The organism is Bacillus sp. LLTC93 (assembly GCF_002993125.1).
Classification (GTDB): Bacteria; Bacillota; Bacilli; order Bacillales; family Bacillaceae; genus Bacillus; species Bacillus zhangzhouensis.
This window is the reverse complement of record NZ_PVME01000002.1, coordinates 456,361-514,031: the sequence shown is the minus strand read 5'-3', so window position 1 is coordinate 514,031 and position 57,671 is coordinate 456,361. Positions and strand designations below refer to the sequence as shown.

At 40.8% G+C, this 57,671-nt stretch carries 57 protein-coding genes and 1 other annotated feature (2 of these 58 only partly in view); of the genes, 49 read left to right on the top strand and 8 right to left on the bottom strand.

Annotated elements, in window-relative coordinates; all coding sequences use genetic code 11:
- On the bottom strand, nucleotides 1-494 hold the 5' portion of the coding sequence (gene tagU / locus C6W18_RS07860) for a polyisoprenyl-teichoic acid--peptidoglycan teichoic acid transferase TagU (protein ID WP_105927084.1). The gene continues 427 nt to the left of window position 1, outside the view; 494 of the gene's 921 nt are visible here — the first part of the coding sequence; the start codon lies at nucleotides 492-494; the stop codon falls past the left edge of the window.
- 182 nt (nucleotides 495-676) lie between these two features.
- On the opposite strand from tagU, the gene C6W18_RS07855 reads away from it, so the two are divergent.
- The 15 genes from C6W18_RS07855 to C6W18_RS07785 all read left to right on the top strand — a co-directional run bounded on the left by C6W18_RS07855 (nucleotide 677) and on the right by C6W18_RS07785 (nucleotide 18,302).
- A complete protein-coding gene (locus tag C6W18_RS07855) occupies nucleotides 677-1,000 on the top strand; it encodes a hypothetical protein (protein WP_035701604.1) in 324 nt (107 codons plus the stop codon).
- A 24-nt stretch (nucleotides 1,001-1,024) separates the two neighbouring features.
- Nucleotides 1,025-3,133, top strand: coding sequence for a SpoIID/LytB domain-containing protein (locus C6W18_RS07850; RefSeq protein ID WP_034318553.1), 2,109 nt, complete (start codon nucleotides 1,025-1,027; stop codon nucleotides 3,131-3,133).
- Nucleotides 3,134-3,156: 23 nt separating this feature from the next.
- The gene (locus C6W18_RS07845; RefSeq protein WP_034318555.1) at nucleotides 3,157-4,647 is read left to right on the top strand and encodes an N-acetylmuramoyl-L-alanine amidase; all 1,491 of its coding nucleotides are present in this window, start codon (nucleotides 3,157-3,159) and stop codon (nucleotides 4,645-4,647) included.
- Nucleotides 4,648-4,774: 127 nt separating this feature from the next.
- Nucleotides 4,775-6,271 (top strand): N-acetylmuramoyl-L-alanine amidase, encoded by a 1,497-nt coding sequence (locus C6W18_RS07840; RefSeq protein WP_105927082.1) that lies wholly within the window; start codon nucleotides 4,775-4,777, stop codon nucleotides 6,269-6,271.
- Between the two features lie 139 nt (nucleotides 6,272-6,410).
- Nucleotides 6,411-6,986: a hypothetical protein gene (locus C6W18_RS07835; protein ID WP_034318558.1), complete on the top strand. Its 576-nt coding sequence runs from the start codon at nucleotides 6,411-6,413 to the stop codon at nucleotides 6,984-6,986.
- Nucleotides 6,987-7,185: 199 nt separating this feature from the next.
- Entirely contained in the window at nucleotides 7,186-7,845 is a 660-nt protein-coding gene (locus C6W18_RS07830) for a sugar transferase (RefSeq protein WP_034318560.1), read from the top strand.
- A gap of 18 nt (nucleotides 7,846-7,863) precedes the next feature.
- Complete coding sequence (gene tuaB / locus C6W18_RS07825; protein ID WP_105927080.1) at nucleotides 7,864-9,315, top strand: teichuronic acid biosynthesis protein TuaB; 1,452 nt, start codon at nucleotides 7,864-7,866, stop codon at nucleotides 9,313-9,315.
- Nucleotides 9,312-10,496, top strand: a complete 1,185-nt coding sequence (gene tuaC / locus C6W18_RS07820; RefSeq protein WP_105927078.1) for a teichuronic acid biosynthesis protein TuaC — start codon at nucleotides 9,312-9,314, stop codon at nucleotides 10,494-10,496. Before tuaB ends, tuaC begins: the two co-directional genes overlap by 4 nt.
- Nucleotides 10,497-10,575: 79 nt before the next feature.
- The gene (gene tuaD / locus C6W18_RS07815) at nucleotides 10,576-11,913 is read left to right on the top strand and encodes a UDP-glucose 6-dehydrogenase TuaD (protein ID WP_034318565.1); all 1,338 of its coding nucleotides are present in this window, start codon (nucleotides 10,576-10,578) and stop codon (nucleotides 11,911-11,913) included.
- 14 nt (nucleotides 11,914-11,927) lie between these two features.
- On the top strand, nucleotides 11,928-12,857 hold the full coding sequence (locus C6W18_RS07810) for an NAD-dependent epimerase/dehydratase family protein (RefSeq protein WP_105927076.1): 930 nt from the start codon (nucleotides 11,928-11,930) through the stop codon (nucleotides 12,855-12,857).
- Between the two features lie 39 nt (nucleotides 12,858-12,896).
- Nucleotides 12,897-14,354, top strand: a complete 1,458-nt coding sequence (gene tuaE / locus C6W18_RS07805) for a teichuronic acid biosynthesis protein TuaE (protein WP_105927074.1) — start codon at nucleotides 12,897-12,899, stop codon at nucleotides 14,352-14,354.
- A gap of 72 nt (nucleotides 14,355-14,426) precedes the next feature.
- Entirely contained in the window at nucleotides 14,427-15,104 is a 678-nt protein-coding gene (gene tuaF / locus C6W18_RS07800) for a teichuronic acid biosynthesis protein TuaF (protein ID WP_105927072.1), read from the top strand.
- Nucleotides 15,105-15,128: 24 nt separating this feature from the next.
- Nucleotides 15,129-15,884: a teichuronic acid biosynthesis protein TuaG gene (tuaG, locus tag C6W18_RS07795; RefSeq protein WP_034318576.1), complete on the top strand. Its 756-nt coding sequence runs from the start codon at nucleotides 15,129-15,131 to the stop codon at nucleotides 15,882-15,884.
- A gap of 19 nt (nucleotides 15,885-15,903) precedes the next feature.
- A complete protein-coding gene (gene tuaH / locus C6W18_RS07790; protein ID WP_223251674.1) occupies nucleotides 15,904-17,100 on the top strand; it encodes a teichuronic acid biosynthesis protein TuaH in 1,197 nt (398 codons plus the stop codon).
- Nucleotides 17,101-17,234: 134 nt separating this feature from the next.
- The gene (locus C6W18_RS07785; protein ID WP_105927068.1) at nucleotides 17,235-18,302 is read left to right on the top strand and encodes a glycosyltransferase family 4 protein; all 1,068 of its coding nucleotides are present in this window, start codon (nucleotides 17,235-17,237) and stop codon (nucleotides 18,300-18,302) included.
- Nucleotides 18,303-18,337: 35 nt separating this feature from the next.
- Here C6W18_RS07785 and C6W18_RS07780 read toward each other — a convergent pair whose 3' ends face one another.
- Complete coding sequence (locus C6W18_RS07780) at nucleotides 18,338-19,429, bottom strand: LCP family protein (RefSeq protein ID WP_105927066.1); 1,092 nt, start codon at nucleotides 19,427-19,429, stop codon at nucleotides 18,338-18,340.
- Complete coding sequence (locus tag C6W18_RS07775) at nucleotides 19,414-20,082, bottom strand: YigZ family protein (protein ID WP_105927063.1); 669 nt, start codon at nucleotides 20,080-20,082, stop codon at nucleotides 19,414-19,416. Before C6W18_RS07775 ends, C6W18_RS07780 begins: the two co-directional genes overlap by 16 nt.
- Nucleotides 20,083-20,303: 221 nt before the next feature.
- Here C6W18_RS07775 and degS point away from each other — a divergent pair, with 221 nt between their 5' ends.
- The 24 genes from degS to C6W18_RS07655 all read left to right on the top strand — a co-directional run bounded on the left by degS (nucleotide 20,304) and on the right by C6W18_RS07655 (nucleotide 42,378).
- Nucleotides 20,304-21,479 carry a two-component sensor histidine kinase DegS gene (gene degS, locus C6W18_RS07770; RefSeq protein WP_024719243.1) on the top strand — a complete coding sequence of 392 codons (1,176 nt, stop codon included), beginning with the start codon at nucleotides 20,304-20,306 and terminating at the stop codon, nucleotides 21,477-21,479.
- 64 nt (nucleotides 21,480-21,543) lie between these two features.
- Nucleotides 21,544-22,233: a two-component system response regulator DegU gene (gene degU, locus C6W18_RS07765; RefSeq protein ID WP_008348273.1), complete on the top strand. Its 690-nt coding sequence runs from the start codon at nucleotides 21,544-21,546 to the stop codon at nucleotides 22,231-22,233.
- 213 nt (nucleotides 22,234-22,446) lie between these two features.
- Nucleotides 22,447-23,289, top strand: coding sequence for a DegV family protein (locus C6W18_RS07760; RefSeq protein ID WP_105927061.1), 843 nt, complete (start codon nucleotides 22,447-22,449; stop codon nucleotides 23,287-23,289).
- Nucleotides 23,290-23,409: 120 nt separating this feature from the next.
- Nucleotides 23,410-24,789, top strand: a complete 1,380-nt coding sequence (locus C6W18_RS07755; RefSeq protein ID WP_142392789.1) for an ATP-dependent helicase ComFA — start codon at nucleotides 23,410-23,412, stop codon at nucleotides 24,787-24,789.
- A gap of 64 nt (nucleotides 24,790-24,853) precedes the next feature.
- Nucleotides 24,854-25,147 carry a late competence protein ComFB gene (comFB, locus tag C6W18_RS07750; protein WP_099726391.1) on the top strand — a complete coding sequence of 98 codons (294 nt, stop codon included), beginning with the start codon at nucleotides 24,854-24,856 and terminating at the stop codon, nucleotides 25,145-25,147.
- Nucleotides 25,144-25,830, top strand: a complete 687-nt coding sequence (locus C6W18_RS20620) for a ComFC family protein (RefSeq protein ID WP_189318059.1) — start codon at nucleotides 25,144-25,146, stop codon at nucleotides 25,828-25,830. The genes comFB and C6W18_RS20620 overlap by 4 nt, the downstream gene beginning before the upstream one ends.
- A 56-nt stretch (nucleotides 25,831-25,886) precedes the next feature.
- Complete coding sequence (locus tag C6W18_RS07740; protein ID WP_105927059.1) at nucleotides 25,887-26,306, top strand: TIGR03826 family flagellar region protein; 420 nt, start codon at nucleotides 25,887-25,889, stop codon at nucleotides 26,304-26,306.
- Nucleotides 26,307-26,385: 79 nt separating this feature from the next.
- A complete protein-coding gene (flgM, locus tag C6W18_RS07735) occupies nucleotides 26,386-26,649 on the top strand; it encodes a flagellar biosynthesis anti-sigma factor FlgM (RefSeq protein WP_034318592.1) in 264 nt (87 codons plus the stop codon).
- Between the two features lie 17 nt (nucleotides 26,650-26,666).
- The gene (locus C6W18_RS07730; protein WP_105927057.1) at nucleotides 26,667-27,149 is read left to right on the top strand and encodes a flagellar protein FlgN; all 483 of its coding nucleotides are present in this window, start codon (nucleotides 26,667-26,669) and stop codon (nucleotides 27,147-27,149) included.
- Nucleotides 27,150-27,164: 15 nt separating this feature from the next.
- Nucleotides 27,165-28,685 carry a flagellar hook-associated protein FlgK gene (flgK, locus tag C6W18_RS07725; RefSeq protein WP_105927055.1) on the top strand — a complete coding sequence of 507 codons (1,521 nt, stop codon included), beginning with the start codon at nucleotides 27,165-27,167 and terminating at the stop codon, nucleotides 28,683-28,685.
- A gap of 9 nt (nucleotides 28,686-28,694) precedes the next feature.
- Nucleotides 28,695-29,606, top strand: coding sequence for a flagellar hook-associated protein FlgL (gene flgL / locus C6W18_RS07720; protein ID WP_034318602.1), 912 nt, complete (start codon nucleotides 28,695-28,697; stop codon nucleotides 29,604-29,606).
- Between the two features lie 46 nt (nucleotides 29,607-29,652).
- Nucleotides 29,653-30,231: a DUF6470 family protein gene (locus tag C6W18_RS07715; protein WP_034318605.1), complete on the top strand. Its 579-nt coding sequence runs from the start codon at nucleotides 29,653-29,655 to the stop codon at nucleotides 30,229-30,231.
- A 28-nt stretch (nucleotides 30,232-30,259) separates the two neighbouring features.
- The gene (fliW, locus tag C6W18_RS07710; RefSeq protein WP_034318608.1) at nucleotides 30,260-30,694 is read left to right on the top strand and encodes a flagellar assembly protein FliW; all 435 of its coding nucleotides are present in this window, start codon (nucleotides 30,260-30,262) and stop codon (nucleotides 30,692-30,694) included.
- Nucleotides 30,688-30,912, top strand: a complete 225-nt coding sequence (gene csrA, locus C6W18_RS07705) for a carbon storage regulator CsrA (protein WP_044335543.1) — start codon at nucleotides 30,688-30,690, stop codon at nucleotides 30,910-30,912. Before fliW ends, csrA begins: the two co-directional genes overlap by 7 nt.
- Nucleotides 30,913-31,065: 153 nt before the next feature.
- Nucleotides 31,066-31,407 carry a flagellar protein FlaG gene (flaG, locus tag C6W18_RS07700; RefSeq protein WP_105927053.1) on the top strand — a complete coding sequence of 114 codons (342 nt, stop codon included), beginning with the start codon at nucleotides 31,066-31,068 and terminating at the stop codon, nucleotides 31,405-31,407.
- Nucleotides 31,408-31,427: 20 nt separating this feature from the next.
- Nucleotides 31,428-32,942, top strand: coding sequence for a flagellar hook-associated protein 2 (locus C6W18_RS07695; protein WP_105927051.1), 1,515 nt, complete (start codon nucleotides 31,428-31,430; stop codon nucleotides 32,940-32,942).
- Between the two features lie 17 nt (nucleotides 32,943-32,959).
- Nucleotides 32,960-33,364 carry a flagellar export chaperone FliS gene (gene fliS, locus C6W18_RS07690; protein ID WP_034318617.1) on the top strand — a complete coding sequence of 135 codons (405 nt, stop codon included), beginning with the start codon at nucleotides 32,960-32,962 and terminating at the stop codon, nucleotides 33,362-33,364.
- Nucleotides 33,361-33,702 (top strand): flagellar protein FliT, encoded by a 342-nt coding sequence (gene fliT, locus C6W18_RS07685; protein WP_034318620.1) that lies wholly within the window; start codon nucleotides 33,361-33,363, stop codon nucleotides 33,700-33,702. Before fliS ends, fliT begins: the two co-directional genes overlap by 4 nt.
- 13 nt (nucleotides 33,703-33,715) lie before the next feature.
- Nucleotides 33,716-34,096 carry a DUF8042 domain-containing protein gene (locus C6W18_RS07680; RefSeq protein WP_034318623.1) on the top strand — a complete coding sequence of 127 codons (381 nt, stop codon included), beginning with the start codon at nucleotides 33,716-33,718 and terminating at the stop codon, nucleotides 34,094-34,096.
- Nucleotides 34,097-34,129: 33 nt separating this feature from the next.
- On the top strand, nucleotides 34,130-35,815 hold the full coding sequence (locus C6W18_RS07675) for a methyl-accepting chemotaxis protein (protein WP_034318627.1): 1,686 nt from the start codon (nucleotides 34,130-34,132) through the stop codon (nucleotides 35,813-35,815).
- Between the two features lie 189 nt (nucleotides 35,816-36,004).
- Entirely contained in the window at nucleotides 36,005-36,568 is a 564-nt protein-coding gene (gene hpf, locus C6W18_RS07670; RefSeq protein ID WP_105927049.1) for a ribosome hibernation-promoting factor, HPF/YfiA family, read from the top strand.
- A 198-nt stretch (nucleotides 36,569-36,766) separates the two neighbouring features.
- The gene (gene secA, locus C6W18_RS07665; protein WP_105927047.1) at nucleotides 36,767-39,292 is read left to right on the top strand and encodes a preprotein translocase subunit SecA; all 2,526 of its coding nucleotides are present in this window, start codon (nucleotides 36,767-36,769) and stop codon (nucleotides 39,290-39,292) included.
- Between the two features lie 67 nt (nucleotides 39,293-39,359).
- Nucleotides 39,360-40,461, top strand: a protein-coding gene (gene prfB / locus C6W18_RS07660; RefSeq protein WP_105927045.1) for a peptide chain release factor 2 whose coding sequence is annotated in 2 segments (ribosomal slippage) — nucleotides 39,360-39,431 and nucleotides 39,433-40,461 — 1,101 coding nt in all. Because the reading frame shifts where the segments join, the coding sequence is not laid out codon by codon here.
- A gap of 123 nt (nucleotides 40,462-40,584) precedes the next feature.
- Nucleotides 40,585-42,378, top strand: coding sequence for a M3 family oligoendopeptidase (locus C6W18_RS07655; RefSeq protein WP_105927043.1), 1,794 nt, complete (start codon nucleotides 40,585-40,587; stop codon nucleotides 42,376-42,378).
- Between the two features lie 211 nt (nucleotides 42,379-42,589).
- Here C6W18_RS07655 and C6W18_RS07650 read toward each other — a convergent pair whose 3' ends face one another.
- Nucleotides 42,590-43,324 carry an alpha/beta fold hydrolase gene (locus C6W18_RS07650; protein ID WP_105927041.1) on the bottom strand — a complete coding sequence of 245 codons (735 nt, stop codon included), beginning with the start codon at nucleotides 43,322-43,324 and terminating at the stop codon, nucleotides 42,590-42,592.
- Nucleotides 43,325-43,513: 189 nt separating this feature from the next.
- Here C6W18_RS07650 and C6W18_RS07645 point away from each other — a divergent pair, with 189 nt between their 5' ends.
- The 5 genes from C6W18_RS07645 to C6W18_RS07625 all read left to right on the top strand — a co-directional run bounded on the left by C6W18_RS07645 (nucleotide 43,514) and on the right by C6W18_RS07625 (nucleotide 48,071).
- A complete protein-coding gene (locus C6W18_RS07645; protein ID WP_105927039.1) occupies nucleotides 43,514-44,362 on the top strand; it encodes a YitT family protein in 849 nt (282 codons plus the stop codon).
- Between the two features lie 48 nt (nucleotides 44,363-44,410).
- Nucleotides 44,411-44,740, top strand: a complete 330-nt coding sequence (cccB, locus tag C6W18_RS07640; protein ID WP_034318648.1) for a cytochrome c551 — start codon at nucleotides 44,411-44,413, stop codon at nucleotides 44,738-44,740.
- A 381-nt stretch (nucleotides 44,741-45,121) separates the two neighbouring features.
- The gene (ftsE, locus tag C6W18_RS07635) at nucleotides 45,122-45,808 is read left to right on the top strand and encodes a cell division ATP-binding protein FtsE (RefSeq protein WP_105927037.1); all 687 of its coding nucleotides are present in this window, start codon (nucleotides 45,122-45,124) and stop codon (nucleotides 45,806-45,808) included.
- The gene (gene ftsX / locus C6W18_RS07630) at nucleotides 45,801-46,691 is read left to right on the top strand and encodes a permease-like cell division protein FtsX (RefSeq protein ID WP_034318652.1); all 891 of its coding nucleotides are present in this window, start codon (nucleotides 45,801-45,803) and stop codon (nucleotides 46,689-46,691) included. The genes ftsE and ftsX overlap by 8 nt, the downstream gene beginning before the upstream one ends.
- 114 nt (nucleotides 46,692-46,805) lie before the next feature.
- Entirely contained in the window at nucleotides 46,806-48,071 is a 1,266-nt protein-coding gene (locus C6W18_RS07625) for a murein hydrolase activator EnvC family protein (protein WP_034318654.1), read from the top strand.
- Nucleotides 48,072-48,118: 47 nt separating this feature from the next.
- On the opposite strand, the gene C6W18_RS07620 is transcribed toward C6W18_RS07625, so the two are convergent.
- Nucleotides 48,119-48,859 carry a sulfite exporter TauE/SafE family protein gene (locus C6W18_RS07620; protein ID WP_034318656.1) on the bottom strand — a complete coding sequence of 247 codons (741 nt, stop codon included), beginning with the start codon at nucleotides 48,857-48,859 and terminating at the stop codon, nucleotides 48,119-48,121.
- A gap of 153 nt (nucleotides 48,860-49,012) precedes the next feature.
- On the opposite strand from C6W18_RS07620, the gene ctpB reads away from it, so the two are divergent.
- From ctpB to C6W18_RS07605, 3 genes are all read left to right on the top strand, one after another.
- Complete coding sequence (gene ctpB, locus C6W18_RS07615) at nucleotides 49,013-50,461, top strand: carboxy-terminal processing protease CtpB (protein ID WP_034318659.1); 1,449 nt, start codon at nucleotides 49,013-49,015, stop codon at nucleotides 50,459-50,461.
- A 344-nt stretch (nucleotides 50,462-50,805) separates the two neighbouring features.
- Nucleotides 50,806-51,159, top strand: coding sequence for a swarming motility protein SwrAA (locus C6W18_RS07610; protein ID WP_034318662.1), 354 nt, complete (start codon nucleotides 50,806-50,808; stop codon nucleotides 51,157-51,159).
- A gap of 68 nt (nucleotides 51,160-51,227) precedes the next feature.
- Nucleotides 51,228-52,415: a PDZ domain-containing protein gene (locus tag C6W18_RS07605; RefSeq protein ID WP_034318665.1), complete on the top strand. Its 1,188-nt coding sequence runs from the start codon at nucleotides 51,228-51,230 to the stop codon at nucleotides 52,413-52,415.
- Between the two features lie 9 nt (nucleotides 52,416-52,424).
- Here C6W18_RS07605 and C6W18_RS07600 read toward each other — a convergent pair whose 3' ends face one another.
- Nucleotides 52,425-52,790 (bottom strand): winged helix-turn-helix transcriptional regulator, encoded by a 366-nt coding sequence (locus C6W18_RS07600; RefSeq protein WP_105927035.1) that lies wholly within the window; start codon nucleotides 52,788-52,790, stop codon nucleotides 52,425-52,427.
- 227 nt (nucleotides 52,791-53,017) lie between these two features.
- On the opposite strand from C6W18_RS07600, the gene C6W18_RS07595 reads away from it, so the two are divergent.
- Nucleotides 53,018-53,692, top strand: a complete 675-nt coding sequence (locus C6W18_RS07595) for an NAD(P)H-dependent oxidoreductase (RefSeq protein WP_105927033.1) — start codon at nucleotides 53,018-53,020, stop codon at nucleotides 53,690-53,692.
- A gap of 89 nt (nucleotides 53,693-53,781) precedes the next feature.
- Nucleotides 53,782-54,006 (top strand) — a binding site (T-box leader).
- Between the two features lie 75 nt (nucleotides 54,007-54,081).
- Complete coding sequence (locus tag C6W18_RS07590) at nucleotides 54,082-55,431, top strand: amino acid permease (protein ID WP_034318673.1); 1,350 nt, start codon at nucleotides 54,082-54,084, stop codon at nucleotides 55,429-55,431.
- Between the two features lie 48 nt (nucleotides 55,432-55,479).
- Here C6W18_RS07590 and C6W18_RS07585 read toward each other — a convergent pair whose 3' ends face one another.
- Together C6W18_RS07585 and C6W18_RS07580 are read right to left on the bottom strand one after the other, a co-directional pair.
- Nucleotides 55,480-56,472, bottom strand: a complete 993-nt coding sequence (locus C6W18_RS07585) for a glycosyltransferase family 2 protein (RefSeq protein ID WP_105927032.1) — start codon at nucleotides 56,470-56,472, stop codon at nucleotides 55,480-55,482.
- Between the two features lie 29 nt (nucleotides 56,473-56,501).
- On the bottom strand, nucleotides 56,502-57,671 hold the 3' portion of the coding sequence (locus C6W18_RS07580) for an ArnT family glycosyltransferase (protein WP_105927030.1). Its footprint extends 969 nt past the window's final position; only the last 1,170 of its 2,139 coding nucleotides appear in the window; its start codon lies beyond the right edge, outside the window; its stop codon occupies nucleotides 56,502-56,504.

The window sequence follows — 57,671 nt, the reverse complement described above, 5'->3', positions numbered from 1 at the left end:
CCGCCAAGTGTATCGACAATATCTTTAAAGCTCTCCATATTGACTTTGACAAAATAATCAACAGGTACATCAAGCAGTTCTTCTACTGTATCAGCTGCCATTTGTGTGCCGCCGAATGCATAGGAGTGGTTGATTTTATCCATTGTGCCTTTTCCGACAATCTTAGTATACGTATCACGCGGAATACTTACCATCTCGGTTGTTTTGGTTTTCGGATTCACTGTCATGTATATTAATGTATCTGCACGGCCGCGGTCATTCTTTCTTTCATCGACACCCATCACTAAAATGGAGATCGGGTCTTTTTTACTTAAATCGATATCTTTGTCACGCTTATCTGACTTCTTTAAGTTCTCCTGAATGCCTGCGACGGTTGATGCTGCTGTGTTCCAAAGATGATATGCGTATCCGCCAGTTGCTAATACGAATAAGCCAATAATCGATAAAACAATCCAAAGAACCTTTTTCTTCTTTCTTTTTCTCTCAGCTCTCATAATGTCCCTCACCTTTTCTATGATTCTTCCATGATTATAGGTTTACGAATCTTGATAAACAAGTTATTTTTTTACTCTGAACCTAGATATAGACGTTGTAACAAAAAAAAGGTTTCAAAAAACCTTAAATTTACCTTAAAATATTAAGTTATAAGACGATACAAAGACATGAGGTGAAAAAAATGAAGAAAATCGTCGTTTTACCGTTCTTAATACTACTACTAGGTATCGTGCTCACAGCATGTGGAACGGCTGAGCAGTCCTCAGGAGAAAACAAGACAAGCAGTTCAACTCCTCAGGTGCTGGAAGAAAAAGCTGAATTTATTGGAATGGCTGATGCACATACAGTCGAAGTGAAAAAAGTGAATACGACATTAAGCTATGAGTTTACGGATAATTTTAAAGATGTGTTAAATGAATTTAAACCAGGTGACAAAGTAGAAATCTCTTACTTTATCAATGACAGTGGTCAAAAGGAAATTCAGAAGATAGAAAAACAGAAGTAAAAAAGATGGGCGGGATGAACAAAATTGAAGAAAACAGGCATTACACTAATCGTTCTCATGACACTGACTCTACTAGTTGCACCCTTTCAGTCTGCCACGGCTAGCTCGACAATTTCAGTGAAATTGTCTAATTATATCGGAAACAAAAAAAGTATGGATCTATCTACAACTGGAGAATACAAGCTTTCAGGATCTAATGTCGCTGTTACGAAAAGATATGATGGCAAAAATCGATATGAAGTAGCCAATAGCATCGCATCTGCTGGCTGGTCAAATCCTTCAACCGTTGTGATTGTCAGCCGAGACGCATTTGATCATGCCATTTCTGTATCGCCGCTTGCATACAAGCTTGGTGCGCCCATTTTGTACACGAATATTGAAAAGCTGACCAAAACAACAGAAAACCAGCTGAAGAAAATGAAGCCGGATAACATCCTGATTGTCGGTAATACGAAAAGTATTTCAACAGCTGCTGAGAAATCCATTAAAAAGTATGGCAAAGTCAGACGTATTAGTGGAAAAGACAAGTTTGAAATATCCCAAAAAATTGCTAAAGAAATGGGCAACTATAAGCAAGCCGTCGTTGTTGGCGGGAACTCGTTTATGAATGGGATTGCGATCGCATCCTATGCATCGAGAAAGGGATACCCAATCCTGTTAACAAAAAAAGATTCCATTCCGTCTTATAAAATGCCAAGTAAAGTCATCATCATCGGCAGTACGAAAAGTACTGGACAAAAAGTAGAGAATCAAATCAAAAAAACCTCACAGGTGACACGAATCAGCGGTGCCAATCGCTACGAATTATCTGTGAATATTATCAAGAAACTAAATATCAATGCAGATAAAGTCTATTTGGCAAAAGCCGCTAGCTATATTTATGCCATGCCGATGTCGCAATTGGCTGCAAAATCCAACAGTACCGTTGTGTATGTGAAACCGGATTCTGTCACAGCGTCATTAAAAGCACTGCTGAAAGAAAAAGGTACATATGCTTACCACCTTGCTGGTAGCACAAGTGCGATTAAAGATAGCTTGAAAAATTCATTAGCCAAACAAGTCTATCTGAAAAAAAATCAAAACTACCAATTGAATATTTCTAACGGAAAAATTTCATTAAAAGGTATAAAGACGTATAACACATTAAGAGTTGTTCCTGAGAAATATTCAACGAAAAATGTCCTTCAAATTGCAGGAAAGCCTTACTTAGGTAATGTAAACTTTGCAATTGAATCAGGTAATATCAGGCCGACTCTCGAAAATATTCCATTTGAAGACTATCTAAAAGGTGTTGTGCCTAATGAAATGCCTGCAAGCTGGCATGTTGAAGCATTAAAAGCACAGGCAGTTGCCGCTAGAACGTATTCAGTGAAAAGTATTGGAAAAGTCGTACCTGATACAACAGCCTTCCAAGTATATGGAGGATATAACTGGTACACGAATTCGACAAAAGCTGTCGATGCCACAAAAGGAAAGGTTCTGAAATATAACAATCAACTCATTTCAGCAACCTATTATTCTAGTAACGGCGGTTATACAGAGGCAAGTGAAGAAGTGTGGGCAAATGCACTGCCGTACTTAGTGGCCAAAAAGGACACAAAAGATCCGGTCAATGCTTGGACACTTAAACTCTCTAAAAAACAATTAGGCACTACATTAACTGCAAGTACAGCAGCATCTCAGTGGTCTAAGGCAAAAGAGACAAATACAGCCGACCTTGCTGGTCTCAAATCATGGCTTTTGAAAAACAAAGAAACAGCTGCATCTGATATGAAAATCGCAACAATCTCAAGCCTTACGTTTTCAGGGAAAACAAAAGGCCAGCGTGCAAAGACGGTATCCATCAAGTTGACATACCATCTGAAAAACAAGACAGGCACGTATACAGTGAACAAAAGCACAACGGCAAGTATGAAGATGACAGAGTTTAGATCAGTCATGGGCGCAACAAAGGTCAAAAGCACGTTTGCGTCAGTGAAAAACAATACAAATGACTTCACGATTTCAGGAAAAGGGTATGGTCACGGCATTGGCATGAGCCAATACGGAGCCAAAGCTAGAGCTGAATCTGGAAACTCATACTCTTCCATACTTTCGTTCTACTATCCAGGTACGAAACTAACAAACTATTAAAAGATAAAAGGAGGACTCAGAAGATGCGCTCAATCATGAAAACAGCCATCCTCAGCCTCATCGCCATTTTCGTTATCGTTCCAACAGCTTCGGCAGATAATTCAGTCTCACGAATTGACGGTGGGAGCCGGTATGCTGTAGCGGCAAACGTAGCGAAAAAAGGATGGGGAACTGCAAGTACAGTCGTTTTAGTAGGAAAAACTGCGTATGCAGATGCAACGGCAGGGATTCCACTCGCACATCAAAAAAATGGACCAGTTCTTTACACAAACAGTACAAGTCTTTCGGGCGATACGAAAAAAGCTTTAACGGCATTAAAGACAAAGACGGTCATTGTCTTAGGCAGCACATCAAGTGTGTCAAACAACGTGGTCAACCAAGTAAAGAAAATGGGCATTTCCACACAACGTATTTCTGGGAAAAACCGATATGAACTATCTGCGAATATCGCGAAAAAAATGAAAACGCCAGCAGGTGTCGTTGTCGTTGAAGGTTCCTTCTATGCGCATGGGATTGCGATTGCACCTGTAGCGGCACAAAAAGGATTCCCAATTCTATACACAGATAAAAAGGGACTTCGTTCTGAAATCGCTTCTGTTGCAAAAGCAAGCAATGTCAAACAAACCATTGTAGTAGGCGGAGAGAATTACGTCACAAAAGCAGCTTACAATCAGTTGAAATCTCCAACGCGCATCAAAGGCTCTACTCGTTATGATGTCGCTGCGAATATTGTGAAGAAATACAATATGAGTATAAATAACACGTATGTATCAAGAGGATTTGGCTATGCCACTTCATCATCTGCGGCAGGAATTGCGGCGAAGCAAAACAAAGCATTGCTTCTAACGAATGAAAAGACGGTACCAAAAGTAACAAGAGCGACGATTAGCAGTAAAAAAATCACCAAATTTACTGTCGTAGGCAGTACAAATACGGTGACACCAACTGTCGTGAATCAATTGAAAAACCCTGTCATCGGGAAAAAAGTATTCATTGACCCAGGTCATGGCGCTCATGATTCAGGAGCTGTAGGCTACGGATTATATGAAAAGAACTTGAATTTAGATGTAGCAAAGCGTTTAAATACGAAATTAAACAACGCTGGTGCACTTGTTACCATGTCAAGAACATCAGACACATTTGATAGTCTTCAAACACGAGTGAGCAAAGGCGCGAATGCAACAGCAGATATCTTCATTAGTGTCCATGCCAACTCAAATGATAACAGCAGTGCAAACGGAACAGAAACGTATTATGACAAAACATATGCGGCTGCAAACAGCCTGAAGCTGGCGCAAAACATCCAGCCTAAAATGGTCAGTGCTCTAGGCACAAGAGACCGTGGTGTGAAAACAGCTGGCTTCTATGTCATTAAGTACTCTAAGATGCCAAGTGTTCTCTTAGAAACTGGTTTCGTTTCCAGTCCAGTTGATTCAAATATTTTGAAATCTGCCACGTATAAAGATCGATTAGCATCGGGTATTTCAAGCGGCGTGTCAGGCTATTTTAGATAAGAACACATACATGAGGGGTGCCTAAGAAACTCCTCTAGGCTGCTCGAGAACGTCTCTCGGCAGCCTTTTTTCAAAAGTCCATGAAGTGCTTCCAGGGTGAAGGGTTCAAACCAAGGAGGTTGACTTCATGCGTTTTTCTATCAAATGTCTTGTACTTATTGGTATTTCACTATGTTTGTATGCACCATCTGTATTTGCGCAGCACACAGTATCGAGGATTGAAGGAAATAATCGGTATGAGGTGGCAGTGAATGCCGCGAAAAGGGGCTGGCCTGAAGCATCTATTGTTGTTCTAGTGGGCGGTGATGCTTATGCAGATGCCCTGAGTGCTGTGCCTTATGCCTTTGAGCAAGGTGCACCTGTCCTATTAACGAATACTGGCAGTCTTTCAGGTGCAACAAAGTCAGGTCTACAGCAGTTGAAAACGAAACGGGTCATCATTCTTGGCGGGACCGCGAGTATATCTGAAAAAGTCGTGACGCAGCTAAAAGCGATGAATCTAGCAGTATCACGTATTCAAGGAAAGAATCGCTATGAATTGGCTGCAAATGTTGCAAAGCAAATGAAGAGTGCTGGTGCAGCCGTGGTTGTGAATGGTTCTGCTTATGCAGATGCTGTGGCGATTGCTCCGTACGCTGCAAAACAAGGCTATCCCATTTTATTAACAGATGCTAAAGGACTGCGGCAGGAAACAGCCCATCTATTAAAAAGCAAAGCGATCAAGCGAACCATTGTGATCGGCGGAGAAGCAAGCGTCAGTAAAACAGCCTATCAACAGCTTCCGTCACCAGTAAGAATCAGCGGAGCCAATCGGTATGAGGTGGCTGCCCGTATTGCGAAAACATATCCAATGAAGACAAGCCAAACGTATATGAGTAATGGCTATGCCTATGCAGATGCCGCAGCTGCGGCAAGTATAGCAGCCAAACAGGGACAAATGCTTCTACTCACAGACGCTCAAACGGTACCAGGTGCCATCAAAAGCATCATTGGGACAAAAAAGTTGGCAACATTTTCTGTCGTAGGCGGAACATCAACCATTCGTACCAATGTCATCACGCAGCTGAAAAATGCGGTGTTAGGCGAAACGATTTTTATTGATCCAGGTCATGGTGCGCAGGATGCAGGAGCGGTAGGGAATGGTCTGCTTGAAAAAAACGTCAATTTAGAAGTGGCGTTAAAGCTGCAAACGAGGCTCAATCAAGCGGGTGCTCTCACTGTCATGTCTAGAACATCTGATACATTCGATTCCTTGCAAACACGTGTAAGCAAAGGGGCAAAGGCCAGTGCTGATGTGTTCATCAGTATCCACGCCAATGCAAATGATCACAGCGGTGCGAATGGAACAGAGACGTATTATGATGCGACGTATGCTGCAGTCAATAGTTTAAAGCTGGCACAAAAGGTTCAGCCTCGGATGGTTAGTGCCCTTGGTACAAGAGATCGTGGTGTGAAAACAGCGGGGTTCTACGTTATCAAGTATTCCAAAATGCCAAGCATATTGCTAGAAACAGGCTTTGTGACAAGTCCAATTGATGCAAATATCTTAAAATCAACCACTGTAAAGGATCGGCTAGCTTCTGGTATCACTACTGGTGTATCTAATTACTTTGAATCAAAATAAACCGAATGAATGACATGTCAAGTTAAAAATACATTTCATTTCGGGTGATCTTTGTTATAATTGAAACATAGAGGGTGGATTTTTTACGTATTTACCTTCAGACGACAGCAAATCGACAAATCATGAAGAGGTGACAATATTGAAAAAATTAATCACAATGCCGTTTTTAGTATTGCTTCTAGGTGTAGTGCTCACAGCATGCGGCACAACAAATCAATCAAACGACAACAATACCGATAACAGCAACAAAAAAGAAACAACTGAAGCGACTGATCAAAACAAAGAAAATGCATCAGACGAAAAAACGGAAGATAAGTCTGCAAGTGAAAAAGCAGATGATCAAAGCAAAGAAACAGCTGCTAAAACAGAAGACCAAGCAGGTCAATCAGATGAAGATGCAAAAGAAAGCTCAAGTAAAGAAATCACAAAAGAAGAACCTGCAAAGGATCAATCAAAAGCTGAGTCTAAAACAAAGAAAGAATCAACAACGAATAAGAAAAATGAAGTCACCAAAGAAGGCACATATGTCGGTTTGGCTGATGGACATACAATTGCTGTCAACATTGATGGAAAAGAAGTAGCTATTCAATTCGGAAATACATTTTCTAAACAAGTAAACAGCTTAAAAGAAGAATCAAAAGTGAAAGTAACCTATACAAAAGATGCGAACGGAACACTCAGACTTAAAACAATCGAATCCGTAAAGGCAAAATAAAGAAAAGACCCGTAGACCCGCAGATTTGCGGGTCTTTTTTACGTTTAAAAGGGCATAACTTGATATAAGTGCACATTCTTAACACACTTTTACAAGACTTAACAGCCCATTTACATTTGCTTAATGTTGCTCTGCTAAACTGACTTTCATAGAACATCTCTTTACACAACAACTACTTTGAATGGTGAGGTGCAGGTCAGTGAGCGCAGAGAAAGCGATGAATCTTTATAGAGAATATGAAGTGAGACGAAATCACTCTTTTGCCTTAACAGAACATATGGTTCGTTATTTATTTGCAAAACGTTTCATAGATTTAGTGTTCTCGTTCATCGGATTGATTTTGAGTACGCCAATCATTTTGCTGTTTGCCCTTTTGATTAAGTTAGAAACACCGGGGCCAGCCTTTTATATGCAGGAAAGGGTTGGGAAAGACGGTGTTTACTTTCAATTATGGAAGCTCAGATCGATGAGAACCGATGCAGAGAGCGGAGGAGCGAAATGGGCACAAAAAAACGACCCGCGTATCACCAAAGTGGGGGCATTCATCCGTAAAACAAGAATTGATGAACTACCACAATTTATCAACGTGTTAAAAGGAGAAATGAGTATCGTAGGTCCGCGGCCGGAAAGACCGATGTTTACCGCAGAATTTAATCGCACGATTCCAGGCTTTACAAAAAGGCTGACGGTGAAGCCGGGGCTGACAGGTCTTGCTCAAGTAAATGGAGGATATGAAATGAGTCCAAGTGAAAAGTTATCACACGACTTACAGTATATTCAAAACTTGACATTTTCTCTCGACACGCAGATTATGGTAAAAACGTTAAAAGTCATTATGACTGGTGACGGAGCCAGATAAGTAAAGTAGGGAAGAGAAATGGCAAGTATGAAAAATCGCATGCTAGGCGGGGCAAAATGGACAAGCTTGTCCGCATTAATCATTACCATCATCCAAATTGCACAGTTCGCCTTTTTAGGGAACGTGATGTCACTTAAAGAGTTTGGGCTCGTTGGCATGATCACAACTGTCACAATATTTACGCAGATTTTACTTGATCTAGGCATCGGTGCAGCGATCATTCAAAAGGAACAAACGACGGAACGTCAATTATCTACATTATATTGGATCAACTTGCTCACCGGTCTTATCTTGTTTTGTTTACTTATCCTTGCAAGCCCAATGATTGCCGCCTTTTATGCCCGGCCAGAGCTAGAGGGTCTGCTCAAACTATTATCGATCATGTTTCTCATTGCGCCAATTGGCCAGCAATACCAATATATGATGCAAAAAGACTTAGCTTTTAAAACATTAAGTACCATTGAAGCCATTGCGACCATCATATCGCTGCTCGTTTTACTCGCTTTCGCTTTTTTCATCAATCCGATTGTTGCCTATGTCATCTCTCAAGTGCTGCTGCAATCTGGAAAAGGTCTATTGTATGCAGCAGCTTATTGGAAGAAGTGGCGTCCAGCACCAGTCTTTGCATTAGGGGAAGTGAAAGAATTTTTCTCATTCGGCGCCTTCCAGCTGGCATCCAGGCTGGTCAATCGAGCAGGATCGAACATTGACATGATCTTAATCGGCCGGTTTCTTGGAGCAGAGGCGTTAGGTATTTACAGCTTGGCTTATCAAATTGTGACGATCCCCGTGCTGAAAATTAATCCGATTGTGACGAGAGTGGCTTTCCCTGTTTTCGCAAAAAGTCAGCGTGATCACTCCATGCTGCGCGAGGGCTTCCTAAGTATGACGAATATGCTCGCCTTGATTAGTTTTCCGTTATTAATCGGCCTTGCTGCCGTATCAGATAGCTTTATAGAAGTTGTGTTTGGAGAGAAATGGCTAGTGGCAGTTCCAGTTCTCAATATTTTGTGCATAGTTGGACTACTGCGTGTGCTCATGAACCCAAACGGTTCAATACTCCTTGCAAAGGGGAGAGCGGACTTAGCCTTTTATTGGGATACGGGGATGCTCATCGTATATGGATGTGCGTTATATGCAGGAGTCAGCACAGGTAGTCTGTTGACGGTGGCTTGGATTTACTCAGGTGTCAGCCTGCTGAATTTCATTGTTGGCAGATGGCTCATGGCCTATGTCATTCAGCTTGATATGAAGGTGTATTTAAGATCACTCGGAAAGCCTGCTGTTATGACGCTATTGATGGCCGCCTGTGCGGTCGCTTTCCATCAAGGGATGAAGCTGACGTCAGCGGATATTTCGCTTCAATTACTACTGACTGTTTGTTTAAGTGCTGCTTTGTATGGCCTGCTGCTAGTTAAAATGTATCCACAGATTGCAGGTAAATTATTGAGAAGAGGTCGTTCATCATGAAGGTGCTATGGCTGACAAGTGTATATCCTAGTGAAAAACATCCGAGTGAGGGTGTCTTTCACGAAACACAAGTGCAGGAGCTGATCAAACAAGGAATTGAAGTGACTGTCATTTGTCCCAATCCAGTGAATCCGCCCATCTTGCGGATGCTCAAGACATCCTATCGGCAGAAACGAGATCTTCCCGAACAGGAAGTGCGGTGTGGAGTGACAGTTTACAGGCCGCCCTATACAGCGTTACCTGGGCAGCTGAAATGGGCACAGCCGAGTAAACGAATAGCGGCTTCTGTTCTGCGCGCAATGAAGCATCATCAGCTGTCACCAGATTTTATCCATGCGCACTTTGCCATGCCGTCTGGCGGAGCGGCGGCTGTGATCCAAAAAGAAGCGCATATCCCTTATCTTTTGACCTTACACGGTAGTGATGTGAACGTGTATCCGAGCTATAGCAAAGGGGCTTTCACAGCCTTTGAAACAGCGGTGAAACAGGCATCTGCTGTGCTGACAGTGAGTGAGGAGCTGGCTAAAAAGACAAATGACATGACAAAGGTGGAAGCGCAATTTCTCCCGCTCGGTATTCCGCTCAAGTCATTTTCTAAAACGGATAGAGAGCAAGAAGACATCAGAAAGCAGTTAGGTTTACCGCTTCACGAAAAGCTTGTTGTCTTCGTAGGTCGCTTAGTGAAAGAGAAAGGTTTACTTGAATTAGCTGATGCTGTCAGTGGGATGGATGGGGTGAAAGCGATCTTTGTCGGAAAGGGTCCCCTGGCAAAGGAGCTGACCGAACGGGCTGGGGAATCAATTTTACTCCCAGGGCAGGTGCCAAATGATCAGGTGAAAGACTACTTAATGGCAGCTGATCTGTTTGCACTTCCTTCCTATAGTGAAGGAATGCCGACCGTCGTTCTTGAGGCGCTCGCTTTAAAAGTACCTGTCATTGCGACACGAGCTGGTGGTCTTCCATCATTATTTTCTACCTATCAACACCTGCTCATTGAACCACGTTCAACGAGTCAGCTAAAAGAGGCCATTCACGCCTACCTATATGAAAACAAATGGAATGAGAAAGTGAAGAACGATCTTCATGAAATTGTTCATACAGAATATTCATCAACCAATAATGCGAAGTATCTCATTCAGCAATATGAAAAGGTGCTCAATCAATCAACATCCATCGTTTAAACAGGATGAAATGTGCAAAGAATGATAGATAGATAAACATCTTGAAACGGACAATATGCTTTTACTGAGAGGATGAAACATGTTGAAGAAAATTGCTGTGATTGGAACAGGATATGTCGGTTTAGTATCGGGTACTTGTTTTGCTGATATCGGAAATCGCGTCATCTGCTGTGACATCGATGAATCAAAAATCAACAGCTTAAAAAGTGGTGTCGTTCCCATTTATGAACCGGGTTTAAAGGAATTGATTGAAAAAAATACAGAAGAAGGAAGACTGTGTTTTACAACCAATATTCCTGCCGCGATCCGGGAATCAGAGATTATCTATATTGCCGTAGGGACACCGATGACACCTCAGGGGGAAGCAGATTTAACTTTCGTGAAAGCCGTCGCTCAAACGATCGGTGAACACCTGAATGGCTATAAAGTCATCGTCAATAAAAGCACCGTACCAGTTGGAACTGGCCGCCTTGTTCACGCCATTGTCGAAAAGGCGTCACGCAGTAAATATCCTTTTGACGTCGTATCCAATCCAGAGTTCCTTCGAGAAGGCTCTGCGATTCAAGACACGATGAATATGGAGCGAGCGGTGATTGGCTCAACAAGCACCCATGCATCGACCATCATCAAAAAATTGCATGATCCGTTTCAAACAGAGGTTGTAGAGACCAACTTAGAAAGTGCAGAAATGATTAAGTATGCTGCAAATGCCATGCTCGCCACAAAAATCTCATTCATTAATGACATTGCGAATATTTGCGAGCGGGTTGGCGCTGACGTCGAAAAAGTCAGTGAAGGAGTAGGATTAGACAGCCGAATTGGGCATAAATTTTTAAAAGCAGGCATTGGATTTGGGGGATCGTGTTTCCCAAAAGATACGATGGCTTTACTCAAAATTGCCGAAACAGCTGGCTATCGATTTAAGCTGATCGAATCTGTGATTGAAACGAACAACAACCAAAGAGCCCACCTTGTCAGTAAGCTCATGAGTGTATTCGGTGATATTAAAGGAAAAACCATTTCTGTCTTAGGTCTCGCATTTAAACCGAACACAAATGATATGCGTTCTGCACCGGCTTTAGATATTATCCCGATGCTCAGAGAACTTGGTGCTTTTGTGAAAGCCTATGATCCGATTGCTTCTGTGGAAGCAGAAAGAGAGCTTGGCCCGCAAGCAGTCTTCAGCAACGATCTCTATGAAACAGTGAAAGATACAGATGCTTGTCTCATCCTAACAGAATGGGATGACGTGCAGAAGATGGATAAGGAACAGATCAAGCAGCTGCTTCGTTCACCAATTTTAATTGATGGAAGGAATTTGTTTGATCCAGCAGAAATGAAAGAGAGAGGATTTATTTACCAGTCTATCGGCCGCCCAGGCGTATGGGAAACAGAATTGGTATCGAAGGCACAATAATAGGGGGAGCTTGGATGAAGAAAGTATTGGTTACTGGGGGAAGCGGATTTATTGGGTCACATACGGTAGAGGCTTTATTAGAAAAAGGCTATGAGCCCATCGTTCTTGATAACTTTTCAACTGGATCTCGGGAAAATATTGCACATCTTTCCGTTCAATGCATTGAGGCAGATGTCACAAAGATAGAAACGGTTGATTTGATCAAACAAATGGCACCGGATTATATCATTCACCTTGCAGCACAAGTGAGTGTAGCCGTTTCGGTTCAAAATTTCGTTTATGACGAAGAGGTCAATATTAAAGGATCGCTTCACGTCATGAAAGCAGCGGCTGAAGCTGGGGTGGAAAAAGTGGTGTTTGCCTCTTCAGCTGCTGTCTATGGAGACCCGGTTTATCTGCCAGTGGACACCGCTCACCGGCTACAGCCTGGTTCACCTTATGGCTTAGCGAAGCTCACAGTAGAGCGATACTTAGAATTGTCAAAATCACTCTATGATGTGGACTATTGTATTCTGCGATACAGCAATGTATATGGTCCGCGCCAAGATGCACTTGGCGAAGGCGGGGTTGTCTCTATTTTCTCTGATAAGCTTGCAAAGAATGAAGCGCCTTTTATCTTTGGAGACGGGGAGCAAACAAGAGATTTTATCTATGTAGGGGATCTAGCAGCAGCGAATGTCGCGGCTTTAACAGCCCAATCAAACGTTTGTTTAAATATCTCGTGTGGTGATTCCATCACTGTGAATGAGCTGTTTCAAACGATGAAGCGAGTGACGAGATCACATCTTGAACCGATTTATAAGCCGCAGCGTGCAGGAGATATCGTGCATAGTACATTGGCGAATGAGGAAACGAAACAAGTCTTAGCATGGGAGCCTGTCGTGACTTTACAGGAAGGTTTGGCTCGTACCATTTCCTACTATCAACAGGAAGTAAAGGCTTAATCCCTCAAATCGGATGGATGGCTTAGGAGGAAAATGGGTATGAGTGTGAAACAAACAGCATGGCAAATCATGATCGGATGTATTTTGTTTGCAGCAGGGATAGGGCTTGTACAAATGGCATCCGCGCAGCCCGTTGGGTTAAAGAAGATGGTGGCAATCCCGGTTCTGCTTGTGGTACTCACTGCAGCTCTCGTGTTGATGAAGCTATACATGAATGGTGAGCAAGTATTCATGGCAGCCATCTACCTTTTCATTGCATTGACCTTTCTCAATAACGCTTTCTTTTCTATTAGTGTCGGGTTCTTTAGTCTTTTCCTCTACCGTATCATGCTCATTGCCGTCTTTGCTTTATTGATATGGCGGATGAGAGATAAGGGGACGTACATATTGCAGTGGCAGCAGATTCGTGTAAAAGGCATTCTCGGCTTTTTTGCTGCATGGTTTCTTTATGGGCTCATCTCACTGCTTTGGGCTCATTCGGTTACAGACGGTCTGAAATATATGTCTCTGCTTGCGATGGGAATCGGGTTTGTCTTTCTTGTGGTCATGTACATTCAGCGAATGGATCAGATAGTGACCTTTTATAGTATTTGGCTTGTCATGACCGGATTTGTGATGGGGATCGGGTTCTATAATCACTTTACTTTGAACCATTTACCAAACACATCATTGTATCTTGGGCCAGTGTATAAACAGCACTATCCTACCTCTGTCTTTTATAATCAAAATGACTTTGCGACGTTTTTATCTATTAGCTTTTTCTTATATGTGGCGTGCATGCGTCAAATGAAAAATGGTTATATCAAAGCGTTTGGATTACTAGGCGCAATCTCAGCTCTGTATCTCATTTTGTTAACAGAATCCCGCGCCAGCTTGCTTGGCATATTTGCGGGAGTGGCTATTTATGTGTGGCTGCTGATGCCGCGTTTTCTAAAAAAGTGGTCACTTATCGCTGCAGGCGGACTTGGTGTCATCTGTATCGTCATCTTTTCAGCCAAGATCTTTTCGGTCTTTTATGACTTGTTTCTCGCTTCTCAGGTCGCGCATTCTTTTAGTGAACCACTCCCGTCCAACATCGCTAGGGCGAATTTGATCAAAAATGCATGGCATTTCTTTACGAATTCATACGGCTTCGGGGTCGGAGCAGGTAATGTGTCTTACTACTTAGCCCACTTTTCAATCTTTGATACAGACCAAGTCGTTGAAGTGCACAATTGGCTGCTAGAGGTGATGACGAATTTTGGCTTTGCGGTCATGCTAGGTTACATCTCAGTGTACGCCTATCTCATGTTCACACTGTACAAACAATACCAATGGGCTGACACAAGATCAGCAAAAATGATCATTGAAGGTCTGTTTGCTGCAATGCTGAGCTTTCTCGTCTCAAGTATCAGTCCTAGTTCCGTCTCGAATTTATATTTCCACTGGGTATTTTTGGGGCTGGTGATCGCAGCGGTTAATATCTTGAAAAACAAGCAACGTTTCAAGCCTTGGTAAATCGTGTGTGGTGCTGAGCTTGTATGGCTACACTAGTGAAAAAGCAAATACGTCAATGTTGGGAGAATGAACATGTCTGGTTTCATGTTAAGAATAGGGAAGCGAATCAAAAAGTATATCGTGTGGCTCGTGCTGCTGCCTGTCGTATTAGGCGCTTTTGGTTTCTTTTTTGCCAAAGGATCAATAGAACAGTCCAGTTACACAGCCGCTGTTACCCTCACGCTTGGTAAATATGATGACGGGGTGTATAACAATATGGCAGAAGTGACATCTCTATTAAAAAGCGATGCATTTCTAAATGAAGCACTCACTGATGTAAAGGAAGAAGAAAGGCAGGATGTGAAAAATCGCCTGATCCTTACCAACCAATCTGATACACAATTACAGCTGTCATTCACAGATGCCAATAAGGCTCGAGCTTTGGCTGTAGTGAAGCAGGTGTCAGATACATTTCTAAAGCAAGACAAAGCACTATTTACAAAAAGGCAGCAGGTCATTGAAAGCAGGTTATCCGCTCTTGAAGACGAATCTGTCAGCAATGATTCCAAAGTGGAGAAAGAACGATTCTTATATGAATTGGAGTCTACAAAGCTCGGAATGAAGCAGGCAAAGATTGTAGACCTGGCCCAAGTACTTGATGAAGGCAATAAAGGCATGTCGGCGAAAAAACGGGCACTGCTCGGACTTGTCATTGGCTTTAGCATCTCGCTCATGTTTGTGGTGTTACCTGAAGTGTTCAAAGAATCTTAATGATGAACTGGAGATGAGTCTTAGGTGAACAATCAACCGTTAGTATCAATCATTACACCGGCGTATAATGCGGAACGTTATTTAACGGATACAGTTCATTCCGTCCTTGCCCAAACCTATTCCAATTGGGAGCTGATCATTGCAGATGATTGTTCAACAGATGGAACAAGGAAGCGATTAGGGGAGTTAAGTCAGGCGGACGACAGAATCAACGTCATTTATTTAGAGAAAAACGGGGGAGCCGCCATTGCGAGAAACACGGCCATCAAACAGGCAAAGGGGCGTTTTATCGCTTTTTTAGACAGCGATGATAAGTGGAAAGAGACAAAGCTCGAAAAGCAGGTAGACTTTATGCTGGCGAATGATTACGCCTTTACATTCACGGCGTATGACATCATTGCAGAAAATGGAGAACCGTTACAAAAAACAGTCACTGCACCAGCTAGGTTGAACTACAATGAAGCCTTGAAAAATACCATTATCGGCTGTTTGACGGTCATGATCGATCTTCAGCAGGTGGGACATGTAGAAATGCCGAACATCCGTACAAGACAGGATTTAGCCACGTGGCTGTCTATTTTAAAAAGAGGATTTACAGCCTATGGCATGAGTGAACCGCTCAGTGAATATCGCATCGTTGGAAACTCTATCTCGAGTAACAAGTGGAAAGCGGCGAAAAAAACGTGGTTTGTCTACAGAGAAATTGAGCAGCTTCATTTTGTCAAAGCGTCTTGGTGTTTTATGCACTATGCGACAAATGCTGTGAAGAAGCGCTTATAAACAGAAGGGAAAAAAGGTGATAAAGGTGAAAGCAGACTCGATCATACATGTTATCGTAGCGACGGGAGAATGGGGACATGATGGCCTGAGGTACAGACGGCATCGCTTGGCGGAATTTCTAGCATCTGATCCAGAAACGAAAGAAGTCATCTGGGTATGCCCGTCTGCAACACGCCATACAGCTCCCTTTCAGCCCATAACGGATCGAATGAAGCAGTTGACCATTCCTGATGTACTCAAGAGCAAATTTTTTCGCTTTGGAAGATATCAAGATATGTTCTATATTCATAAATTGTCCCCTCTTCTTGAACATTTGCGGCAGGAGGAAAAGAAGGGGATAGCCGTTTGCTTATGGTATACGTTTCCTGGCTTTCCGCTCTTATCTTCTTTATTTGAATGGAAACATATTGTGTATGATTGCAGTGACCTGTGGGGGGAGCCGATAAGCGGAAAAAACAACATACTCTCATATATGAGGCAGCGTGTCATTGTAAAAGCAGAAAACCGAATCATTAAATACGCACACAGCATTACATGCTCTTCTCAATACTTACATGATCAAATCAAAAAACGTCTCATGGGCGAACCGAAAGATGTGTTCACAGTGGAAAATGGCGTTGAGTACGATGTGTTTGCAAAAAGCAATCTTTCCTGTAAGGAGGATGTGCTGGAAGGAAGAGAAGGAACCGTTCTTGGCTTTATTGGAGGAATCAAGCCGAAGCTCGATTTTGACATGATTGCGCAAGCTGCTCACATGCAGCCAGATTGGACATTTTTATTTGTCGGTCCTGATGGAACAAATGGAGATCCATCTTTTCAGCATGCACTTAAACTGCCAAATGTCATTTGGACAGGGGCTGTTGCACCAGAAGAAGTGCCTGCTTATATGAAACTAATTGATGTAGGGATGATGCCATACAAACAGTCTCCTTATAATCAAGCCGTTTTCCCGCTCAAACTATATGAATTTTTAGCTGCAGGAATACCTGTTGTTGGTTTAAATCTTCCGTCAACGGAAAGACTAAAAGAGAATGATGTGTATGAATATTTAGAGGGCGAAGATGCTGCGCTCTTCGTAGAAGCCTGCCTGAAAGTGATCAGCAAAAAAGATGACATGACCTATAGACATCTAAGACAAAGTCGGGCGAAGAAAAAAGATTGGCACGCGCTGTTCACAAACATGGTGGAATTAACGAATATTAAAGAAAACGCATAATTCATTCGGGATTGTGCGTTTTTATTTGTTTCTTCTTCACAGGGGGAGCTTGTGATCATCCTATATTCAATTGTATAATGGAAAGAGCGGCCAATATACAAAATACAGATTTCAATTTAGAAGGAGACTGACCTATGGATTACGAACGCGCCTTATTAGCGTTTTTTGTCTCTCTGGCTACAGTTTTAATTGTGACACCAATCGTCAAAAAGTTTGCAATTAAGATTGGTGCAGTGGACCAGCCGAATAAACGAAAAGTTCATGATAAAGTAATGCCTCGAATGGGTGGTTTGGCGATTTTTATTGGGGTAGCGGCTGGAGCATTAGCAGGTGGGCTGTTTCTACATAATAAAATTACAGCAATTTCAGTTGGTGCCGTACTCATTGTCATTTTAGGTATATTTGATGATAAATATAATTTAAGTGCAAAATTTAAATTTCTCGTGCAAGTTCTCGTTGCTTGTTTGATTGTGAGCACGGGCCTTAAAATGGACTTTTTCTCTGTTCCTTTTTTAATAGATCGTATTGAATTAGGCTGGATGGCATATCCCCTAACCGTGTTATGGATTGTCGGAATCACAAATGCCATCAATTTAATTGACGGCCTTGATGGACTCGCTGCTGGTATTTCGGTCATCGGTTTATCAACAATTGCAGTGATGGCATTTTCTGCTGATAAGATTCTCATTCTTTCTTTATCACTTGTCGTCATTGGCAGTACAATCGGCTTTCTATTTTACAACTTCCATCCGGCAAAGATTTTTATGGGTGATACCGGCTCGTTGTTTTTAGGTTATATGATTTCGGTGCTGTCACTTTTAGGGTTATACAAAAGTGTCACTTTGTTTAGTGTCGTTGTCCCGGTGATCATCTTAGGTGTCCCTATTTTTGATACGACCTTTGCGATCATTAGACGAATATTAAATAAACAGCCAATTTCAGCGCCTGACAAATCGCATATTCATCATAGACTGATGGCTTATGGTTTATCCCATCGAATGGCTGTCATCGTCATTTACATGATTGGTTTAGTCTTTAGCTTAAGTGCAATATTGCTGACAAGTGCAACCATTTGGTTATCACTGATCATTATTTTTTTATTGGTCATGTTTATGCAAGTCATTGCGGAAGTCACTGGTTTAGTGAACGAAGAGTTCAAACCATTTACGAAATTCTATAAACGCATGGTCAAAAGAAATTAAAAAACAGCCCGTTCTTAGGAATCGGGCTGTTTTTTTTATTGTCTTGATGAATTTGTTTGAGGGGTATCTGACGTCCCTGTACCTGTTTCACCAGAGGATGGATTGGTTTGTGAATCTGTTTCGGTTGAAGGCTCAGAAGGAAGCTTTAAATGCGTCCTTAATTCATTCTGTACATTAGCTAAATTGGTTTGATCTGGCTCAAAGTAATACGTGCGATTTGGTCCTAGATAAAGGTCTGATCCTTTAATAGACAGCGTTTCTGTGTCGTCGCCCTTAAAGCCGCTGTAGATTTGCTGAAGAGCAAGTCCTTCTGTGATACGGAAATTGGTCGTAATGTGATCACTTACTTCTTTTGCGATATTATCCACGTTTGCAATATTATTTGGCTTCGCCATTTGATCAATCATGGCTCGTAAAATTTGTTTCTGACGATCGTTACGCCCGAAATCACCACGTGGATCTTGTTTTCTCATCCGAGCATAAGCAAGTGCTTCTTCCCCGTTTAAATGCATATTCCCTTTTTTGAAGTAAATCTTTTTGGATTTTTTGACGTCACTTTTTTCATTGAAGTCAAAAGGAACATCTATATCAATTCCACCCACTTCATCAATGACATCTTTGAAGCCGTCAAAATCCACTGTTGCATATTTGTCGATCGGAATATTCAAGAATTGTTCGACAGTTTCAATCGTTTCGTCTTTTCCGCCTTTAGCAAATGCCGCATTAATCTTCTCTTTACTTTCGGTCGTGTCACTTGCAAGCTGTACCCGTGTGTCACGAGGAATACTTATCATTTTCATCGTTTTATCTTGAGGATTAATGGTTGCAACAATGAGTGAATCTGAACGGCCATGATCACCATTCGTAGCATAATCCTCAATTCCGACAAATAGAACGGAGAAAGGTTTCTTCTTAATATCAATGACAGCATCACGGAGCCTAGATTTCTCTCCGCGATCTAGTTCATCATATGTTTTGTCAGCTGCCTGAAGTGTATTCACAATTTTATACACTGCAAATCCGCCCATGCAGATGAAGAGAAGCAAAAATAAGACCAGAATACGTTTGATAATCTTTTTCTTCTTACTCTTTTTCTTTCGTACACGCACTTTTACTCGTTGTGCCATTCATCTGTCTCCTTTATCGGACCAATGTCCTTTTCTAAATAAATAAGTTCGCCTTCTTTTGTAACACTCTTTCCATTTGTAAGCTCCGTCATCCATTCAATGAACTGCTTTGTTTGTGTTTCTTCTACATACGTCTCAAAAATAACATCTTCGGCATAATGGATTTCTTTTAGCTGAAAAGATGAGGCTCTAAGCTCATTCTCTACCTTTCCAAGCCATGTATAATCTATTGTTGTGTGCATCGTACGCATTAAACAGCGTTCTACTATACCAACATGATTAATTGCTTCTGATACAGATTTTCCGTAGGCACGAATCAATCCACCGGCACCTAATTTGATACCGCCGAAATAACGAGTGACCACAACGACTGTATCTTTAAGCTTCCGTTTTTTTAGCACTTCAAGCATTGGCACTCCTGCCGTTCCGCTTGGTTCACCATCATCATTTGCTTTTTGAATCATGTCATGTTCACCAATGAGATATGCTGAACAATTATGTGTGGCATTCCAATGTTGTTTTTTAATGGCTTGTATAAATGCTTGTGCTTCTTCTTCAGAGACAGCACGCTGTATATGACAAATAAAACGTGATTTTTCAATGACGATCTCATGCTCGCCACGACTTTTTATTGTAAGATAGCGATTCAGCAAAAGACATACCCTCCTGACAAGCAAATTGTAAGGCTAGAGAAAATTTGCATTGGTTTTAGAATTTTACAGCGTATTTTGTTATGATGATAGGGGCGGAAAAAGGGTCGTCACAAAAACTTCAAGATTTATACGCATTCTTTCATTATAATTCGACATAAAATGCAGATCAATGACATTTATAATAAAAAAAGATGACATCACTGTTACGGGAGGGAAAAGCCATGACAACACCCAAAATGGATCCGAAATTATTGGATTCAATCATCATGAAAATGCTAAGTACAGTTGATGGCAGCAAGGACGAAGTATTTAGGATAGGCGAACAGTCTCGTCAACAATATGAGAGCCTAGTTGAAGAGCTTAAGCAAATCAAGCAGCAAGTAAACGAGGTAATTGATTTCGGGGATAAACTAGAAGTCCATACGAGACATGCTAGAAATCGCTTATCTGAGGTCAGCAGAAACTTCAATAAATTCAGCGAAGAAGAAATACGAGAGGCCTACGAAAAAGCACATAATCTACAAGTAGAACTCACCATGATCCAGCAGCGTGAGAAGCAGTTGAGAGAGAGAAGAGACGATCTGGAAAGACGATTATTAAGCTTACAGGACGTCATTGAACGCTCTGAAACGCTTGTGAGTCAAATTACGGTTGTTCTGAACTATCTCAACCAGGATTTACGCCAAGTGGGCGTTTTACTCGAAGATGCTCAGGCAAAACAAGATTTTGGACTAAGAATTATTGAAGCTCAAGAAGAAGAACGCAAAAGGGTATCCCGGGAAATTCACGATGGTCCCGCTCAGATGCTGGCAAACGTGATGATGCGTTCTGAATTAATTGAACGGATTTTTAGAGACCGAGGTACAGAAGAAGGCTTTAAAGAAATTAGAAGTCTCAGACAGAATGTGCGAAATGCACTATACGAAGTGAGAAGAATCATTTATGATTTAAGACCGATGGCATTAGATGATTTGGGTCTCATTCCGACGCTAAGAAAATACTTAAACACAATTGAAGAGTATGATGGGAAAACCAAGATTACGTTCCAATGCCTAGGTGATACAGAAAACGAAAGAATTGCTTCTCAATTTGAAGTGGCACTATTTAGACTAGCCCAAGAAGCTGTCACAAATTCCTTAAAACATTCTGAAGCTGAAGAAATCTCTGTAAAGGTAGAAGTAACGAAAGACTTTGTGACATTAATTATCAAAGACGATGGAAAAGGCTTTGATATGAAAGATGTTAAAACAAACAAAAACAAATCCTTCGGTTTACTTGGCATGAAAGAGCGCGTAGACTTACTAGAAGGTAAAATGACCATAGACTCAAAAATAGGTCTAGGGACATTCATCATGATTCGAGTGCCGTTAACATTGCAAAATAAAATTGTAAAATAGAGTCAAAAGACATATTGACCATAAAGTTCAGGTGTAGAACAATAAACATGGGGAGGCGTAGCTTGTGACTAAAGTAAATATTGTAATTATTGATGACCACCAATTATTCCGTGAAGGTGTCAAACGGATTTTAGATTTTGAACCTACTTTTGAAGTAGTTGCAGAAGGAGACGACGGTGACGAAGCTGCACGTATCGTAGAGCACTATCATCCGGATGTTGTCATTATGGACATTAATATGCCGAATGTAAATGGTGTAGAGGCTACAAAGCAGCTAGTAGAGCTTTATCCCGAATCAAAAGTCATTATTCTATCTATTCATGACGATGAAAACTATGTGACACATGCATTGAAAACAGGAGCGAGAGGTTACCTGTTAAAAGAAATGGATGCAGACACTCTCATTGAAGCAGTGAAAGTAGTAGCGGACGGAGGATCTTATTTACATCCGAAAGTCACTCATAACTTAGTAAATGAATTCCGACGTCTAGCAACTAGTGGCGTTTCAGCACATCCACAGCATGAGGTATATCCTGAAATTCGCAGACCACTTCATATCTTAACAAGACGTGAATGTGAAGTTCTTCAAATGTTAGCTGACGGAAAGAGCAACAGAGGAATTGGTGAATCGCTCTTTATTAGTGAGAAAACAGTCAAAAACCACGTAAGTAACATTTTGCAAAAAATGAATGTAAACGACCGTACACAAGCTGTTGTTGTAGCAATTAAAAACGGCTGGGTAGAAATGAGATAATGTTCCGGACAAGTACTCCTTTTTCGCCTGTTTTTGTTCTCTCACATTTTCAGTTTGAGAGAAATGATAGGCAGGATAAGGAGGCTTTTTCGGATATAACGGGCTTGCCTATTGATTAGGCAGGCTTTTTTGATTACTATTATAAATCTAATGAAAAACAAAGATCATTCTTTTAGAATAAAAAAGAGTAACGAATAAGGAAGGTATTTAAGAATGAAAATAGCCGTTGTAACAGACAGTACTGCTTATATACCACAAGAGCTACGTGATAAACATCAAATTCATATGATTCCCCTTAACGTCATCTTTGGCAGCGAATCGTACCGTGAAGAATTAGAGATGGATTGGAAGACGTATTATGAAGAAGTCAAAAAATATAAAGATCTTCCAACAACCTCTCAGCCTGCTTTTGGTGAACTAGTAGAATTATATGAAAAGCTAAGTGAAACATACGATGCTGTGATTAGTATTCACCTTTCAAGTGGAATTAGTGGAACATATAATAGTGCAGCCTCAGCGAACGATCTAGTTGACGGAATTGACATTTACCCGTTTGATTCAGAAACTAGCTGTATGGTGCAGGGGTTTTATGCATTAGAGGCTGTTGAAAAAATCCAAGATGGTGCTTCTCCAGAAGAGATTTTAGCACATCTAAATTATCTGAAAGAAAGCGAACGAGCCTATTTTATGGTGGACGACTTAACTCATTTGCAAAGAGGGGGCAGATTAAACGGTGCCCAGGCTTTTATTGGAAGCCTCTTAAAGGTAAAGCCTATCCTTCATTTTGACAACAAGCTAATTGTCCCTTTTGAAAAGATTCGTACACGTAAAAAAGCCATTTCACGCATTTTTGAATTATTCGATGAAGATGCATCACGTGGTGTACCGATGAGAGCTGCAATCATTCATGGAAATAGAGAAGAAGAAGCAGAAGAATTGATTGCACATTTATCAGAAAAGTACCCTCATGTCGAATTTTATAAAAGCTACTTTGGTGCTGTGATTGGTACTCATCTAGGCGAAGGATCATTAGGTCTTGGCTGGATGATTAGATAGATCTCAAAAACCCCCTTTTCTCATGGAAAAGGGGGTTTATTTTTCAATTTTGACAGTTGGACGAAAGGTCTTGTCTTTGTACATAATAGGCAAACATCAGTTGAGAGGTGTTTGGAGAAATTGAACATGGACAAAGCGATGGAACTAAGGCGACAAATGCAATCACGTCACCTACTTACCATTGAAACCCGATGCACGAAGCTTGATTTGGATTGGCTGGAGGAGAAAGGACTCGTAAATAGAACTTCTGCCATTGAGAGGAGAGCGAGCGGTTTTACATGCTACCGATGTGGTGTATCAAACAAGCGGTACTTTGCTCTCTCGCCGTGTGAAATATGCCAAAAAGAATGTGTGTACTGTAGATCATGCATCATGATGGGAAAAGTAACTGAGTGTGGCTCTCTATACGAATGGACGGGTCCACAAATGAAAGAAACATTTCAATCTGAATTAACCTGGCAGGGAGAGCTGTCTAAAGGGCAAAAGAGAGCGTCAGAAAAAATGATAGAAGCGATAAAAAACAAATCTGATCTACTAGTTTGGGCTGTTTGCGGGGCAGGGAAAACGGAGGTGCTTTTTCACGGAATTGAATACGCGTTAAATAAAGGAATGAGTGTCTGTATTGCGACGCCTAGAACAGATGTTGTGCTTGAACTCGAGCCGCGAATTAGAAAGGTATTTCAAGGGCTGAATATAGCTGTGCTTTACGGTGGGAGCCCTCAAAGATTCCAAATAGCGCCGCTTATGATCGCCACAACCCATCAGCTCATGAGATACAAAAATGCTTTTGATGTTCTCATTGTAGATGAGGTCGATGCCTTTCCTTATTCAATCGATGAACGTCTTCAATTTGCTGTTTTAAAGGCCATGAGAAAAAAAGGGGTTAGGATTTACTTAAGTGCCACACCTTCTAAAAAAATGAAAAGAGATGTTTCTCGTGGGCAACTAGAAGCGATAAAAATCCCTCTGCGTTTCCACGGGCAACCTTTACCCGTTCCGTCATTTCAATGGATTGGACATTGGAAAAAGAAATTAAACAAGAATGAGCTGCCATCTACTGTAATGAACTGGCTAGAGAAACATATTAAAAGAAAGAGAAGGGTTTTGCTTTTTGTTCCTTCTATCTCCACGATGAAGAAGGTAACGAAGATTCTTCGAGAGCATCATGTAAATGTAGAGGGTGTATCTGCTGATGATCAAGATAGGAAACAAAAGGTCCAACACTTCAGAGATTACGCATACGATGTACTGGTTACTACTACTATTCTCGAAAGAGGCGTAACCATTCAAAATGTTCAGGTAGGTGTACTAGGTGCTGAATCTACTATTTTTACAGAAAGTGCACTTGTTCAAATTTCTGGAAGGGTGGGTAGGCATCCTAAATATTCTAAAGGAGATGTTTTCTTTTTTCATTTTGGTTTAACGAGAAGGATGAAACAAGCGAAGAAGCATATCGTAAACATGAATGATACAGCTGCACAGGAGTTTTCTGAAAAATAGTGTGGGTTTAACTAAATCATGGTACATTATATTCACAATACACAAATGGCAGGAGAGACAAAATATGCTACTAAATGCAAAAGAAATACTACTCAAGGAAATCCTCTACCAATATCTCAATCAATTAAACATGATTTGTCATTGTGAAAAGTGTATAGAAGATGTATTAGCGATTTCACTAAATCAAGTGAAGCCGCAATATATAACAGATATCGATAAAATATCCTACAGTAAATCCGAGATGGTGGATAAACAGAAGAATACTGCTATGCTGGTCATTCTGACAGAAGCTGCTTCAAAGGTCACAACATTTCCGAGATGCGAAAATCGTCAACCGCTTAATAAGGAAAATAGTTGATTTGCCCAATTTGTGAGGGGCATTTTGTGGCTGCTTTTACATGGAAATCATTGCTTCTATCAAATGATGATATCTTATGTATAGCATGTAAGGATCACCTAGTGAAGATTCATAACACTATTTGTCCAAAATGTGGAAGAGGACAGTCAAATAACCAATTGTGTCGGGACTGTTCCCGATGGAATGAACGGCCCGATTTTTCTGACGTTCTTGTGAAAAATAGGTCTGTCTATGCTTACAACGACTTTATGAAAGGCGTTCTTGCTCGATTTAAATTTCGAGGTGATACTGCTTTAGCTGAGCTGTTTAAAAGAGATATACGAGCAGTGTTTAAGCGTTCTTTTTCTATTAAAGAACCTGTGCTGATTCCAATCCCTTTAAGTAAAGAAAGGTTAAAGGAAAGAGGATTTAATCAATCCGCCTTACTAGCTTCTTTGATTGGTATGCCTGTACTGCACCCACTCGTTAAAATTCATCAAAGTAAGCAGTCCAAGAAAAGTAAAAATGAACGTCTAGATCAAAAGGGATTGTTCCAATTAAAGCAGTCAGATGCAATCCTTCAAAAGGATATTGTATTAATTGATGATATCTATACCACTGGGGCGACCATCTATGATGCGGCAAAAATTTTAAAAGACGCAGGTGCCAAAAGTGTTTCCTCTTTTACGTTGATACGTAGTTAAAAATCATGATAATTAACCGATAATAAGAAAAGAAAATAACGTAAGGGGTTTTGGTTATGAATCAATTGGCAAACTGTCCACAATGTAATCAGTTATTTTTAAAAACCACCATCCAAACGGTTTGTAACAAATGCTTTGAAGAAGAAGAACGTTCTTTTGATATCGTTTATAAATTTTTGCGGAAGCAAAGTAACAGACAATCAACCATTGCTGAAATAGTAGATGCAACAGATGTTGATGAAGAATTAATTTTGAAATTTATCCGTTTGAAAAGGCTTCAAATTAGTCAATTTCCGAATATCAACTATCCTTGTGAAAGATGCGGCCAACCGATCAGGAAAAACAAGCTGTGCAGCCAATGTGAACAGGATATTCATTCGCAAATCAGCCAAATGAACCAGGAAGAGGAGCGTAAAAAGGAGATTGAATCTAGGAAAAAAGACACCTATTATGCCATTAATCCTAAAAACGACTGATTCCCTAAACTAAGTTGCAGTTTGGTCGATAAAATGGATAGAATCAAGACAGACTGTAACGGAAAGCGAGAGGAATCCCGTGAAAATTAATCGATATGGAACACAACCAGTAAATCCTTACAAGAAAACATATGAGAAACAAACGTTGCAATCGAATCAAGCAAAATCAACTGATAAAGTCGAAATTTCTAAAAAGGCAATCGAAATGCAAAAGGTGCCGAATTTAATGAAAGAACGTCAAGATAAAATAGACCAACTTAAAAAAAGCATTGAAGCCGGAACATATCAGGTAGATACAAAAGGTATTGCAGATAAAATGCTGAATTTTTATAAACAACAATAACAAAAGGAGTAGCGTGAATGTCAGTTAAAATAATTATTGAAGAGCTGCATCGTCTCTATAGATTACATGAACAGCTTCTAAAGCTGTCTAAGGATAAAACAGAAATGCTGAAAAGCAATGAGATCGATGCTCTTTCAGAGGTTCTGAATTTAGAGCAAAAATATATTCAGGCCATTTCTCAATTAGAAGAAAAGCGTATTGAAGCTACAGTTCAATTTTTACAAAGTGATCAACCGCCGACAATCACCGCATGTATCGAAAAGGCTGAAGGTACGGATCAAGAAGAGCTCATTTCGTTATATGAGAAACTAAATGACATCATGGTGGAATTGAAAGATGTAAATGAACTAAACAAACAGCTCATTCAGCAGTCACTTCAATTTATTTCACTGACATTCGATCTCGTTAACCCTAATAAAGAACATATGAATTACGGACAAAATGGTCTTGAGAGTTCAAAGCCTAAACAGCATAGGGCTTTGTTTGATTCGAAGGCGTAAACAAGGAGGATACCAATGGGTTCTACATTCATGGGACTAGAAACGGCAAAAAGAGGAATCACAGCCCAACGTGCAGGGCTTTATGTCACATCAAACAACGTGTCCAATGCAAATACAGAAGGCTACTCAAGACAAAGAGTTACCTTTAAAGCAGATAATCCTTACCCAGTAATTTCTGTTTATGATGGCAAGACGTACGGCCAAATGGGGACAGGAGTACAAGTTGGGACCGTTGAAAGAATTCGAGACAGCTTTTTAGATCTACAATACAGAGATCATAACAACAATTTGTCTTACTATTCAGCGAAGTCTGATGCCCTTTCACAAATGGAGGGGGTTATGAATGATTTGACAGATGAAGGCTTAAACAGAGCCTTTGATAATCTTTGGAAATCATTACAGGTCCTATCAGAATCGAAAAATGCTGATACTGCATCTGCACGTACAGTAGTTAAAACAAGTGCACAGGCTTTAGTAGACCAATTCCGTCTGCTCAATTCTTCTTTAACAACGATACAAAAGAATTTAAAAACAGAACTTGATTCAACAGCAAAAAATGTGAACACTCTTTTATCTCAAATAGATGAAGTGAACAAACAGATTGCAACGGTTGAGCCAAATGGATATCTTCCAAATGATCTTTATGATACGCGTGATGCGCTGGTCGATCAGTTATCCTCACTTGTTGATATTAAGGTGAGCTACAACCCATCTGGCGGAAATGCACTCAAAATTGCTGAAGGAACCGTCAACATCGACATTATCGGTGCAAATGGACAATCTGCTGGGACGATTTTGAATGGCATTACCAACGAAAAGTCTGAACTGCAAATCTCCTATGATAATACGACTGGACTTGTCAACTCACTTCAATTTGGAACAACAACCATTGCAGCAGATCAATTACAGGTGAATGGTAAAGTAAAAGCACTTGTTGAGGCGTATGGCTACATGTCAAATGGTGCTGAAAAAGGAATGTACCCAGACATGCTTGCAGAGCTAGATGAAGTAGCACAAGTATTCATGGATACATTTAACGACGTGCATAAGCAAGGGTACACGTTAAATGGGGCAAGCGGACAAGACTTTTTTGACATCGAGAATAACAATGATCTGAATAAAGGCTTGGCAGCTCGTATCAAAGTGAGTGATGTGATTTTAGCATCAACAGATAATATTGCCGCATCTCTCAATAGTACGAAGGGTGACGGTTCGAATGCTACGCAATTAGCCAATATTCAAGACTTGAAGCTGGCAATTGGTGGAAATACGACGACGATTCAGGATTACTACCAAAATGTCATTGCTGAAATGGGGATACAAGGGAAAAAGAACATGACGCTGGAAAGCAGTTCAGCGGCTCTTGTCAACTCAGCCAATGAACGTAGAATGTCGACTAGCGCTGTCTCCATCGATGAAGAAATGACGAATATGATCCAATTTCAGCATGCGTATAATGCAGCGGCAAGAATGGTGACATTACAAGATGAAGTATTAGATAAAGTAATCAACGGCATGGGTGTCGTAGGAAGGTAGGGATAACTGATGCGAGTTACGCAAGGTATGATTTCTCAAAACTCACTTCGCAATATTAGTAAGAGTTATGAAAAACTTTCTAAAATAAATGAGCAGGCACAAACAGGAAAACGTTTCACGAAAACGTCTGATGATCCCGTTGCAGCAGTAAAAAGCCTTCAATATAGTACAGCAATGTTTCGAAATGAACAATATCAGAAAAACTTAAATGAAGCACAAAACTGGATTGATACATCTGAAACAAGTGTCACTGAAATCATTGATATTATGTCAAATATTCGAGACAAAGTGCTTGATGCGGCGAATGGAACAAAGCAGCCCGAAGATTTAGAGGCTATCGGAGTGGAAATTGGTCAGATGAAGAAACAAATCATTGATGCAATGAATACTCAGATGTTAGGTAAGTTCGTATTTAATGGAACGAATACAAATGTAAAACCAGTTGTAGAGAACGCAGACGGTACGTTTACATTTAACTTTGAAAACTATACAGATGCAAATTCCGTTAAATCGAACATTTCTGATGGTATCACTTTAAATGTGAACTCAAATCCAATTTCAGCGTTTGGTGGACAGTCTGCCAGCGGTCAAAATGTCATTGAAATGCTGACGGATTTAGAAAACTCATTGAAAAATGGAACGTTCGCGAATTCTGATGATGCATTAGGAAGTATCGATCAGTTTAAAGAAGTGATGAGTGCTGAGCGCTCAGATCTTGGTGCCCGATCGAATCGGATTGACTTAGTAGGCAGTCGCTTGACTTCACAATTCGAAGTACTGAAAAATGCCAAATCAGATAATGAAGATGTAGAAAGTGAAAAAGCAATTATTGATCTTCTTCAACAAGAGGTTGTGAATAGAGCTGCTTTAGCAACGACAGCAAAAGTTATTCAGCCATCCCTTGTCGATTTCTTAAGATAATAAAAAGCATCCGTTGGGTGCTTTTTTGCATCGTGGAGGTGAACTTATGCAAATCCCTAGATTGTTAATGCAACAAACCTATGCAAAGCTGCAAATGTCGACGACTCCATCTAGACAAGAAGTAGAGCAGCCAAGAGCTGATCTTGAGATTCAGCAGCCAAGAGCTGTCATGAACATCACAAGAACACCTTCGAAATTAACCATTGATCAAACAGAGGCATTTGCCGATATGGATATCAAGTCGATTTTTAGGCGTTCTGAGGAATGGGCAGCTGAGGGGAAACGTGCTATTGGCGAAGGAATGGGCCGAAGAGCGGAAGAAGGAAGCGAACTGATTAAGATTGAGGATGGTGGTAATGCCATTGCCGAGTTTGCCAAAATCAATGGCAGTCCTCCAGCGAAGCAATTCACCATCGGTGTGATTCCTTCATTCTTTAGTGTCAAAATTCACTATCAGCCATCCGAGGTTAAAATTGATATTGAGCCTCAAAAAGCTGTCATTGAGGCAACACCTCATAAACCGATCGTTAACTACCAGCAAGGTAAAGTAAATATTGATATGTTACAATACCCAGAATTAAAAATAGAAGTTGACGAAACGGGTCAAAATGGTGATAAGGTATAGTTAAGAAAAACGAAAAAGGTCGTGAAGTATGATCATTCAAACAAAATACCATGGCGAAGTGACAATTAAAGAGGAGCAAATCATCAACTTCTCTAATGGGATACCAGGATTTCTGGATCAAAAACAGTTTGTCATTTTACCTTTATCAGAAGAGTCTCCATTTTTAGTTCTTCAATCATTGAAAAACGCAGAATTAGGCTTTATCGTCAGCAGCCCATTTTTATTCTTCAATCAATACGAATTTGATTTGGACGAGACGGTTGTAGACATTCTGGCAGTAGAAGATGCCAATGATGTGGAAGTAATGGTTATATTAACAATGGAATCCTCTATTGAAAAAACGACAGCCAATTTAAGAGCGCCTATCATTGTGAACCGGAAAAACATGAAAGCCAAGCAGGTGATTTTGCATGATTCAGCCTATCATACAAAACATTTGTTAGAGGTGGCATCCTCATGTTAGTGCTGTCTCGTAAATTAAACCAGTCGATTCAAATAGGTGATGATATTGAAGTCAAAATTATATCAATCGAAGGCGATCAAGTGAAAATCGGGATTGAGGCTCCTAAGCACATCGATATTCATAGGAAGGAAGTTTACCTGTCTATTCAAGAAGAGAATAATCGTGCTGCGAGCTTGTCCTTAGATCTTCTTTCTCAATTATCCTCACAAAAAAAGTGAGGATTTTTGTATCTGGTTCAGCTATCCTTCTCCACGTTTCTGTGTGGATGTTCACCATCTATATGAAACTTTAACAAATCGGTCCATCTATATTTAATTTGAAAATTCAAAGCCGATATAAAAGGTAGATTAAAGCACAGGAGCTGAATAACTATGTCTGTTGGTAAGTTGACATCACTTGAGCCAATTATCGATGCGTTTCAAACCCGTGTTTCTAATAATCAGAATGACAATGTAAACACTGATTTACAAGCAAATGGCAAGGTCGTTTCAAAAGAAGAAATTGAAAAAACGCTTCAAGGAGCAAACAAGCTGATTGAACCTACTCAATTTCATCTTCAATTTGAATTACATGAAAAACTCAATGAATATTATGTCAAAGTAGTAGACAACCAAACAGAAGAAGTCATTAGAGAAATTCCTTCCAAGGAATGGCTTGATTTCTATGCGGCGATGACTGAGATTGTCGGTTTATTTGTAGATAAAAGAATGTAATTGAAGGGAGAACATAAACAATGGTTAACCGGATTACTGGATTTTCAAATGTGTTTGATATTGATGAGATCGTCTCAAAGCTGATGAAAACCGAACAAGTACCACTTGATAAAATGACACGTCAGAAACAAACGCTAGAATGGCAAAGAGACAGCTATCGCGAGGTTAATTCGAAAGTCAAAGAATTAGATGATTTGATCAATAGCTTAAACTTGACGCTTCCAAGTACATATGGCGCCAAAAAAGTGACAAGCTCAAATGAATCTGCTGTTACAGCAACTGGCTCAACAAATGCTACCTCTGGCTCAATCAATGTGACCCAACTAGCGACAGCTTCCGTATTCAAATCTTCTGGTACATCTGGATTTACAGCTGCAAACGGTACGTTTACGTTTGAGGTGACGACACCAGATTCTACAAAACCCAAAACAGTGACCATTAATACCACTGATACAGATACAATTGATTCAATTGTGTCAAAATTGAACAACTCTCAACTAGGTGTCACGGCTTATAAAGGCCAAATCTTTGATGGGACGAACTACGTGGATACGATCGCTCTGACTTCGCGTACGACTGGTGAAGGTGTCAGTATTAAGGCCGCGGATGGCAATTCTGCTTCATTTTTAACGCAATTAGGATTCCAAGTGGATGGAGATAATAAATTAGTTGCGACCACTCCAGGACAGAAGGCGCAATACGAAATTAATGGTCTCAAAATGGAAAATAACAACAATACCTTTACACAGGCTGGTATTACGTATGAGCTTAAAGGAACAACGGATAAGCCTGTCAGCTTAAACGTTTCAACAGATGTCGATACAATCTTTGATAAAATTAAACAATTTGTTGATAAATACAATGAGCTTGTTGAGCAGGTTAATGGTAAAGTCAATGAAAAAAGAAATAGAGACTATCACCCATTAACGGCTGAAGAGAAAAAAGCGATGTCTGACAAAGAAGTGGAGCTATGGGAAACGACCGCGAAGTCTGGCTTGCTGAGAAGTGATTCCATTTTACGATCTGGTGCCTCTAAAATAAGAAGTGATTTTTATGCTGATATTACGACAAGTGATGCGAATAAAATTCAAATCACACAAATCGGAATTACCACTTCAGATAAATATAAAGATGGCGGAAAGCTTGTAATTAATGAAAAGAAACTAAAAGAAGCCATTGAAGCAGATCCACAAAAGGTCAGTCAAATGTTCATCTCGGGTAGTTTAAATGTGGATTCAAAAGATAAAGACAAAGCGCAGCAGCAATATAAAGAACAAGGGATCATTTATCGTGTCAAAAATTCCTTATCAGCATTCACGAAGAGCATTCAAACAAAGGCTGGCAGCACAACAATGGAATTAAAGGAATACGGACTTGGTAAGGACCTTGATTCTTTGACCAAACGAATGAGTACGTTCCAAGACCGTTTGAAGCTGGTTGAAGCCCGTTACTATACAAAGTTTAACGCCATGGATAGTGCAATTCAAAAGCTAAACAACCAATCTGGCTACCTTTCTCAACTGCTTGGACAATAATTGGAGGTTTATAACATATGGCAATACAGAACCCTTATGCCGCCTATCAGAAAAATTCTATTGAGACTGCAACACCTGCCGAGTTGACGCTTATGCTTTATGAAGGCTGCTTAAAGTTTATCAGACTAGCGAAGTATGCCATTCAAAAAGAGGATGCGGAAACGAGAAACTTGAATCTGAAAAAGGCTCAAAACATCATCCAAGAATTAAATGTCACCTTAAATCGTTCTTATGATGTATCAAAGAGTATGGCAAGTATGTATGATTACATCTATCGCAGACTCATAGAGGCCAACCTTCAAAATGACGAAGAGATGTTGAATGAAGTGGAGCAATACGTGACCGATTTCCGAGATGCTTGGAAGGAAGTCATTCAAACGGATCGAAAAGGCCGCCACCACTCTATTGGGGGATCTCTATGAGTATTGTTGACCAGCTGCATGACCAAACTTTAAAAATGGCAGCCGAAATATCGGCAAATCCACAAAGTGAAACGCTGGTTGAAGACTTTGACGCCTTTTTAATTGAGAGAGACGAATTAATGAGAGAGATACAGCATGAGCTGTCCGATCAAGAAAAAGAGAAGATCAAAGAAATCATTCAAACGGATCAGCAGATGGCGAAGCAATTAACGATTATCCAAAAAGGGATAAGAGCAGATATTCAAGCCATTCAAAGAAAGAAAACGAAACAGCTGAATTATCAAAATCCATACCAGCCCTTAACGAGTGACGGCGTATACTACGATAAACGGAAATAAATAGGTGAGACCTGTGGCGTATCGTTCAGATGACTATATTTTATTAACCACATATTATGAACTTCTTTATACGATAGAAGAGAGTCTAAAATATTTAGATGAAATTGAGAAGGACTTTGCTAAAACGGAGGGGGATCGGATCTTTAATGATCTGATCCATGCCTTTTTTCATTTAGAGACAACACATCCCCTTCTGCTTTCAATTATTGAAAATGAGCACTTTGCTAAGACGATTCGTTCGTTTGATCAAATATTTTTAAGTTTCGATATACTAGCTTTCTATACATTCCCTTCAAATCACTTCCAATCATTCCTGACATCATATTTTATACCTGAATATAGAAAGTGGATGGATGAAATACATGCCTGTATGAGGCCGTATGTCATTCATTAATTTTTGTTCAATTCAGACCATTCGGAGGAAATTATGAGACTAAAAAATCAATTTTTATTTGGGCTTATTGTCATATGTGTATTGTTTGTCAGTATTTTAGGGTTCTCAAGCTTTATCTATTACAAAACAGATCAATCCTATAAGGCGCTTCTCAACAAAGAAGTGAAGCTTTATCAGACCTCACTGGAATTAGAAGCACTTCTGCAAAAGCAGGAAGCGCAAATCAAGACATATGTGGTCGTGCAAGACGCTGAGAATTTACAAAAGATTGAGCAAACATATGAAGATATCAATAAGAAAACAAATGAAGCTTCAAAACTTAGTGCTGTTAAACAAGTTAAAAATCTGTTAGAACAAATTTCTGAACAAAATTACCTTTATTACACCTCAACCAATCGATTATTTAATTCACTGAATATGCAAAATCAAAAGGAATTCAACACCCGCCTCAGTCAAGAATTACAGCCTATCGAACAAGAAATACATACCTTTACAAAAGAATTCGCACAAACACAATTGAAACAACGAGATCAAAAAATCAACCAGCTCAATCAAGACAGCAACCAATTATTGCTCACACTCATTCTTGTCAGTGCAGCGATTGTGCTCGCCTTTTTGTTGATTGGGATCAGATTCGTTCATCGAATGACAAAACCGATTGTCTCTGTTACAAATGCCGCCAAAAGAATGGCTGATGGTGATCTCACAATTGAAGAGATTGAAGTAACCTCTAAAAATGAGATTGGCCAACTCGGCACAGCCTTTAACCAAATGACGACTCATTTGCGTCAGCTCATTTTACAGGTGCAAAACGGATCAAAGCAATTAGCTGATTCTGCTGCTCAATTTGAAGAAACCATCAGCCAAACAATATCGGCGAGTGAGCAGACATCTAGCTCGATTGAACAGGTTAGTGAAGCTTCACGTGAACAATCAGATGCGGTCGGAAAAGTCGCTTCCGCCATTCAAGAGGTATCGACTGGCATGCAAAATGCGGCTGAACACACATCCGATGTTTCGGGTCACTCAATTTCAGTGACTGAAAAGGCTGAAGAGGGTGCAGCCCTCATTCAACAGTTTGTGAAACAAATGAGCTCTATTAAGGAGTCTGTGAATGACCACCATTCCACAATGGCTAATGTACAAGCGCAGTTTACGGGCATTCAAGATCTGTTAGGTCATATCCACGCCATTGCCGACCAGACAAATTTGCTTGCGTTAAACGCAGCAATTGAAGCGGCAAGAGCAGGAGAACATGGAAGAGGCTTTGCGGTTGTAGCAGATGAAGTGAGGAAGCTGGCAGAAGAATCTAGTCAGCTGACAGATCAAATTAGTCAATTACTCGCGAACGTGAACAAAGATACTGAAAAGTCATCACAATCGATGACAAAGGTTGAACGAAATGTAGAAGAAGGTGTGAAAGTATCGCACTTGTCTGAACAGAGCTTTCATGAAATCCTGGAATCCATTCGTGATATCTCGATGAAAGCAGAGGAGCTATCAGCCACTGCAGAGCAAATTTCAGCTAGTACAGAGGAAATTTCTCAAACGGTTGGTGTCATTGAAGAAGGAGCCAAACGGAACTCCGAAGAGACGGAATACATGTCGGCAGCTGTTGAAGAATCACTAGCAGCGAACGAAGAAATGAAAGCAGCTGCGGAGGATTTGAAGTCCTTGTCTCAATCGCTGAAAACATCTATTTCATCTTTCAACATTTAAAAGCGCGCTGGTCTTTTTCGAGAATCAACCGAATATATATTCATCACCTATCAAGTAATAGTTGAAGTACCGCATAATTCGACAAATTTCAATAAAAATTCACATTTTTTTTACGTTTGAGCAGGAGAAAAGGAGGGAAAAGTAGAAATAGGTTTACATATCCTTAATTTTAAAGGAGGCGTTCTTTACATGAATTACAATGTCAGAGGAGAAAACATCGAAGTAACACCTGCACTAAGAGATCATGTCGAGAAAAAAATTGGAAAGCTGGAGCGTTATTTTGAGTCAGATGTTGATGCTTCAGTCAACGTGAACTTGAAGTTTTACAACGATCAAGAATCTAAAGTTGAGGTTACCATTCCAATGACTGATCTAGCACTTCGAGCTGAGGTGCATAATGAGGATATGTACAATGCAGTAGACCTAGCAACCAGTAAACTAGAACGTCAAATTAGAAAACACAAAACAAAAGTAAACCGTAAATTCCGCGAGCAAGGTGTGAAAAAGCACTTATTTGCTGGAGGAAACGGCACTGCCGATGTAGCGGTTCAAGATGACGAGGAAATTGATGAAACAGAAATCGTCAGACAAAAACGTTTCAACTTAAAACCGATGGATAGCGAAGAGGCCATTCTCCAAATGAACATGTTAGGTCATAGCTTCTTTGTTTTCACAAATGCTGAGACAAATTTGACCAATGTGGTTTATCGCCGAAATGACGGTAAATACGGACTCATTGAGCCAAACGCTTAACCATCAGCTTCTGTTGATCTAAAAATAACCTAAAAAAAGTAAACCCGTTCCCTTGATGAGGGGCGGGTTTTTTGTGCTAAATCATTGCAAATTCTTTGGAAATGAATGAAGGTATGGTATGATAAATGCAGGTAAATATGGACCTGTCAAACTTTTGGACATGCCGAAAAATTGCATGAAATAGAGGAGCGTTATTATATGCTTGGAATCTTAAATAAAGTGTTTGATCCTACGAAACGTACGATCAGCCGATATGAAAAAAAGGCAAATGAAATTGAAGCTCTCGCTCAAGATTTTGAGAAATTATCTGACGAGGCTTTACGAAATAAAACGATCGAATTTAAAGAAAAACTCGAAAAAGGACAATCCGTGGATGACCTGTTGGTGGAAGCATTTGCAACAGTACGCGAGGCATCTCGCCGCGTGACAGGAATGTTCCCATTTAAGGTGCAGCTCATGGGGGGGATCGCGCTTCATGAAGGCAACATCTCTGAGATGAAAACAGGTGAAGGTAAAACGTTGACATCAACGATGCCTGTTTATTTAAATGCTCTTTCTGGTAAAGGTGTCCACATTGTGACAGTCAACGAATATTTGGCAAGCCGTGATGCGGAGGAAATGGGCAAGATTTTTGAATTTCTTGGATTAACGGTGGGCTTAAACTTAAACAGTTTAGACAAAGATGAAAAAAGAGAAGCGTATGCCGCTGATATCACGTATTCAACAAACAATGAACTTGGCTTTGACTATTTACGAGATAACATGGTGCTTTACAAAGAGCAAATGGTGCAAAGACCACTTCATTATGCCGTCATCGATGAGGTTGACTCCATCTTAATTGATGAAGCGAGAACACCTCTTATTATTTCTGGACAAGCAGCGAAATCGACGAAACTTTACGTACAAGCAAATGCTTTTGTGCGTACATTAAAAATAGAAGACGATTTCACGTATGATATTAAGACAAAAAGTGTGCAGCTGACAGAAAGCGGAATGACGAAGGCGGAAAAAGCATTCGGCATCGAGAACCTGTTTGATGTCAAACATGTCGCGCTGAACCACCACATCGCTCAGGCCTTGAAGGCACATGTTGCGATGCAAAAAGACGTTGATTATGTCGTGGAAGATGGCCAAGTCGTCATTGTTGACTCCTTCACAGGACGTTTAATGAAAGGGCGCCGCTACAGTGAAGGTCTGCATCAAGCCATCGAGGCAAAAGAAGGTCTTGAAGTGCAGAATGAAAGCATGACACTTGCAACGATTACGTTCCAGAACTACTTCCGTATGTATGAAAAATTATCCGGTATGACAGGTACAGCGAAAACGGAAGAAGAGGAATTCCGTAACATTTACAACATGCAGGTTGTGACAATCCCGACCAATCAACCAGTGGTTCGTGATGACAGACCTGATTTAATTTACCGCACAATGGAGGGTAAATTTAAAGCAGTGGCTGAGGATGTTGCCCAGCGTTATATGATAGGGCAGCCAGTTCTTGTCGGAACAGTTGCTGTTGAGACATCTGAGCTTATTTCTAAGCTGCTCAAAAATAAAGGCATTCCTCATCAAGTGTTAAACGCGAAAAACCATGAGCGTGAAGCACAAATTATTGAGGAAGCTGGTCAAAAAGGTGCCGTCACGATTGCGACAAACATGGCGGGCCGTGGTACAGACATCAAGCTTGGCGAAGGTGTGAAAGAACTGGGCGGTCTGGCTGTTGTTGGGACAGAGCGTCATGAATCACGCCGTATTGATAACCAGCTTCGTGGACGTTCTGGTCGTCAAGGAGACCCAGGGATTACACAATTTTATTTATCCATGGAAGATGAATTGATGCGCCGATTCGGTGCAGAGCGGACGATGGCGATGCTTGATCGCTTTGGAATGGATGACACTACACCAATTCAAAGTAAAATGGTATCTAAAGCCGTTGAATCTTCTCAAAAACGTGTTGAGGGGAACAACTTTGATTCCCGTAAGCAGCTTCTACAATATGATGATGTGCTGCGTCAACAGCGTGAAGTGATTTACAAACAGCGCTTTGAAGTGATCGATTCGGATAACTTGAAATCGATTGTGATCAATATGATTCAATCTTCTATTGAGCGAGCTGTTGGATCTTATACGCCGAAAGAAGAGCTTCCAGAAGAGTGGAAACTAGATGGTCTTGTTGAATTAATCAACACGAACTATTTAGATGAAGGGGCCATTACGGTCAAAGATATCTTCGGTAAAGAAGCAGATGAAATTACGTCCTTCATCATGGATCGTATTAAAGAGAAATACGATGCAAAAGAAGAAACATTTGGCGATGAACAAATGCGTGAATTTGAAAAAGTCATCGTCCTTCGTGCGGTAGATTCGAAGTGGATGGATCACATTGATGCAATGGATCAGCTGCGTCAAGGAATTCATTTACGTGCGTATGCACAAACAAACCCGCTTCGTGAATACCAAATGGAAGGATTTGCGATGTTTGAGAATATGGTGGCTTCAATTGAAGATGATGTAGCCAAATATGTCCTAAAATCAGAAATCCAAAACAACCTAGAACGTGAAGAAGTTGTTCAAGGTCAAACTACTGCTCATCAGCCTCAAGAGGGCGATGAGGAGAAGACAGTGAAGAAAAAGCCGGTACGTAAAGTTGTGGACATTGGGCGTAATTCACCATGTCACTGCGGAAGCGGCAAGAAATATAAAAATTGTCATGGGAAGACAGAATAAGTAATGGAAAGAGGTGAAAACCTCTTTCTATTCATGTCAGCCCCCATACATCTATGAGGTGAAGGATATGGAATTAGTAGAAATTAGACAAGAGCTTGAAAATATGGCTAGCAGGCTAGCTGATTTTAGGGGGTCTCTTTGACTTAGAAACAAAAGAAGCCAAAATCGCAGAACTTGAAGCGACGATGTCAGAGGCTGATTTTTGGAATGATCAGCAAAAGGCGCAAGGTGTCATTAATGAAGCCAATGCACTGAAGGATTATGTGATTACATATCATGAGCTCAGTGAGTCACATGAAGAGCTGCAAATGACGCATGACTTATTAAAGGAAGATTATGACGGTGAGCTTCATGCAGATCTTGAAAAAGAGCTGAAGAACTTAACAAAACAGTTTAACGAGTTTGAGCTGCAGCTTCTCTTAAGCGAACCATACGACAAAAACAATGCCATTCTTGAGCTTCACCCCGGTGCAGGCGGTACTGAATCACAGGATTGGGGTTCTATGCTCCTGAGAATGTACACTCGCTGGGCGGAGCGCAGAGGCTTTAAAGTTGAAACGCTTGATTATCTTCCTGGCGATGAAGCAGGAATTAAGTCTGTGACATTATTGATTAAAGGGCATAACGCCTACGGTTACTTAAAAGCAGAAAAAGGTGTCCATCGTTTGGTGCGTATTTCTCCTTTTGATTCATCTGGCCGTAGACATACATCCTTCGTTTCCTGTGATGTCATGCCAGAATTCAATGAAGAAATAGATATTGATATTCGTACAGAGGACATTAAGGTTGATACGTATCGTGCAAGCGGTGCAGGTGGTCAGCACGTCAATACGACGGACTCTGCGGTTCGTATCACACACATTCCAACAAATGTCGTGGTGACATGCCAAACAGAAAGATCACAAATCAAAAATAGAGAACGTGCAATGAAAATGCTGAAATCGAAACTCTATCAAAAGCGAATCGAAGAACAGCAGGCAGAATTGGATGAAATCAGAGGAGAACAGAAAGAAATTGGCTGGGGCAGCCAAATTCGCTCTTATGTATTCCACCCATACTCTCTTGTGAAAGACCATCGAACCAATACGGAGATGGGAAATGTTCAAGCGGTCATGGATGGAGATTTAGATTCATTTATCGATGCTTATTTACGTTCGAAATTATCATAAAAACTCGGCTTCTTGCTGGGTTTTTTTAATTGTGAGAAAATAAATGAATATAAAGGAATACATACGCCATACTGACTCTATATCCTTTGTATGATGAAATTAGCAAATAAAGGGGGAAATACTTTGGGACTAAAACCATTACAAGAGACGTGGGATTTAGATGCCTTTTTTAAAGGAGGCAGTTCTTCACCAGAATTTATGACATACTTGCAGCACATTCAACAGCTACTAGATGAATTACGCCAAAAGGTGGATGCCTTCTCAAAAGAAGATACACACATTGAAAGCAGGTTAACGTCTGTCCTTGACACGTATGAAACCACATATAAAAAACTGTCTCAAGCAGGTTCATTTGTATCTTGTCTACAATCTCAAAATACGAAGGATATGAAGGCAGGTAGTCTTCGAGGTAAGATTGCCAAGCTTGAAGCCGAACTAGGAACCATTCTTGCGTTGTTTGATCAAGCGCTTGCTGCAATTCCTTCGAACAAGTGGGAAGATCTGATGAATTCAGCAGCCTTCTCAGATGTTCGCTACATATTAAATGAACGCAGAGAGCGTGTGAAGGATCAACTTCCTGTTGAACAAGAAACGTTGATTCAAAAATTAGCCGTAGATGGATACCACGCGTGGGATGAGCTCTATTCTAGCTTAGTGAACAAGATTACCATTCCATTTGAGCAAAATGGTGAAACACAGATGATTTCTGTCGGCCAAGCGGAAAATGCGATGGATGATTCAGATCGTGAAGTCAGAAAGGCCGTTTATCATAACCTAGAGAATGCATGGACACAGGATGAACATTTATTTGCAAGCACCCTCAATCATCTGGCTGGCTTTCGTTTGCAAGTGTATGAAGCAAGAGGCTGGGATCATATTTTAAAAGAGCCGCTTGATATTTGCCGGATGAAACAAGAAACCCTTGATGCGATGTGGTCTGTGATTGATGAACATAAGCAGCCGTTCATTGATTACTTACAACGTAAAGCTGACATGCTTGGTGTTCATAAGCTGAGTTGGTTTGATGTTGGGGCTCCTATTGGAAGTGAGACAAAAATCTATCCTTATCAAGAGGCAGCTGCTTTTATTGTGAAACATTTCGCTGGATTCGGAGAAGAGCTTGCAGCCTTTACTGAAAAAGCATTTAATGAAAGCTGGGTAGAAGCAGAGGATCGTCCAAACAAACGAGTGGGCGGCTTTTGTACGAATTTCCCTGACAGCGGAGAATCGCGCATTTTTATGACCTTCTCGGGAAGTCCATCCAATGTTGCGACACTAGCGCATGAGCTTGGTCATTCGTTCCATCAGGAAGTGATGCAGGATGTTCGTATTTTGAATCGTAAATATGCCATGAATGTAGCTGAAACGGCGTCGACATTCGCAGAAATGATTGTGGCTGATGCTTCATTAAAAGAAGCGACAAATGAAGAGGAGCGTCTCAGCTTGTTAGAGGATAAGCTGCAGAGAAGTGTGGCATTCTTTATGAACATTCAATCACGTTTCTTATTTGAACAGCGCTTCTATGAAGAGCGTAAACATGGAGAAGTGCCGGCTGACCGCTTGAATGAGCTGATGGTAGAAGCGCAGAAGGAAGCCTTTGGTGACTCTTTAGATGAATACCATCCGCATTTCTGGGCGTCTAAACTGCATTTCCATATCACGGGTGTGCCATTTTATAATTTCCCATACACATTTGGTTACATGTTCTCGCTAGGTATTTATGCAAAAGCATTGCAGGCTGGGGCATCGTTTGAAGAGAAATACATTGCGTTATTAAAGGATACAGCTTCAATGACAGTAGAAGATTTAGCATATAAGCATTTGGGCGTCGATCTTACCCAAAAAGCATTTTGGGAAGAAGCCATTTCTTTGGCAGTAGCAGATGCAGAAGAGTTTTTAGAAGCGACGAAAAAATGAAAAGCTCCCCATTACGGGAGCTTTCAGCGTGAAGACAAACCCTCGCATTCGGTGTCAGTCCTGCGTGCCGGTGCTCACGAATCTCAAATTCGCTCCGCGCCAGTACTCGGCCTTCCTAGACTTCAAGGGTTTTCATATCACGCTGAAAAGAAGACAAAGGGCTAAAATAAGGATCATTTTAGCCCTTTGTCAACAATCTGAAAGCTCCCCATTACGGGAGCTTTTTTGCTGGCTTTAACCATTCAATCATCCTCTGAATGATATCTTTTTGCTGCGTTAGGGCTGGAATATCAGCAGGCCGATCACCTTTTTGTTTGCCGTAGATGCCAAATTGCGCATGATTCCCGCCTTGGATCTCATGGTATACCGTTTGAGAAGGCAGCTGTTTTTTCGACTGCTTGATTTTCTCTTGTGTCGCTAGCCCATCCTTTTCACCCGAGATAGATAGTACCTTGAAGGGTGCTTGTTTCAGATCATCTGATGCTGGATAGGAAGCAAGGAAAAAGAGTCCGTCTAGCTTGCTTTGGTTTTCTTCTGCATACATAGCGGCAGCTGTCCCGCCAAGTGAATGACCGCCAATATACCAGTGTTTGATGGCTTGATGATCCTTGATGATGTCCTGTGCTTTCTTTGTATTGAAGATCGCAAAGGAAAATGGCATCTCGGGGATAAAGACAGAATAGCCTTTTTTCATTAGCGCATCTCCTATATAGGCGTAAGCAAGTGGTTCCACCTTTGCACCGGGATAGAGAATGACGCCAGTATCGCTTTTTGTAGTTTCAAATGCATAAACACCATTTTTATGTTCCACTTGCTCGATGTTCACCTGCTTTTTTAATGCTTCGGAGGGTCCATATGTAAAGCGGCTCCATGTATAGAAAGTACCAAAAGATAAGATGATTAGTGCAAGTAATGTAATGCCCGTTATTTTCAATAGTTTCTTCATCGCATGTCCCTTCTTTCTCATGTACATATTAAATATACCATCATTTACTCTCATGCCAACTGGCGAATACGCTGATCCGGCTGTGTGATAAAGTATTAATCCATTAGCACTGCATTTGGCTGTTATTTACATTCCGTATAGGAGAGCTTAAAATAGGTGTGCATTCAGAAGTAACGGAGGAAGAAAGACATGAAGCAGGGACATTCTCAATTTTTGATCGAAGCGAAAAATTATCTGTTCATTTTAATAGGATCAGCCATCGTGGCGATTGGATTTAATACGTTATTATTACCGAATCAGATTGCCGCTGGGGGCGTGAGCGGAATTAGTACCATTATGCAGTCATTCGGTTTCGAAGCGGCGTATGTGCAGTGGGGACTTAATATTCCGCTGTTTATCGCTGGTTTTTATTTATTAGGCGGTACATTTGGAGTGAAAACACTCGTTGGGTCTATTTTTTTACCTTTGATGGTGTTCTTAACAAGACATATTGCTCCTGTGACACATGAAGCACTATTAGCAGCCATTTTTGGTGGAGTGGTGATTGGAATCGGGATAGGGCTAGTGTTCCTTGGGAATGGATCAACGGGTGGAACGGCACTCGCTGCCAAAATCATTAATAAGTACACAGGACTGACGCTGGGCACATGTTTAGCGATGATGGATGGCCTGATTGTCCTCGCTGCCATGACTGTTTTTGGGATCGAAGAGGGACTGTACGCGGTCATTGGTGTATTTATTTCGAGTAAAACAATTGATGTGGTACAGGCCGGCTTCAGTCATTCGAAAATGGCGATGATCATTACAGGGCATGAGGATGAGGTCAGACAGGCGGTTTTTGATCAAATTGACCGTGGTGTGACGAAAATCTCGGCAGTCGGAGGATATACCGATCATGACCGTCCGATTCTCATGTGTGTCGTGGGACAAACACAATTCACAAAGTTGAAACAAGTCGTGAAAGCAATCGATGCATCAGCATTTGTCATCGTGATGGACGCAAAAGAGGTGCTGGGTGAGGGTTTTAAAAGGGCGTAAACAAGGATATAATAGCGATGACCAAATGATTGTAAGGGAGGGAAATAGATGAAAAAGAGCGGCTTAACACTTCTATTTGTGACAATGCTTTTTGTACTTGCGGCTTGTGGAGGAAATTCAAGCAGCAGTGACAAAGAAGGCAGTAAGAGTGCTTCTACTGTGAGCAGTGGTGAGGAAATTTATCAGCAAAACTGTATTGGCTGTCATGGAAAAGATTTATCTGGCGGAGGCGGACCAAGCCTGAAAGAAGTAGGGAAGAAATATAACGAAAGCCAAATCGCAGACATTGCACAGAACGGTAAAGGGTCTATGCCAAGCGGGATGGTAGATGAAAAACAAGCAAAAGAAGTCGCAAAATGGCTTGCAGAGAAAAAATAAAACCTTTGTCTAATCGACAAGGTTTTTTTATTTTCTATATGTAGAAAAAGACTTTTGAATAGTATGAGAGCGCATTATATTAAATTTTATTTAAAAAATAAGGGTAAAAAGACATGTTTTTCGGTTTTGGTTGTTCTATTTACCTTTTATTTATAAGTTTTGAAATATAAATGTAATACCATTGCGTCGATTCATGACGTATAATTGGAGTTGTTGAAATTTTGATGATCAATTTTTTCATCTTTTTGGATGAAAAGGACATAAATTGCTTGTACGTATCGAAGGGTATGTGCGTGACCATACATAACGTTTTTTGACGATAAGTGTCAAAACATCATGATAAGCTGTTAGTCAGCGAATAAGAAAAGATTAGGTGATTACATGATTGAAATGAAGGAAGTCTACAAGATCTATCCTAATGGCGTAAAGGCGATCAATGGAATCAATGTCTCTATCCATCCAGGAGAGTTTGTGTATGTTGTTGGTCCCAGTGGTGCTGGTAAATCCACTTTTATCAAAATGATGTATCGTGAAGAGAAGCCAACCAAAGGGAAAATTTTCATTAATAACAAAGATCTAGGCTCAATTAAGGAAAAAGAAATCCCTTATGTGAGAAGAGAAATCGGCGTGGTATTCCAAGATTTCAAACTGCTACCGACCCTTACAGTGTTTGAGAACGTGGCATTTGCCCTTGAAGTTATTGGTGAACAGCCAAGTATCATTAAGAAAAAAGTGCTTGATGTACTCGATTTGGTACAGTTGAAACACAAAGCGCGTCAATTTCCTGACCAGCTTTCTGGCGGTGAACAGCAGCGTGTATCTATTGCAAGATCGATCGTCAATAGTCCTGAGGTGGTCATTGCAGATGAGCCTACAGGAAACCTAGATCCAGATACATCAATGGAAATCATGAAGACACTGGAAGAGATTAATAACCGCGGAACAACAGTTGTCATGGCGACACACAACAAAGAGATTGTAAACAGCATCAAGAAACGCGTCATCGCAATCGAAGATGGTATGATTGTGCGTGACGAAGCAAGAGGGGAGTACGGAATTTATGATTAAAACTCTCTCGCGGCATTTACGTGAGAGCTTCCGTTCACTTGGAAGAAACACGTGGATGACATTTGCATCAATTAGTGCGGTCACTGTCACACTGATTTTAGTTGGGGTTTTTCTTGTCATTATGCTCAACTTGAATAACATGGCATCGAACGCTGAAAAAGAAGTAGAAGTAAAAGTATTAATCGATTTAACGGCGAATCAAAAGCAGCAGGATGAATTAAAAGCAGAAATTGAAAAGATTCCTGAAATCAGTGATGTGAAATACTCATCTAAGGATGACGAACTAAAAGCACTGATTAAAAGCTTTGGTGAAAATGGACAATCTATGGGACTTGTTGATCAAGAGAACCCATTAAACGATGCATTTATTGTGAAAACAACGGATCCTCACGATACACCAAAAGTAGCGAAAAAATTAGAAAACCTAAAGGGTACGTATAAAGTAACCTATGGAAAAGAAGAAGTCAGCCGACTCTTTAATGTGGTCGGAGTGGCACGTAATGTCGGCATTGCGCTCATTATTGGGCTTTTATTTACAGCGATGTTCTTGATCTCCAATACGATCAAAATTACGATTTTTGCTAGACGGAAAGAAATTGAGATTATGAAGCTAGTAGGTGCAACGAACTGGTTTATCCGCTGGCCGTTCTTCATTGAAGGATTACTGCTGGGTGTATTTGGTTCTATTATACCAATCGCTCTATTGCTTAGCACGTATCAATATGTTGTGGGCTGGGTGGCGCCGAGAGTACAAGGCTCATTTATTGCAATGCTTCCATATAATCCGTTTGTCTATCAAGTATCACTGGTCCTTCTATTGATCGGTGCAATCATTGGTGTATGGGGAAGCTTAACGTCCATCCGTAAATTCTTAAAAGTATAAATATATCTTATTTGATGGCAGCACTCGAGGATTCTATAGAAGGTGTGACCGGTTGATCCGATTCATCCGGTCGACTCTTCGTGTCGATAGTTGTCATGGGAGGGGAATGTCGTTTTGAAAAGAAAGCTGATGATGGCTGGAATGGCAGCGTTTATTGGAACAACGTGGCTATACATTCCAGGAAATGAGAATCGTGCATTCGCATACGAAGACCTAGATCAAAAACGTCAACAAATCGAAGAGAAAACATCGAAAACTGAATCAACTTTGAAGAAAAAGAAATCTGAGTTGGCAAAGCTTGAAAAGAAAGAAACAAAGTTAAAACAAGAGATTGAAAAGATTGACCAAAAGGTAAGTGCTGCAACTGAAAAGGTTGCTGAAAAAGAAAAAGAAGTCAAACAAACGAAACAAGAGATCAAGAAACTGAAAAAAGACATTCAAGTCATCAACGAGCGAATTGAAAAAAGAAAAGCGATTTTCAAAGACCGAATTCGTTCTATGCAAAAAAGCGGCGGTACAATCAACTATTTAGATGTGCTGCTAGGTGCTCGCAGCTTTAGTGATTTTGTCAGTCGTGTTGGAGCTGTCACAACCATTGTCGAAGCAGATAAAGACATGATTACAGAACATGAAAATGATTTAGAGCTGGTGGAGCAAAAAGAAGCAGAGCTAAATAATCAGCTAAGTGGACTTGAAACATCTCTGAAAGAGCTAGAAACACTGAAAAAGGATTTATCTAAGAAGCATAAAGAAAAAGAAAACATCTTAGGTGATGTCACAGATAAAAAGAATCATGCACATGATGAACTAGGCAAGCTTGAGAATGAACAAGAAATCCTAGCGAATCAAAAAGCTGCTGTGAAGTCTGAGGAAGCACGCCGTCAAAAGGAAGAAGCAAAGAAAGCTGAACAAGCAGCTGCTGAAAAAAATGCACCTGCATCTCCTAGCAGCGGTTCAGATCAAGTATCTGATACACCAGCAAGCAGCTCAGGCTTTATTAAACCAGCTGCAGGCCGATTCTCATCAGGCTTTGGCGGACGTTCTGGCGGACAGCACTACGGATTAGATATTGCAGCAAAAGGCACAGTATCTGTCGTTGCAGCAGCATCTGGAACTGTTACGAACTCAAGCTACTCAACGAGCTATGGGAATGTCGTGTTCATTACGCACAACATCAATGGACAGACCTATCAAACGGTATATGCCCACCTTTCTACAAGAAGTGTGTCGACAGGGCAGAGAGTTGAGCAAGGACAGTTCCTTGGATATATGGGGAACACAGGTCAATCGCATGGCCAGCACCTTCACTTTGAAATTCATAAAGGATTATGGAATGGTGCAAAATCAAATGCAGTCAATCCAGCGCAATATATCCGCTAACAAAAAGCCGATAACAGATGTTATCGGCTTTTTTGAGCTGTATTGACTTAAAATAATAAAAGTAATCCAGCAATAATCGGTGTTAAAAGCACAGCGGATTTCAATAAGAGCTTCGGTGCAAGGCGTGTAAATTTCGCACCAATAAATGCGCCTAATACCGTTCCAATTAAGATTTGAATCAGCAAAATAAAATCAACATAGCCTTCTGAAATATAACCAATTCCACCGCCAATGGAGATCGGGATAATGACAAGCATGGTCGTGCCAACAGCCTGTCTAATAGACAGCTTCAGCAAAATCAAAAGTCCCACTTGAATAAATGGTGCAGACCCAATACCGAACATGCCTGACAGCATACCTGATACAAGTCCTAAAATAATGCCCCTTGTCAGCAGCTGACGTGAAGAAAGCGGCTGCTGCTCTGCTTCTTCATTGAGGACAAATAGTTTGATCATCATAAAAACAGCAGATAAAAAGAGCATACCGGCTGTTAAATAGTGCAAGCTTTCCTCTGGAATAAAAGGAGCAACCTTTGCTCCCGCAAAAGAGGCAATACAAGCTAAAGCACCGACAATCAAACCAGATTTGAGCTGAATATTTCCTTCCCGGTAGTGACTGTATGCACCTGATAATGTCGTAAATGCCATAGCGGCTAAAGACGTACCTAGTGCTGTATGAATTGGTACATCAAATATTAACGTAAGCAACGCGATGACAAAACCAGCCCCGCCAGCTCCTACAAATCCTAATAAAATCCCTAAAAAAAGCATAGTTAATATAATATACATTGCAAAGACTCCTTCTCGATCATAACAGAATAAAAATTACACCTAATGAAATGATTAGTCAAGCCTTCAAGGGAGAATGTCCTTACATGAAATCCCTTCTTCTGGCATATAATAACTCAGGTCATCAGGAAGAGTTGAAGAAGGAGGCCAAATATGAAAAAACAAATCGCATCTATTATGGCAAGTATCGTTCTATTAATGAGTGCAGGGGTGATAACGCATAAAGAGAGGACTCATGCGGAGTCACCGAAAGCAGCTGCTGCAATGGCTGGACAAGCTCAATCAAGTGATCGGGCGAAAGAAAATGGAATGGAGAAAATCGAAAAAGCCTATGACCTCATTTCGAATGAATATGTAGAGGAAGTGGATCGCCAAAAGCTGCTTGAAGGCGCCATTCAAGGAATGCTATCAACTTTAAATGATCCGTATTCAGTTTACATGGACAAGCAAACTGCAAAACAATTTTCTGATTCGCTTGATTCCTCCTTTGAGGGAATTGGGGCAGAAGTGGGGGTGGATGAAGGAAAGATCATTATCGTCTCTGCCTTTAAAAAATCCCCTGCGGCCAAAGCAGGTCTTAAGCCGAAAGATGAAATCATCAGCATTGATGGTGAGCTGATGAAAGAAAAAAGCTTAAATGATGCTGTACTGAAAATACGAGGAAAAAAAGGAACGTCTGTCGCCTTGAAAATCAGACGAAATGGAATTGAAAAAGATTTAACGTTCCATATCAAACGAGAAGAAATCCCGCTAGAAACAGTGACTTCCTCTATGAAAGAGGTGAATGGTCATAAAACAGGCTATATTGCCATCTCTAGCTTCTCTGAAGATACTGCGAAGGATTTCACGTCAAGCCTGAATAAGCTCGAGAAAAAGGGCATAGAGGGTCTTGTACTGGATGTGAGAGGAAACCCTGGCGGCTATCTACAAAGTGTAGAAGATATTTTGAAGCATTTTATAACGAAGGATCAGCCATATATTCAAATCGCAGAACGGAACGGCGACCGAAAACGATATTTTTCAAAGCGGAAAGAACAGAAACCTTACCCGGTCAACGTCTTAATTGATAAAGGCAGTGCATCTGCTTCTGAGATACTTGCTGGTGCAATGAAAGAAGCCGGAAAGTATGAAGTGGTAGGGGATGTCTCCTTTGGGAAAGGAACTGTGCAGCAGGCGGTTCCAATGGGAGATGGAAGTAATATTAAATTAACGCTGTATAAATGGCTGACACCAAAAGGGAATTGGATTCACAAAAAAGGTGTCGTGCCCACTATTGCGATTCATCAGCCAGATTATTTTACTGCCGGCCCGCTTCAGCTAAAAGAACCGCTTCAGCTTGATATGAACAACGAAGAAGTCAGACAAGCGCAGACGCTGTTAAAAGGGTTGTCATTTGACCCTGGCAGAGTAGATGGATACTTTGATGAAGAAACGAAAAAAGCCGTACTTGCCTTCCAAAGCACATATAATCTGGAAAAGTCAGGTGTCATTGATTTGAAGACAGCAAAAATGATGAACAAAATGGTAGATGAAGTAAAATCCTACGAAAAAAATGATCTCCAGCTGCAGACTGCACTAAAAGCACTATATCTTAAAAAATAAAGAGGCGAAGAAAAGCCTCTTTTTTTTGGTTCATTAGTGTCACGAACTTGTAAAAATTTATTCTTAAAAATATATTATATCGAGAAATATATTCATTTATTTTACAAAAAACATAACATTCCATCGATTTTACCCGATAACATATTTATATAAGAGACTTTCTGTTGATTTAAACATGTCATGAAAATGAAACTTTTGAAAGTTGTATGTTACATAAATAATTCTTACAATAAAAAGTAGCACTCATTTTAAATATTTTATTTTTTGCGGATATTCAGCTTGAGCATTGAGCTGTACCGAGGTTTGCGCTTTTCTTAAAAGAACTAGTAAATGGGGGTACACAATTGAAAAGGGCAAGTATTGTGAGAGAGAAAAAATATTACGAGTTGGTAGAGGAGCTTAAGGGTCGTTCGAAAGATGTGACGTTTTCCGCTACAAAGGCATTAAGTCTGCTCATGCTGTTAAGCAGATACTTGGTCAATTACACAACGGTAGAATCAGTCGACGAAATCGATGAAGACTGTGCTGAGATATACTTCAATTATTTAATGGATAATCATAAGAGACTTGGTATAAACTTAACCGACATCAAGAGGTCGATGCAGCTTCTCGGCGGCATACTAGATGTAGATGTGAATCACTATTTAAAAGATTTTTCACTGTCGAATGTCACACTTTGGATGAATCAGGAGAAATAAACCTGATGTCAAGCATCGATTTATTTGATAGAATAAGAGAAAATGCTTGACTTGGGCGGTGAACGATAATGAGCTCGGAGTGGATGGGAGCCGGATTAAAAGCGGTCGGTCTGTTTTTAATCCATCCTCTTTTTTATTTCATGATATTAATCAGTCTATTGTATGGCTACATCCGCGTAAAGCGGGAGAGAAAAGCGTTTCAAACAAGAATAGAAGATGTTTACGATGAACTTAAATTTACATATTCAAAGGGATGGATTCTAGGAGTTTGCCTATCCGTCATTTCAGTAGGCTTAGGGATTGCCCTCCCGCCTGGATTCATCGTGCTGATTGCAGCAATGACCATCGTATTCTCTTTATTCTTTAAGGCGAGTGCGCTTTCGTCTGCATACACACTCGGTTTCAGTTTTATTGCGGCACTTGGACTGATGTATTTCCAAGTGAGCCATTCTTGGCTGCCGCAGCTCTCAATGATGAATGCATCAGCCGTTGTCATTTTGCTAGGGCTCCTATTAATGACCGAGGGAATTCTAGCATATCGAACGGCGCATTTACGTACATCGCCTGCAATGGTGATGAGTGCGAGAGGACTTTTGATTGGTCAGCAGCGGGCAAACCGTCTGTGGCTTTTACCGCTTGTTTTGCTGATGCCGGCAGGTGAATTGACTTCTTCTCTACCATGGTGGCCAGTGCTTCAAGTGCATGATCAAAGCTTTTCATTTATTTTGATTCCCTATATCATCGGCTTCGGCCAGCGGATTCAAGGATCACTACCAATTGTCAGTATTCAAATTACGGCACGACGTATTCTCATGCTCGGACTCGCTGTTGCCTTACTAGGTGCTGCAAGTATTTGGTTTAAGCCTATAGTCTGGGGAGCTGTATTGATAGCGATTGTAGGAAGAGCCTTTCTCTCATGGAAGCAGAGGGTCAATGATAATGCTGCCCCGTTCTATTTCTCTAAGCGTAATCAAGGGCTGATGGTGCTAGGAATCATTCCGAATACACCAGCGGCTGATTTAAAGCTTGAGATCGGAGAAGTCATTACAAAGGTAAATGGAATTGAAGTCAAAACGGTTTCAGAATTTTACGAAGCTCTTCAAACGAACCGTGCTCTGGCAAAGCTTGAGATCATTGGCTTAAATGGTCAGACAAGGTTTGAGAAACGCGCTTCTTACGAAGGAGAGCATCATCAGCTTGGCATCCTGTTTGTGAAGGATGATCCACAGCAAGAACCAACAGCGATTTCATCTTAAAAAAAGCTGCTATAGATGGCAGCTTTTTTCTTTTGGGCGTGTTTCTTTTCCATATGATTCGCCCCATTCACGCATGGCGAAGATGATGGGCTTTAATGTATCTCCAAGAGAAGTCAGGGAATATTCGACACGAGGGGGAATCTCCTCATAGACTTCTCTGTGAACAACACCGTCTTGTTCAAGCTCACGTAATTGCAGCGTGAGAACACGCTGAGAAATTCTTGGCAGAAGCCGGCGCAATTCGTTGTATCGTTTTGGACCGCAAGTCAAATGATAAAGGATGACTCCCTTCCATTTCCCTCCAATGACACTCGTTGTGACCGAAACAGGACAGCCATGATTGACAATGCTGACTGGATTGGATGGTTCACTCATCTCTACACTCCTTTCTAAGACGAAAATGGTGATAAACGAACATGATTGTACCTAACGAACAAAAATGTGCGTACTTGAATCGATGGAAGCTTTTCTTTTACCATAGAGATATCACATCACATATTCGGGCTTTTGTTTTTTTATCATAACAATTTCTATATGAAAATGGAAAGAAATTGGATTGTGAAAACACACACCCTATTTGTTCAATAGAAAGGATGAATAAAATGCAAGACAAAGAGCAACTAAAAAAAGAAATCCTTGAGGCGTTTGAGTTCCGTCATGCGACAAAAGAGTTTGATCCAACGAAAAAGATTTCAGAGGATGATTTTGCGTTTATTTTAGAAACAGGAAGACTTTCCCCAAGTTCTGTAGGATTTGAGCCTTGGAAGTTCCTCGTCGTTCAAAATGATGCTTTTAGAGAAAAATTAAAAGAGTATACATGGGGGGCGCAAAAGCAGTTTCCAACTGCTAGTCATTTTGTGATCATCTTGGCAAGAACAGATGCCCGCTATGATTCAGCATATGCAGAATATATCAACAAGCAAATCAAAGGAATGACAGACGAGACGTTTGATATGGTAAAGGGACGCTACAAAGAATTCCAAGAGAACGATCTCCATTTGCTAGAAAATGACCGTACATTATTTGATTGGGCTTCAAAACAAACGTATATCGCCCTTGGAAATATGATGACAGCTGCGGCACAAATCGGCATTGATTCATGCCCAATTGAAGGATTTAGCTACGATGAGATTCATCGTATTCTAGATGAAGAAGGGTTACTTGAGGATGGTCAGTACGACGTTTCTGTGATGGCCGCCTTCGGTTATCGTGTCACTGAGCCAAAGCGTGGAAAAACGCGCCGTCCGATGGATGAAGTTGCTGTTTGGATTCGCTAAAAGAGGTTATCTGAAAAAGGATGTTGACAATTGCGTGGTTAGTCAGTATATTTAAAAAATAAAATCTTTGATGAATATATAAATTGACTATAAACGCTTTGACTTGAGAATAGTAGATGAACATCCGTTTTTTAAGAGAGCTGCGGGTCGGTGCAACGCAGTAAAACGAATCATTGAACTCGCTCAAGGAGCGGTAAGACTGAATGAATAGTAAGTCTTTACGTGTGACCTCCGTTATCGGGTTTTAAGTTGGATTCAGCTATATCTGGATCAATAAGAGTGGTAACGCGGTTGCAAGGTCAGTCGTCTCTTCAAGGAGATGGCTGGCCTTTTTATATGCTTTTATCCTATATTTGTCTGAAGATTCAAATTTAAAGGAGCTATTGAAAATGGAAAAGGAACATGTGCAGTTAAAACGAACAATGACGTCAAGGCATATTATGATGCTTGCGCTTGGCGGTGCAATCGGTGCTGGTCTGTTTAAAGGAAGCAGTTCTGCCATTGATATTGCAGGTCCTGCTGTCATTTTGGCATATATGATTGGTGGTCTTATTTTATTATTTATTATGCAAGGACTTGCCGAAATGACCGTTGCTCGACCTGGCGCAAGAACATTCCGTGATTTAATTGAACCTGTGTTAGGAAAATATCCGGCCTATTTCTTAGATTGGATATATTGGAAAATGTGGGTGCTGAACATTGCTGCAGAAGCCATTGTGTCTGCGATCTTTATTCAGTACTGGTTCCCGCAAGTACCGATTTGGACGCTTGTGTTAATCATTTCACTTGTTGTGACATTGATCAATGTTTGTTCAGTCAAAATGTTTGCTGAGACAGAGTACTGGTTAGCTTCCATTAAAATTGCAGTCATTATTTTATTTATTATCATTGGGTTAACGATGCTGTTTGTCTCATTTGGACAGCATGCAGCACCGGGATTATCCAACTTAACCGATCACGGTGGATTTTTCCCTAATGGAACTGGCGGCTTAATTGCGGCCATGCTAGTTGTGGTGTATTCATATGGCGGAACTGAGATGATTGGGGTCACATTAGCGGAAACAAAAAACCCTGAAAAAATCATCCCAAAGGCGATTCAAAGTACATTTGTACGAATCATCGGTTTCTATGTACTTCCGTTCTTTATCATTGTCAGCTTAATCCCTTGGAATCAAGTAAACAATGAGCAAGTGAGTCCATTCGTCACAGTGTTTGCAACAATTGGTGTGCCGTATGCAAGTGACATCATGAACGGTATTATTTTACTAGCCATTTTGTCTTCTATGAACTCTGGACTGTATGCTTCATCAAGGGTCCTTTATACGCAGGCGATGGATGGGCGTATATGGAAAGGCTTCTCCAAGCTTTCAAAACAGCAGGTGCCTGTCAGAGCAATCCTTGTGTGTACATCCACATTGTATGCGGCTGTATTGATTTCTCTTTTTGTGGGAAGCCAAACCTTTAATTATTTGATGGGATCTTTAAGTTATACCGTCTTATTCATCTGGTTTATCATTGCTGTTGGCCATTTGAAATCTCGAAGCGTAGCAGAACCAGGGGGATATCGCGTCAAGCTGTATCCTTTCACAACATGGTTTTCTGTGATTGCGATCATTGCCATTTTTATCGGCGTTGTGTCAACTACTCCAATTGTACAAACGATGGTCACAATGGGCATTTATCTCATCATTACACTTTCTTTCTTCATCAACAGAAAGCGGTTTGAAACTGCCGCTTAATACAAAAAAGCGTGCTGGACCTTTTCGAGAAGGTCTCGCACGCTTTTTTTAATGCTGTTTGTAGTGCTTGAAATGAACAGGGGATTGAACCGGGTGCGGCTTTGCTTGAAGCCCGTAGCTCTCCCTGACGATATAAAGCGGCCGGTCCTTCGCTTCATCGTAAATTCGGCCAATATATTCTCCGATCATTCCCAGCATGAAGAGGGTGATGCCGCTAAAGAACAGCTGAATGACAATTAATGAACTCCAGCCAGTAATCGTGCTATTGGTAAAAAGCTTTAAGTACAAAACAAGGAACATCGAAATGAATCCAATAGCAGAAAGGGCAATGCCTGCCACACTGGCTAGCTTTAAAGGTTTATAGGAGAAAGAGGTGATTCCGTCCATCGATAGCTTGAGCATCTTTTTGAGAGGATACTTCGTTTCTCCTGCTAGCCGCTCATCTCGAACGTATTCTACGGCAATTTGTTTGAAGCCGACCCAGCTGACTAAGCCGCGAACAAATGGATTTTTCTCCCGTATTTTTCTCATTTCATGACACACCTTACGATCCATCAACCTGAAGTCGCCAGTGTCGATGGGAATGTCTACTTCGGTGATTTGACGTAGAACCCGATAGAAAAGGGAGGCGGTGTGTTTTTTGAAAAATGTTTCGCCTTTTCGCTTGGTGCGGACGGCGTATACCACTTCATAGCCTTCCTTCCATTTTGCAATCATCTCTAATATCAATTCGGGCGGATCTTGTAAATCTGCATCGATGACCACGATGGCCTGACCCTTTGCATAATCCATGCCAGCTGTAATCGCAATTTGATGCCCAAAGTTACGAGAAAAATCAATGAGTCTCACATTCGGATCAGTCTGGCAATATCCTTTTATCATTTCAGCTGTTCGATCCATACTGCCGTCATTGACGAAGAGAAGCTCATATGCTTCTCCCGTCGAATCCATAACGGTTTTAAGTCGCTGATACGATTCATGGATGACAAGTTCTTCATTATAGACTGGGACAACAATCGAATATTGTATGCTTTTTTCCATCAGCCATTTTCCTCCTTTTAATAGATGAATTAATCAACGGATAGTTCGTAAAGGGTGCCACTCTCCATTCCGCCCATTCGTCCATTTGACTGATCAGGTTGTTCAGATTGTTTGCTGTCAGTGCTGCCTGTTTGTTGCTTCGTTTTGGATGTAGAAGTGCTCTGCCATTTAGAAGTAGACACTTCTTTGCCGTTTTTCTGAATCCAGTTCAGAATGTCTGAGCTTCCGCCTCTCATACCAGAGAGATAGAAGTATTTGATTTTTCCGTCTTTGACGAGCTGTTTAAATTCGCTAAGCGTTAAAATGTTATCTGAGCCACTAAATCCACCTAGTGCCATAACCGCTTTCCCTGTCTTAATAATGTAAGGGGAAGCTGTGGTTGCATCTGTTGTACCAAACAGGAAGGCTTCCCCTGTATTGTTTTTCTCAAGGTAGCTGATCAACTTCTCATTCACCTGTGAATTCATGATGCCGCTTGAAGTTGCAAGCTGGGGACCAGCCTCTGGTAACATGCTGTTTCCTCCGTAAAGAAGAGGTGTGCTTGCCCAGAACAGTGGTGCGATGAGCATGCCAAGGATGGCGATGAGAGACGTCAGTTGTTTTAGTTTTTCTTTTCCTTTTATAAAGAGCAGGGCAAGGACGGATCCAACGCCGATGAGACCAACCGCAATGCTTAACACAAGACCAATCGTGCTCGTAAAGGTGGATAAGATAAAGATTTCAAATGCTGTTGTCACCAAAATAGCCATCGGAAGCAGCCATTTTTTAAAGCCGGTCCCTGTTTGGAATAATTGAGTCATAGAGACCCAGCCTGCTCCAGCTAATACGGCAATTGGCGGTGCCAGCATGATTAAATAATAGTGGTGGAAAAATCCAGCTACACTGAAAAATCCAGCAACGGGTATAAGCCAAGCTAACCAAAATAGCGTTTCCTTTTGTTTTGTATTGAGACGTCTTCTGTCAAAAGCTGTTGAGAAGAAGATGCCAATTGTGCCAATAAGAGCAAATGGAAGCAGCCAGCTGATTTGATCGGACAGTTCAGATTGGAACAGACGTAATGGACCTTTTGTTCCTGTACCAAACATGCCAGAGCCATTTCCCATTTTTCCGCCACCGCCATTTGGCGGTCCATCAGCACTTCCACCTCCAGAAGGCATGTCAGGTGGTGTCGTGCCATTTGTGCTACTTGGCGGTCCTTG

Coding starts and splice junctions, on each gene's coding strand:
- C6W18_RS07740 (WP_105927059.1), top strand. CDS start 25,887: ATGAATCAATTGGCAAACTGTCCACAATGTAATCAGTTATTTTTAAAA.
- hpf (WP_105927049.1), top strand. CDS start 36,005: ATGAATTACAATGTCAGAGGAGAAAACATCGAAGTAACACCTGCACTA.
- fliS (WP_034318617.1), top strand. CDS start 32,960: ATGGCAATACAGAACCCTTATGCCGCCTATCAGAAAAATTCTATTGAG.
- tuaC (WP_105927078.1), top strand. CDS start 9,312: ATGAAGGTGCTATGGCTGACAAGTGTATATCCTAGTGAAAAACATCCG.
- C6W18_RS07605 (WP_034318665.1), top strand. CDS start 51,228: ATGAGCTCGGAGTGGATGGGAGCCGGATTAAAAGCGGTCGGTCTGTTT.
- secA (WP_105927047.1), top strand. CDS start 36,767: ATGCTTGGAATCTTAAATAAAGTGTTTGATCCTACGAAACGTACGATC.
- C6W18_RS07840 (WP_105927082.1), top strand. CDS start 4,775: ATGCGTTTTTCTATCAAATGTCTTGTACTTATTGGTATTTCACTATGT.
- C6W18_RS07645 (WP_105927039.1), top strand. CDS start 43,514: ATGAAGCAGGGACATTCTCAATTTTTGATCGAAGCGAAAAATTATCTG.
- C6W18_RS07810 (WP_105927076.1), top strand. CDS start 11,928: ATGAAGAAAGTATTGGTTACTGGGGGAAGCGGATTTATTGGGTCACAT.
- C6W18_RS07595 (WP_105927033.1), top strand. CDS start 53,018: ATGCAAGACAAAGAGCAACTAAAAAAAGAAATCCTTGAGGCGTTTGAG.
- ftsX (WP_034318652.1), top strand. CDS start 45,801: ATGATTAAAACTCTCTCGCGGCATTTACGTGAGAGCTTCCGTTCACTT.
- C6W18_RS07675 (WP_034318627.1), top strand. CDS start 34,130: ATGAGACTAAAAAATCAATTTTTATTTGGGCTTATTGTCATATGTGTA.
- C6W18_RS07785 (WP_105927068.1), top strand. CDS start 17,235: ATGGATTACGAACGCGCCTTATTAGCGTTTTTTGTCTCTCTGGCTACA.
- fliT (WP_034318620.1), top strand. CDS start 33,361: ATGAGTATTGTTGACCAGCTGCATGACCAAACTTTAAAAATGGCAGCC.
- C6W18_RS07715 (WP_034318605.1), top strand. CDS start 29,653: ATGCAAATCCCTAGATTGTTAATGCAACAAACCTATGCAAAGCTGCAA.
- degS (WP_024719243.1), top strand. CDS start 20,304: ATGACAACACCCAAAATGGATCCGAAATTATTGGATTCAATCATCATG.
- flgK (WP_105927055.1), top strand. CDS start 27,165: ATGGGTTCTACATTCATGGGACTAGAAACGGCAAAAAGAGGAATCACA.
- tuaB (WP_105927080.1), top strand. CDS start 7,864: ATGGCAAGTATGAAAAATCGCATGCTAGGCGGGGCAAAATGGACAAGC.
- tuaE (WP_105927074.1), top strand. CDS start 12,897: ATGAGTGTGAAACAAACAGCATGGCAAATCATGATCGGATGTATTTTG.
- comFB (WP_099726391.1), top strand. CDS start 24,854: ATGCTACTAAATGCAAAAGAAATACTACTCAAGGAAATCCTCTACCAA.
- flaG (WP_105927053.1), top strand. CDS start 31,066: ATGTCTGTTGGTAAGTTGACATCACTTGAGCCAATTATCGATGCGTTT.
- C6W18_RS07845 (WP_034318555.1), top strand. CDS start 3,157: ATGCGCTCAATCATGAAAACAGCCATCCTCAGCCTCATCGCCATTTTC.
- C6W18_RS07585 (WP_105927032.1), bottom strand. CDS start 56,472: ATGGAAAAAAGCATACAATATTCGATTGTTGTCCCAGTCTATAATGAA.
- tuaF (WP_105927072.1), top strand. CDS start 14,427: ATGTCTGGTTTCATGTTAAGAATAGGGAAGCGAATCAAAAAGTATATC.
- C6W18_RS07590 (WP_034318673.1), top strand. CDS start 54,082: ATGGAAAAGGAACATGTGCAGTTAAAACGAACAATGACGTCAAGGCAT.
- cccB (WP_034318648.1), top strand. CDS start 44,411: ATGAAAAAGAGCGGCTTAACACTTCTATTTGTGACAATGCTTTTTGTA.
- fliW (WP_034318608.1), top strand. CDS start 30,260: ATGATCATTCAAACAAAATACCATGGCGAAGTGACAATTAAAGAGGAG.
- C6W18_RS07780 (WP_105927066.1), bottom strand. CDS start 19,429: ATGGCACAACGAGTAAAAGTGCGTGTACGAAAGAAAAAGAGTAAGAAG.
- ftsE (WP_105927037.1), top strand. CDS start 45,122: ATGATTGAAATGAAGGAAGTCTACAAGATCTATCCTAATGGCGTAAAG.
- C6W18_RS07730 (WP_105927057.1), top strand. CDS start 26,667: ATGTCAGTTAAAATAATTATTGAAGAGCTGCATCGTCTCTATAGATTA.
- ctpB (WP_034318659.1), top strand. CDS start 49,013: ATGAAAAAACAAATCGCATCTATTATGGCAAGTATCGTTCTATTAATG.
- flgL (WP_034318602.1), top strand. CDS start 28,695: ATGCGAGTTACGCAAGGTATGATTTCTCAAAACTCACTTCGCAATATT.
- C6W18_RS07600 (WP_105927035.1), bottom strand. CDS start 52,790: ATGAGTGAACCATCCAATCCAGTCAGCATTGTCAATCATGGCTGTCCT.
- C6W18_RS07855 (WP_035701604.1), top strand. CDS start 677: ATGAAGAAAATCGTCGTTTTACCGTTCTTAATACTACTACTAGGTATC.
- tuaD (WP_034318565.1), top strand. CDS start 10,576: ATGTTGAAGAAAATTGCTGTGATTGGAACAGGATATGTCGGTTTAGTA.
- C6W18_RS07760 (WP_105927061.1), top strand. CDS start 22,447: ATGAAAATAGCCGTTGTAACAGACAGTACTGCTTATATACCACAAGAG.
- C6W18_RS07620 (WP_034318656.1), bottom strand. CDS start 48,859: ATGTATATTATATTAACTATGCTTTTTTTAGGGATTTTATTAGGATTT.
- csrA (WP_044335543.1), top strand. CDS start 30,688: ATGTTAGTGCTGTCTCGTAAATTAAACCAGTCGATTCAAATAGGTGAT.
- C6W18_RS07695 (WP_105927051.1), top strand. CDS start 31,428: ATGGTTAACCGGATTACTGGATTTTCAAATGTGTTTGATATTGATGAG.
- C6W18_RS07650 (WP_105927041.1), bottom strand. CDS start 43,324: ATGAAGAAACTATTGAAAATAACGGGCATTACATTACTTGCACTAATC.